Genomic DNA, 45,540 nt, shown 5'->3' with positions numbered 1-45,540 from the left:
ACGTCACGGCAGCCTATCCGTCCAAGATCACCGACCCCCCCCCCCCCCCCCCCCCCCCCCCCCCCCCCCCCAACCCCCCCACCCGCCCGGGGGGGCCCCCCCCCCCCCACCTCTTCACCGCCACCTACCAGGGCCACCTCGAAGCCCGCCACTTCACCGACCCCGCCGCCGACTGGAGCCTGCCGCTGCCCGACGAACTGCAGGGGCAGGTCCACCTCGCCGGCTACGACCGCGACCCCGGCATCCTCTACGGCTACTCCTGGGGCCGCCCGCGGGCCGACGGCAGTTCGACGGGCAACCGCCTCTTCGCCCTGCGGGTCATCGACCGCGCCCTGCTCTGGTCCGTCCGCACCGAGCGGACGGAGCAGCCCGTCACGCCCGCCACCTTCGGCGGGGGCAGCCTCCTCGCCTGCATCCGATTCGTCGACGGCCGCACCGAGGTGGTGGCCCGGGACGCCGCCACCGGCCGCGAGCTGTGGACCGCCCCCGGCGAGGAGGACCTGCGCTGGTGCGTCACCGGCTCGACGTGCGTCTACGTCCCCGACGGCAACGGCGGCGTGCGCATGCTGCTCCCCACCGGCAAGTCGGGCTGGACCCACTCGCCCCACCGGGGCGAGTCCTGGCGGGCGCTGCCGCCCGTCGCGCACAACACCCGGGTGTACATCCCGTGGGACCAGGGCGTCGTCAGCTGCCTCGACGCGTCCTCCGGCGCCGAGCTGTGGTCCTGCCGGCTGCCGTTCCCGCTGGACCGCCGCAGCCGTCCGCTGGTCGCCAACGGCACGCTGTTCGTCCCGGGGACGTCGGTCGGCGGGGTCAGCGCGATCTACCCGGCGACCGGCGAGCTGGGGTGGACCTTCCACGACTCCGGTCCGGGCAAGGACGTCTGGACCCTCGCCACCGACGCGTCCCACCAGTACGACGGAACCCGCCTCTACGCGGGCCACGACGACGTCCTGCACGCTCTTCCGCTGAACTGAACGTCCCGACGACACCGACCGTCCCGACGTCCCGACGACACTGAACGTCCCGACGACCCGTCCCGACGACCCGGCAGGAGGGCCCGATGCAGGTACGCCCGATCTCCCCCGAGAAGCTGGCCGAGCTGCTCGCCGACCGCATCGCCGCCCTGCCCGGCGCCCGCGGCCGGCGCCTGCGGGTGGCCGTGGACGGCGCGGCGGCGGCCCGCCCCGAGGCACTCGCCAACGCGCTGGTGGAGCCGCTGCGGCTGCGCGGCCACCCGACGCTGCGGGTCTCGGCCTCCGGCTTCCTGCGTCCGGCCTCGATCCGGCTGGAGTACGGCCACCAGGACGCGGACGCCTTCCATGACCTCTGGCTGGACGACGGCGCCCTGGCGCGCGAGGTGCTCGACCCCTTGGAGCCGGGCGGCAGCGGCCGCGTCCTGCCCTCGCTGCGCGACCCGGTCACCGACCGCTCGACCCGCGCCCCGTACACCGAACTCCCGCCCGGCGGCGTGCTGTTGCTGGACGGCGCCCTGCTGCTCGGCCGCTGGCTGCCGCTGGAGCTGTCCGTCCACCTGGCGCTCGGTCCGGCCGCGCTGGCCCGCCGCACCCCGGCCGATCAGCAGTGGACGCTGCCCGCCTTCGCCCGCTACGAGGCGCAGACCGTCCCCGCCGAGGCCGCCGACGTCACCGTCCGGGTGGACGACCCGCGCCACCCCGCGCTGGTCGAGCGGCCGTGACCTCCGGGGCCGGGCCGCGCTGGCAGTAGGGGCACCAGAAGACCGCCCGGTCGCGCGGCGGCGAGCCCTGGCGGCCGGCGACCACGGGGGTCACGCAGCGCGGGCAGGGCCGTCCGGCCCGGCCGTACACCCAGTGCTGGTAGCCGGGCCGGGTGTCGCCGGTGGTGATGTGGCCGGGGCGCAGCTTGTTGGCCTCCAGCATCTGCCGGGCGCGCTCCACCAGCCGGTCGGGGTGCGGGAGTTCGCCGACCTCGGTCCAGGGGGTGACGCCCGCGACGAAGCACAGCTCGTTGGCGTAGACGTTGCCGATCCCGGCGAGGTTGCGCTGGTCGAGCAGGGCCTCGACGACCGGGCGGCCCGGGTGGGCGAGGAGCCGGCGGACGGCCTCGACCGCGTCCCAGTCGGGGCCGAGCAGGTCGGGGCCGAGGTGGCCGACGATCCGCCGTTCGTCGGCGGTGCGCAGCAGTTCGACGACGGGCAGCCGGTAGCCGACGGCGGTGCCCCGGTCGGTGCCGAGGACGGCGCGGATCTGCCGGTCGGGGCCGCCGGTCCACCGCTCGCCGGGGCGGTAGACCTCCCAGCGGCCGTCCATCCGCAGGTGGGTGTGCAGGGTGAGGCCGCCTTCGAAGCGGGTGAGCAGGTGCTTGCCGCGCGGGGCGACCTCCAGCACCCGGCGGCCGGTGAGGTCGGCGGTGGCGTGCGCGGGCACCCGCAGGTCGGCGCTGGTCAGCGGCTGTCCGGCGAGGGCCTCGCGCAAGTGGGCCGCCACGCGGTAGACGGAGTCACCTTCTGGCATGTCTCCATTCTGGTCCGCGCGGCGGCCCGGCGGGACACCGGCCCCGGTGCGTTACGCCGACTGCCCCGGGGCGGCCTGGCCCTCGCGCACCACGACCACCGGGCAGGGCGCGTGCTCGGTGAGGTGGCGGCTGACCGAGCCGAGCAGCACGCCGGAGAAGCCGCCCAGGCCGCGGCTGCCGACGACGAGCAGCGCGGCGCCCTTGGCGGCCTCCAGCAGCGCCTGGGCGGCGTTGCCGGGCATCACGCTCTCGGCGATCGCCACGCCGGCGTCGTCGCCGGCCACCTTGGCGATGGTCTCGCTGAGGGTCTTCCCGGCGAGCTCCTCGGGGTTGAAGGCCTCGACGGTCGGCACGCCCTGCCCGGCCCACCCGTAGAAGGCCGGGTACTCCCAGGCGGCGATCGCGTGGACCGTCCCGCCGACGGCCCGCGCGTAGTCGATCGCCCAGCGCAGCGCCTGCTCCGAGGCGGGCGAGCCGTCCACGCCGACGACGATCCGGGGATTGGCACTCATGGCCTTGCTCCTTCGGTTGCTCCTGATCGGTCCCGACCCTCCGAACATAGATCAAATCGGACAAACGCTCGGTATTGCCACGCCGAAAGCGACCCGCCGCATTCAATTCGATCGCAGCCGGGGTTCCAGGCCTGGGAGGATGCCCGGATGCCGAGCAAGCCCCGCCGCCGCACGGGCGGCTTCGCCGACGTCCTGTCCGCCCTGCCGCCGAAGGAGGAGCGCCAGGGCCGGAATCTCGACGACCCGCTCGCGTCGGGCGGCTTCGTGGACGCCGGGGGGCGCTACTGGCGGCTGGCCCGCGGCCCGGTGGCCCCGCGGCTGGCGAAGCGGCTGGCGGTCGGCGCGGACGAGATGACGCTGGGTCTGCGGGGCGAGCTGGAGGAGGTCTCCCCGGGCGTCTTCGTGCCCGCCCTGCTCACCCCCGAGGAGCGTCCGGCCGCCTGGCGGGAGGCCTGCGAGCTGGACCACCTGGCCTACGAGTTCCGCGCCTCCGGCGGCCGGACGCTGCTCTACCTCGTGGTGTTCTGCTGAGCCCCGTGCCGTCCTGCCGCGCCGCTGCCGCTCAACTCCGGTAGGCAGCCCAGGCGTTGGCCATCCGCTGGACCTGCCCCCGGGTGAACCCGGTCATGCAGGAGTCGTAGCTGTAGTCCATGAAGTTGTGGATCGGGTCGAGCCCGGGGCCGGCGCAGGTGTCGCGGCCCTCGGGGCAGCCGGAGGCGCCGGTGCGCTCGGGCGGGGTGTCGTCCACGTAGTCGCCCGGGGCCCGGCAGCCGCCCTGGAAGGTGTGGAAGAGGCCGAGCCAGTGGCCGATCTCGTGGGTCGCGGTGTCGCCCTCGTCGTAGTGGGTGGCGGCGCCGCCGGGCAGGGAGGCGTCGAGCACCACCACACCGTCGTCGGTCGGGTTCGTCCGGTACGCGTCCGGGAACGTCGACCAGCCGAGCAGGGAGTCGCCGAGACGGGCCGTGTAGAGGTTGAGGGCGCCCTGGTCGCCCTTGCGCAGGGCGGTCTTCATGTCCTGCTCGGCCGGCGAGCCCGGGGTCATGCCGGTGTACCAGGACGCGTTGTCGGTCCAGTCGGCGCCGACCAGCTCGAAGTGGAACGGGCTCGCGGCGTTGCCCTGCCCCCGGCCGCCGTAGCTCTCGTTGAGGTGGTCGATCTGGCCGGTGACGGCGGCCTGGTCCAGCCGTCCGGCGGCGCCGTCGTGGATCACGTGGAAGAACACCGGGACGGTGGTCGGGGCGGCGGCGCGGCGCCGGCCGGCGCCCAGTTCGGCGAGCCGCCGGTCGAGGTCGGCCTGCATCGCCCGGGCCTGCCCGGCGCCGACCGCGTTCGGGTCCCCGCCCGGCCGACTGCCGGCGGGCCGCCGGGCGGCGGCACCGGCCGCCCCGGCCGCATCGGCGCCGCCGTCCGCGCACCCGGCCACCGCGGCGGCCGGAGCCGCGGCGGCGCGGTGTGCGGCCGGAGCCGCGAACTGGCTCAGGCCGGCCGCGGCGACCAGCGCGGCGGCGCAGGGGAACAGGCGGGGGGCACGCGAGCGCACCCGGGCAGTACGGCGCATCAGCGCTCCTGACGGGGGAGTTGACGTGGTCTCGGCCGCGTGCCGGGCCTGCTCCGGCCGGACCCGCCGGCGCCCGGCGCGGACTCGCCGAGACTACGACGCCGTGAAGTCGATCTCCCGCAGGGCGCGCGCGGCGGCCCGGTCGAGTACCACGGCCGACGCACAGCCGGCCGGCAGCCGGCCGGCCTCCAGGATCCGGTGGCGCAGCCGGGCGACCGCGGCCAGGTGCCGGGCGAAGGCGTAGCGCGAGACGCCGCGCCGGCGCCGCCGCTGCCCGTCCAGGGCCTCGGCCGGGTCGGCGTCGAGCAGCAGCAGGTGCACCCGGCGGCCCTGCCGGGCGGCGGCGCGGACCAGCCAGGCCCGCACCCAGGGCTGGGTGCCGCAGTCGTGCACGGCGAGCGGCCCGCCGTCCAGGACGGCGCGGCGCAGCCGCCGGTAGTGGGCGAGCCGGGCCAGCGGGCGGTAGAGCGCGTACGGCAGGCGGCCGGGCAGCCTGGCCGCGTACTCCTCGCGGACCAGCTGGGAGTCGATCAGCGGGGCGCGGACGCAGCGGCGCATCAGGGTGCTCTTGCCGCTGCCGGGCAGGCCGGTGACGACCAGCAGGTCCCCGGCGGGGTAGCGCAGGACCGCCGGCCCGGGCCCGCGCAGCTCGTGCCGGGCGGGCGGGTCGTGCGGCGCGGGCAGGACGACGCGCTCCCCGGCGGTGCGCGGCGGCGGCACCCTCGGCGCCGCCGCCGTCCGCACCGTTCTCGTCCCGCCCACCCGGTCTCCCCCCGCCGTTCCCTTCCAAGGAGCATGGCGCATTCCCAAGAACGAGTAAAGGGCGGAGGTCGGGGCGGGTACGGACGACCCCGGCCGGGTCCGGGCCGCCGGGCGTTCGGACCGCCGACGGGCCCCGGGCGCGCCTCAGGCGAGCTGCGGGGCGATCCGGGAGGCGATCAGCTCCAGGTGGTCGAGGTCGTCCAGGTCGAGGATCTGGAGGTAGATCCGCTCGCTGCCGACGGCCGCGTACCGGCCGATCTTCTCGGCGACCTCGTCCGGGGTGCCGGCCAGCCCGTTCTCCTTGAGCTCGTCGACGTCGCGGCCGATCACGGCGGCCCGGCGGGCGACCTCGGCGTCGTCCCGGCCGACGCAGGCGACCAGGGCGCTGGAGTAGACCAGGTCGTCGGCCGCGCGCCCGGCCCGCTCGACGGCGGCGCGGACCCGGCCGAACTGGGCGGCGGTGTCGTCCACCGAGGCGAACGGCAGGTTGAACTCGTCGGCGAAGCGGGCGGCCAGGGCCGGGGTCCGCCGGGGGCCGTGCCCGCCGACCAGCACCGGGACGTGCTCCTGGACGGGCTTGGGCAGCGCGGGCGAGTCGGTCAGCGTGTAGTACTCGCCCGCGAAGTCGAAGGTGTCGCCGAGCTTGGTCCGCCACAGCCCGGTGATGATCGCCAGCTGCTCCTCCAGCCGACCGAACTTCTCCTTCGGGAAGGGGATGCCGTACGCGGTGTGCTCGGCCTCGTACCAGCCTGCGCCGAGGCCGAACTCGACCCGGCCGCCGCTCATCGCGTCCACCTGGGCGACCTGGATCGCGGTGACGCCCGGCAGCCGGAAGGTGGCGGCGGTCATCAGCGTGCCCAGGCGGATGGTGCTGGTGTCGCGGGCGAGGCCGGCCAGGGTGATCCAGGCGTCGGTGGGCCCGGGCAGGCCGTCGACGTCGCCCATCTTCAGGTAGTGGTCGGAGCGGAAGAAGGCGCTGAAGGCCCCGAGCTCCTCGGCGGTGCGGGCCACCTTGAGGAGGGTGTCGTAGCTCGCGCCCTGCTGGGGTTCGGTGAAGATGCGGAGATCCATGCCGGCCATTCTGGTACGGAGCACCCCGTGATCGGCAGAGCGAACCGGACGGGACACGGACCGTCGCCGCGGCGGGCGGTGGCGCGGGCGGGGTGGCCAAGGTCTCAGCACGGAACCGTCACGGGCGTCCGTTCCGGCTCCGGGGCTCGCCTAACGTGGACGGATGTTCGCCACCTCCGACGATTCCTTCCGGCGCTCCCCCGACGAGCCGGCCGGCTGTCCGCTGCCCGGCATCGTGACGGCCTTCACGCCCCGCCTGGCCGAGTTCGCCTTCGAGCCCGGTTTCGTCGCGGCGGTCGACCAGCACGCGGCGATGCTGCGGGAGCTGCTGTACGCGCAGGGACCGGAGCTGGCGCCCCGGCCCCTGGACCGTGAGGAGTTGTCGGACTACGCGCTGGGCTTCGTCGACGCGCTCGACGAGATCGGCTGGCGGGAGCCGGTCGGCTACGACTACGCCGTCATGCGGCTCACCGCGATCTGCTGGCTGGTGCGCGAGCAGGGCCTGCTGGAGGTCTGAGCCCCGGCAGGCCCTGCCCGGCGACCGGCGGTGGTGGCGGCTACCGATTCTGGTCGCCCTCGATGCCCGGCGCGGGCGGGGTGCCCGGACCGGTCTGGGTGGTCGGCCGGACCGGCTGGTTGGACAGCGCGTCGGAGCGGCCGGCCTGGTAGGCGCTGCCGCGCAGCCGGGCGGTCTCCCGTTCGGCACCGTCCAGCCACCGCTCCCAGCGCTGGCGCATCGGCAGGATCAGGCCGCCGCCGACGCCGACCACCAGCACGCCGGCGATGGTGGCGAGCACGGCGATCAGCACCGGGGTCGTGATCGCGGTGGCGATCCCGACCTGGCCCAGCGCGGCGATCACACCGAGGCCGACGATGAACGCCCAGACCGTGGTGGCGACCACCCGGCCGTACGAGGCGCCGGACAGCGAGTTGCCCACGATGTCCCGCACGCCGTTGGCGATGGCCATCGCGACCACCAGGATCACGACGGCGACGACGGCCCTGGGCAGCCAGGCGACGATGCTGTGGATCATCACGCTGATCGGGTTCGGACCGAAGACTCCGAACGCCAGCTGCAGGGCCATCAGCAGGACGATGTAGTAGACGACCTTGCAGACGATGCCGGTCATGTCGTACGTGGAGCCGGCCAGCCGGGCGGCCATCCCCGACCGCTCGGCGACCCGTTCCGAGCCGAGCCTGCGCATCACCCGGTCGAGGACCTTGGCGATGGCCTTGGCCACGATCCAGCCGATGAACAGGATCACCAGGAAGGCGATGAACTGCGGGACGACCTTGGCGATCTTGGACCAGGCCTGGGTGAAGCCCGACCCGAAGTCGACGGACAGAGCGAGCTGCTGAGCCACGGAGTCCTCCACTCGGTGACACGGCGCCACGAGCGGGCGCTTGCGGCCCCCCACCCTTCGTGAATAGCAGGCGCCCGCTCCGGCCGCGCGCGCCCGGTGTCCGGGATGGTTCCCTCGGGTGAACGGTCCGGCCGTCCGCACGCGTACAGTGGCGGTCCGGGGGGACGGGCCACGGGCGGGACGGACGGGACGGGACGGTGCGGCAGTGAGCGGTACGGCGGCGGAGCGCGCGGTGGGCCACCGGGCGCTGCACTGGCAGGTCCGGCCGGACGCGGCCCGGGCCGCCGTCCTGGTGCTGCACGGCGGCGAGGAGCACAACTTCTCCCGGCCCGGACGCCTCAACCTCCCGCTGCTGCGGATGCACGGCTTCCTGCGCGGGCTCACCAGGGCGACCGCGGACGCCGGCGTCGCCATCGGGACCGTCCGCTACCGCCACCGCGGCTGGAACGGCGAACGGGCCGATGCCGCACAGGACGCGACCGCCGCGCTCGACGAACTGACCGCGCTGCTCGGGCCGGTGCCGACGGTGCTGGTCGGCCACTCGATGGGCGGGCGCGCCGCGCTCCGGGCCGGCGGGCACCCGTCCGTCACCGGCCTGGTCGCCCTCGCACCGTGGTGCCCGGCCGAGGACCCGTGCGAGCAGCTCGCCGGACGCGACGTGCTGATGCTGCACGGCGACCGCGACACCGTCACCCCGCCCGCCGACACCCGCGCCTTCGCCGCCCGCAGCCGCGCCGCGGGCGCCAGGGTCTGCGGATACACCGTCACCGGCAGCGGCCACGCCATGCTCCGGCGGATCCCCGACTGGCACCGCGCCACCACCCGGCTGACCACCGCCCTGCTCGGCCTCCAGCCGCTCCCCGCCGAGACCGCCTCCGCCCTCGCCCTCCCGACCGCCTCCCGCGAGGCCCTCACCCTCGCCCTGCCGCCCCAGCCGCGCCGCGCACCGGCCCTGCCGGCGAACGTCTGACGGGACGGGCCCCGCGGAGCGGCGGTACCGGGCGCCCGTCCGGGCCGGAGGTGCGGGCTGCCCGTCCGGGCCGGCGGCCGGTGCGGCCCGCGAAGGCGGTCCGCCCGGGCGGGGAGGTGCCGGCGTGCTCAGCCGGTGGCCGCCTTGGCCCCGTCGGGCGAGACGCAGGGGGACTCGAAACCGACCTTCAGCGTGGCCGGCCAGTTGTCGCCGTCCGAGACGGAGGCCTTGAAGCCGTTGTCCGGGTTGGTGAGGACGATCACACCGGGCCTGCTGTCGGTGACCCGGAACCCGGCCACGACGAGGTGGCCGCGGAAGGCGTCGAAGATCGTGTCGTGGTGATCGGCCGGAATGTCCCGCAGGAAGCGGTAGGTGACGGCCTTGACCCGGCCGTCCGGCTCCGAGGGGGCGCCCTTCTTGAAGCACTTCTCCTCGCCGTCGCGGTCGACCACCGGCGAGATCGGCTTGGGGAAGGCGAGGAAGGTCTCGGAGAAGTACTGGTCGGTCTTCTGCTTGGCCTGGGCGCTGGTCAGCGCCGCGTCGGACGAACCGGAGCAGGAGGTGGCCGCCAGCAGGACGGCGCCGGCCGACAGGGCCGACCGCACGGCGCGAGCACGGGGGAAAGCAACGGTCACCGCATGATCCTTGAGGGGTGTGTGGGCTCCTGGGGTCGCGACTGATCCTAGACCGTGTGCCAGAGGGCTCCGGCGAAGACCGCCGTCACCCAGGTCCACAGCACGCAGAGACCGAGGTGGGCGACGGTGCGCAGGCGGTCTCCGCGCCACAGCCGGGGCGAGAAGTAGGCGAACTCGAAGAGCCAGCGCAGGCCCCAGAAGAGGGTCTGGCCCGCCAGCAGGGCGGTGCCGAGCCGGCCGCCCGCCAGCAGGTCGGGGGCCAGGCAGAGCGGGAGCAGGCCGAGCAGGGCGCAGGCGAGGCCGATGAAGAAGAGGTGGGCGTAGGAGACCTGCCGGGTCAGCAGGGTGGTGCCGGACAGGTCGGCGGGCCAGCCGATGGCGCGGGGCAGCACCGCGTGGACCAGGCCGAGAGTCACGAGGGCGGCACCGACCAGGCGCAGCTGGGCCTCCAGGGTGACCAGCCCGGTCATGACGCGGCCTTCCGGAAGGCGAAGGCGGTGACCAGGCCGGCGATCCGGCGCTCGGCGGCCGGGTGCAGGCCCGCCTCGGCGGCGTGCCGCAGCCAGGTGGCGCGGGGCAGGAAGTGCCAGGCGCCGGGACCGTAGACGGCGGTGTTGGCGGCGTCCCGCAGGTGCTCGACCAGCAGCAGGGTGCCGCCGGGGCGCAGGCTGCGGGCGGCCTCGGCGAACAGGGCGGTGCGGTCGGCGGGCCGGCGCAGCTCGTGGGCGGCGAAGACGGCGAACACGGTGTCCAGGGCGCCGGTCGCGGCGGGCAGGGCGTCCGGGCGGGCCGGGATGCCGCCGGGGGCGGGCGGGGCGTGGCGGCGGGCGCGGCGGATCGAGCCGCTCGTGGTCAGCGCGGGGTCGTACAGGTCGGCGAGCCGTCCGCGGGCACCGGGGTGGCGGGCGGCGATCGGGCGGCTGGCCTCGTCCAGGCCGGTGCTGATCACCAGGTGGTCGCCGGGGCCGTCGGGCAGCAGCTCCGGCAGCCAGTCGTAGCGGTGGAGTGCGGAGCGGTCGTAGACGCACCAGGTGGCGAGGGTGCTGACGGCGAGGTATCCGGCGGCGGTGGCGGCGACCGCCCGGGCGAGCACGGCGGCGGGGCCCGGCCGTCGGCCGGCCAGCGCCCCGCCGACGGCGACGGTGAGCGCGCCGGCGGCGTACATCGGCCAGTTGTAGCGGACGACCTCGCGCACACCGGACGGGCGGGGGCCGTCGGTCCGGGCCGTGGACGGGCACAGGGCGGCGGAGCAGGCGGCGAACGGGCGGGCGGCGAGCGGGCGGGCGGCGGACGGGCGGGCGGCGGACGGGCCGGGCCCGGCCGGGGCGGGGGCGGTCATCGGGCGGCTCCGGTGAGGTGGCGGCGCTCTCCGGCGTGCCAGCCGTAGTCGAGGCCGGCGACGTGGAAGGCGTTGGCGAGCAGGGGTCGGCTGCCGGCCAGCGGGCCGTGGTCGAAGAAGGTGAGCCGGGGCACCTCGACGGCCACCGGGACCGGGTCCCAGTGGGCGCGGGTGGCCTTGACCACGATCATCGAGCGGGTCTGCGGCTCGTACTCGAAGGTGTAGGGCAGCGGGCCGGCGAAGCGCCGCGCGGCCCGGGCGTCCGCGAACGGGCTGCCCGACGGGAGGGCGGCGGGGGCGCCGCCGAGGTCGGCGCGCACGTGCAGGTCGGCGCGGCCGTCGCCGCTGACCACCTTGAACTCCAGGGTGTCGCCGACCACCCGGGTGCCGATCCGGGCGTGCCGGTAGTGGTAGCGGGAGAAGGCGTTGCCGCCGAGCGCCATCATCCGGCTGTCGGTGTCCGAGCGCAGGATGCGCAGGCCGCGCATGGTGCGGCCGCCGGGGGTCGGGAAGCGGGTGAAGACCCGGTAGCCGGTCAGGATGAAGTCCCGGCCGAGGCGGGCGGGCAGCGCGGCCGGGCGCAGTGCCCGGGTGTCCACGACGGCGGCGGCGACGAAGCCGTGCTCGGTGCCGTCGGGGTCGGTGTAGGTGTCGAGGGCGAGGCCGGGCGGCACCAGCGGGGCGAGCAGCCGGGGCGGCAGGGCGTAGGTGAGGACGAGCGAGTGCGCGAAGTGGGTGCGCATCGCGAAGGGGTGGCGTTGCAGCAGGTGTCGCACGGTCGACTCCGGGGTCGGGTACGGGGGTTCGGAGCGTGACGGGGCAGCACGGGACCGCCTTCCGCCGCAGGCCGCGGTGGGGTGTCCTCGCGCGCCCTCATCATGGCGCACGACTTTGAACACGTTCAACTCGGGGTGGGAGCCGGTACGGCGGGGGTACGCGAACGGCCGGGACCGCACGGAGTGCCCGGCTGCCGGACCGGACACCCGGCGGGCAGCCGTCCCGGGGGGCTCATGTTCCCGAACGGACCACCCGTGGCTGCGTCCCGCTCCCCCCGTGCGAGTGGTTTCGTTCTCCGGAATGGCCTCGGAGACGGTCGGTGGACGGATGATCCGTCCCATGGCCGTGCTGGACGGCCCGGGAAGGACGGTTCGGGACGATGAGCACGACGCGGCGTTCGCTGCTGGGCGCGGCGCTGGGCGCCCCGCTCCTGGGGTGGCTCACCGGGACGGCGGCCGGTGCCGTTGACGGCGGCGCCGACCGCTCCGGAAACCTGGGAACGCTCTCCAACGGCTGGGTCGAGGTGCGCTGGACCCCGGAGGCGCAGGCCCAGCTGGACCGCTTCCACGCGATGGTGGACGTCGTCGCCCCGGCCCGTATGGTGATGGACCGCCACGGCCCGGCCGTCCACCTGCCGATCCGCTCGGCCGTGGGCGACCCGTCCCTCGCGAACCCGCCGAAGGCGCACGGCGACGGGGCACTGGACGGCGGGGTGTCCGTCCGCACCTCCCGGGGCGACTACCGGGTGGTGAACCTGGCCGGCGCGATCAAGGACGGCCTGGGTTCCGGCCGGTGCGAGGTCGGCGGGGCGGAGATGGGGCACCGCTCGGCCTTTCGCTGCGGCCTCACGGAGGGCAAGCTGACCGCCGATCCGGTACCGGCCGGGCACCCGATCAAGGTCCGGCTCACCGGGGTGCCGCTGCGCCCCACCCAGGAGGCGGTGGACGCGTACACCGCGAACTTCGGCACGCACCCCGTGACCGTGGACACGGTGCTGGCGTACGTCACGGCCCAGGGAACGTACACCCCTCCTCCCCCGGCGGCGGCGCAGGAGCAGCACTCGTAGGGGGCTTCCGGGACTGCTGGGACTGCTGGGACCGTTGGGACGGCGCGGACGGCCCCGACGGCTGCGGCTGCGGCTGCCCGGGTTGCTGCGACTGCCGGGACTGGGCGGGCACGCCCCCGCCGAAGCGGCGCTCGCGGGCCGCGTAGGCGCGGACGGCACCGCGCAGCCGGGCCAGGTCGTAGTCGGGCCACGGCGTGGGGTCGAACAGCAGCTCGGCATAGGCGAGTTGCCAGGGCAGGAAGTTGCTGATCCGCTGCTCCCCCGAGGTGCGGATCAGCAGGTCGACGTCCGGGAGGTCCGGAAGGTACAGGTGCCGGGCGAGGTCGGCCGGGCCGATCGCCTCCGGACGGATCCCCCCGGCCACCGCCTCGGCGGCCAGGCCCCGGGCCGCGGCGGCCAGTTCCTCCCGTCCGCCGTAGTCCACGCAGACCGTCAGGGTCAGCGTGCCGTTGTTGGACGTCATGCTCTCCACCAGCGCGATCGCGGAGGCCAGCGACTCGTCCACCCGGTCCCGCCGGCCGCACCACCGGATCCGCACCCCGAGCGCGTGCAGGCCCTCCGCACCGCGGGTGAGGCCGTCGGCCAACGAGTCGAACAGCGCGGTCAGCTCCTCGGGCGGGCGGTCCCAGTTCTCGGTGGAGAACGCGTACAGGCTCAGGTGGCGGATGCCCAGCCGCAGTGCCGCGTTGACCAGGCGCAGGGCGGCCCGCTGCCCCGCCTGGTGGCCGTGCCGGGCGGGCAGTCGGCGGGCCTCGGCCCAGCGGCGGTTGCCGTCCATGATCACGGCGACGTGGGCGGGCGCCCCCTCGGCAGGCGCGGGCCGGGCGCGACGGCAGGGAGTGGCGCCGTCGGAGCTCAGCGGAGTGAGGCCCTCGGACAGGACGCGCGAGCGCGCCAGGGTCACTTCGTCGTACTGCAGCTGGGCGCCGAGCAGCAGGGTGTGCAGGAACGGGCGGCAGCCGGGGGCGGCGAGCCAGGTGACGGGCAGGGCCTGCTCCAACAGCCGGTGCAGCTGCGCCTGCTGACCCTCGACCAGCGTGTCCAGGGCGGCCCGGTGGCGTCCCCCGGGATCGGGTCGGCCGAGGTCGGCGACGGTCAGACCGAGCCGGCGCAGCTCCTCCTGCGGCAGGTAGCAGCGGCCGGCCGCGAGGTCGAGCGGGAGGTCCTCCAGGATGTCGGCCAGCTGGCAGGCCTCCCCCAGCGCGGACAGCGCGTCCGCCGCCCGTGGGACCCGCGCCCCCAGCAGCGGGGCCCACAGCTCGGTGATCGTCCCCGCGACGCCGCGCAGGTGGCGGCGCTGGTCCGCACGGTTCTCGAAGGCCGGTGGGTGGGCCCCGTCGGCCCTGGTGGCGTCCAGGAACTCCTCGACCAGCGCCGGGTCCAGCTCCCACCGGCGCACGGTGTCCACGAAGGCCCGACGCAGCGGGTGCTCGCTGCGGCCGGCCGCCAGCTCGGCCAGGGTCTCGGCCCGCCAGCGGGCGAACCGACGCAGCCGCTCGGCGGGGGCGGCCTGGGCCCGGCCGTTGCGGGCGCCGGCGTCAGGGGCGCCGGCATCAGGGATGTCGGTGTCACGGGCGCCGGCGTCGTCGGCGATCCGGTCGGACCGGGAGGCGAAGCCGTTGACGGCGTGGAAGTACGGCCGCACCTCGGGCGGCAGTGTGTCGCTGATCGCCCGCAGCGAGGCCTGGTGGCCGGCCACCTCCTGCTCGCAGACCCGGTACGACTCCGCCAGCTCCGGCGGGCCGCCCACGGCCGCCGCCCCGTTCCCCGCCATGCCCGTTCCCCGCCCTCCGCCGACACCGTGCGCGGACTGGTCAACGAGGCGGGGGCGGATCGGTGGCGTTTGCGGGCGCCGTCGGCGCCCCGGACCGCCACGGCTGACCGCCACGGCTGACCGCCTCGGCGGGCGGTCCGGCAAGGCGGTCCGGCCGAGGTTCCGCCCGGGCCCGCCGAGGGCCCGCGCCGAATCCGCCCCGGATCCCGTCCGGGCTCAGCCGAGGTCGGCCGGGGACTCCACCACCACGCCGTACAGGTCGCCGATCGTCGCCAGCGCGGCGCGGTGGACCTGGGCGGCCGTCAGCCCGGTGCCGCCCGACTCCAGCGGGCGAGTGGCGCAGGCGGCGGCCACGACGGTCGGGCGGTTGCCGCGCAGGAAGGCGCCGGCCGTGGTGAAGGCGACGCACATGTGGGTCATGAATCCGGCGACGACGACGTCCCGGTGGCCGGCCGCGTCGAGCAGTTCTCCCAGGTCGGTGCCGACGAAGGCGTCCGGGGCCTGCTTGACCACCACCCGCTCGCCCTCGGCCGGGGCCACGCTCGGGTGGATCCGCCCGATCTCGGCCCGGATGTCGTACGGGGTGCCCTCGCCACCGTCGTTGATCACGTGGATCACGGTGGAGCCGGCTTCCCGGGCCCGGGCGAGCAGGTCGGCGCCGGCGTCCAGCGCCTCCTGCCAGCCCGCCAGTTCCATCACGCCGCGCACATAGGTGTTCTGGTAGTCGATCATGATCAGGGTCGAGTCGCCGAGCACGGCGGGCTTCTCGTCGAGGCCGTTGAGGGTGCGCAGGGTCGTGGTGGGCACGGGGTACCGCCTTCACGGTCGGGAGTCGGGGATCTCGCGGGCCACTGCGGGTGCGGCCGGCCCTGAAAACGCTACGGGCGGCGCTCGGGTGTCGGCAATGTCGGCTAACCTGCAGATTCCGACATCGAGCAGGAACGACGAGGAGGGAAGCGGTGCCCGCACCCGCTGCGCAACGGCTGATCGTCATCGTGCTGTTCGAGGGCGTCGACCTGCTCGACGTGACCGGCCCGCCCGAGGTGTTCTCGCTGGTCCGCCGGGAGACCGGCGACGCGACCGGCTACCGGGTCGTCCTCGCCGCCGAGACGGCGGAGCCGGTCACCACCGCGGCGGGCGTGCGCATCCTGCCCGACCTCACCTTCGACGAGGCCGCCCGGAGCCGGATCGACACCCTGCTGGTGCCGGGCTCGGTCGAGGTGGACGACCACCGCCGGGTCCGCGCGCTCGCCGACCCGGCGGTGGTGGACCGGGTCCGCACGCTGGCCGCCCGCTCGCGCCGGGTGGCCAGCGTCTGCGTCGGCGCGCACCTGCTCGCCGCCGCCGGGCTGCTGGACGGGCGGCGTGCCACCACCCACTGGTCCACGGCCGGCCAGCTCGCCGAGGAGCACCCGGAGGTCGAGGTCGATCCGGACCCGATCTTCATCCGCGAGGGCGAGGTCTGGACGGGTGCGGGCATCAGCGCCTGCCTGGACCTGTCGCTCGCGTTGGTCGCCGAGGACTTCGGCGAGGAGCTGGCCCTGCGGGTCGCCCGCCAGCTCGTCATGTACCTCAAACGGCCCAGCGGCCAGAGCCAGTTCAGCGTCCCGCTGGAGCCCGTCTCGACCACCCGGCGGATCGAGGAGCTGCGCCACCACATCCTGCGCAATCTCGCCGGGCCGCTCACCGTCCCGGACCTCGCGGCCCACGCCCACGTCGGCGAACGGCAGTTGACCCGGATCTTCAAGACCGAGCTGGGCACCACCCCGAGCGCCTACGTCGAGTCCGCCCGGGTCGAACTCGCCCGCCACCGCCTGGAGTCCACCGACGCGACGCTCGACCGCATCGCCACCGCCTGCGGCTTCGGCACCGTCGACACCCTGGTGCGCGCCTTCCGCCGCCGCCTCGGCACCACGCCGACCGACTACCGGCAGCGCTTCCGTACGACAGCGACGGCGACAGCGACGGCGACGGCCGTCAGGGCAGCCGGACGGTGAACACGGTGCGGCCGGGCCGGCTCGCCACCGCCACCGTGCCGCCGTGCGCCCCGACCACGGCCCGGACGATCGCCAGGCCGAGCCCGGTCGAGCCGGTGGCGCGGGAGCGGGCCCGGTCACCCCGGACGAAGCGCTCGAAGACCCGGTCGACCAGCTCCGGCGCGATCCCCGGGCCGTCGTCCGTGACGCTCAACTCCACCTGGCCGTCCGGCCGTTCGAGGCAGAGCCGGACCTCGCTGCCGGGCGGGGTGTGGGTCCGGGCGTTGGCCAGCAGATTCGCCACCACCTGGCTCAACCGGTGCTCGTCGCCGCGCACCAGCACCGGCTCCTCGGGCAGGGCGAGCCGCCAGCGGTGGTCCGGCCCGGCGGCGCGGGCGTCGGCCACCGCGTCGAGGGCGATCCGGGTCAGGTCCACCTCCTCCTCGGCCAGCGGGCGGCCGGCGTCCAGCCGGGCGAGCAGCAGCAGGTCCTCGACGATCGCCCCCATCCGCAGCGCCTCGGCGTCGATCCGCTCCAGCGAGTGCCGGACCGGCGCCGGGACCGGCCCGGGGTGGCGCAGCGCCAGCTCGGCGTGGCCGCGGACCGCCGCGACCGGAGTGCGCAGCTCGTGGCTGGCGTCGGCGGCGAAGCCCCGCAACCGCTCCTCCACCGCGTGCCGGCGCGCCAGCGCGTCGCCGACATGCCCGAGCATCCGGTTGAGCGCCGCGCCGACCCGGCCGACCTCGGTGCGCGGGTCGTCGTCCGGCACGCGTTCGGCGAGCATCACCTCGCCGCTGGCGAGCGGCAGCGCGCTGACCCGCTCGGCCGTGCCCACCACCCGCCGCAGCGGGCGCAGCGAGAAACCCACCCAGGCGGCCCCGGCCGCGCCCGCCGCGGTGGCGGCGATCGCGAAGACGGTGAGCTCCAGGATCTCCAGCCGCTCGACGGTGTCCTCGGCCGGGCGCAGCGGCAGGCCGCTGACCAGCACGTCGCCGTCCCGCCCGGCGACCGCGCGGACCCGGTAGTGACCGAGGGCCCGGCCGAGGTCGAGGGTTCGGGCCGGGCCGTCGACGGGCAGGGCGGCCAGCGCGTGCTGCTGCTCGGGGGTGAAGGCGACCCGGTCGTCCTCGTTCCCGGGGTCGTCCACGTCGTCGGCGTCCCCGTCGACCACGCCCGCGGCGGTGACCCGCCCGCCCAGCAGCCGTACGCCGAGGGTGCCGGGGGTCTGGGCCCGGGTGTCGGGGCCTGCGCCGTGGCCGGTGTGCTCCAGGCTCGCGGCGTAGCGGCCGCCGGTCTCGGCGAGCTGCTGGTCCAGGCGGTCCACCAGGAAGTGGCGCAGTGCGGTGGTGGTGGCGAAACCGACGGCGGCACAGGTGGCGACGAGCAGCACCAGCAGGCCGGCGGTCAGCCGGGCGCGCAGGGTTCGGGGCACCAGCCGGGCGACGTGCGACCTCGCGCCGCGGAACCGGCTGCCCCGCGTCATGTCGCGGCCTTGATCAGGTACCCCGCGCCGCGCACCGTGTGGATCATCGGACTGCGGCCCGCGTCCACCTTCTTGCGCAGGTAGCTGATGTACAGCTCCACGATGTGCGCCTGCCCGCCGAAGTCGTACGACCAGACGGCGTCCAGGATCTGCGCCTTGCTGAGCACCTGCCGGGGGTGACGCATCAGGTGGGCGAGCAGCGCGTACTCGGTCGGGCTGAGCTCGACCGTCTCCCCGCCCCGGGTGACCTCGCGGGCCCGGTCGTCCAGCACGAGGTCGCCGAGCACCAGCGCGTGCGGCGGCGGCTGCCCGGCCGCGGCGGCCGGAGCGGCCCGGCGCAGCAGGCCGCGCAGCCGGACCACCACCTCGGCCAGGCTGAACGGTTTGGTCACGTAGTCGTCGCCGCCGGCCGCGATGCCGGCGATCCGTTCCTCGACGGCGTCCCGGGCGGTCAGGAAGAGCACCCGCACCTCGGGCTGCTCGGCGTGGATACGGCGCAGCACCTCCAGGCCGTCGAGGTCGGGCAGCATCACGTCGAGCACCACGGCGTGCGGCCGCCAGGCCGCGGCGGTCTCGACGGCGGCCAGGCCGGTGGTCGCGCCGCGTGCCTGCCAGCCCTCGTAGCGGACGGCTCCGCAGACCACCTCGACCAGGTCCGGCTCGTCGTCGACGACCAGGACCCGCCAGTCCGGGCGGTCGGCGGTCTCGTCCATGGGGGCTCCTCGCGTCGGGTGCTGCGCAGTGGTCATCCTGGCCGGTCCCGATGAGAAACCGGTGAGACCCCGGAGAACGGTTCGTGAGCAGACACGCCCACCCTGACCTGCCCTGATCCCCTCACCGGCGGGCCCCGGGACCGGCCCGGTTCAGAGCCCGCTCAGAGCTTGCGGTGCGATCGTTGGCGGCCTCGGCGGCACTCGCCGCCGGGCTCCGAGGAGGATCCGATGACCACTGCCGCCGCCCCGAAGCCGCGGCCCGGGCCCCGGCGGGCACCCGACCGCCCGGGCCACCGGGCGGCGCCGCGTCCGCCGTTCGCCCTCGACCCGCGCGCGGCGCTCGGCCTGATCGCCGCGGGCGTGCTCGGCGTGCTCGCGCTGTGGTGGACGGGCACCCCGGCCGTGGTCGGCGCGGACGGCTGGCTGACCGGCGCAGGCCGGATCACCGGGCTGCTGGCCGGCGGTGCCGCGCCGGTGCTGCTCCTGCTGATGGCCCGGCTGCCGCCGGTGGAGCGCGGGATCGGTGCCGACCGGCTAGCACGCTGGCACGCCTTCGGCGGGCGCTGGACGGTGGCCCTGGTCACGGTGCACGTGCTGACGGTCGTCCAGGGCTACGCGCTGACCGACGGACGCGGGCCGATCGGTGAGGGCGTCGAGATCGTCTTCCACTACCCCGAGATGCTCAAGGCCACCCTGGGCACCCTTCTGCTGCTCGGCACCGGCGCCGTCTCCGCCCGGATCGCACGCCGCCGTCTCCCGTACGAGGCCTGGTACTACCTGCACCTGGCGACCTACCTCGCGGTGGCGCTGGCCTTCGCCCACCAGCTGGCGACCGGCGCCGACCTGGGCGGCGGCCCCGGCCGGGCGGCCTGGTACGCGCTCTACTTCGGCACCGCGGCGCTGCTCGGCTGGTACCGGCTGCTGCGCCCGTGGCTGCTCGACCGGCGGCACGGCCTGACCGTCACCGAGGTACGGCCGGAGGGCCCCGGGGTGGTGTCACTGTTCCTGCGCGGGCGGCGGCTGGACGAACTCCGCGCCGAGCCCGGCCAATTCTTCCGGCTCCAGTTCCAGGCGCCCGGGCTGCGCTGGGCCGCCAACCCGTACTCACTGTCCGCGCCGCCGCACCCGCACTTCCTGCGCTTCACCGTCAAGGACCTCGGCGGGCACAGCGCCGCGGTGGCCGCCCTGCGCCCGGGAACCCGGGTGCGCGCCGAGGGCCCGTACGGGGCGTTCACCGGGCGGGGGCTGCGGCAGCGCCGGGTGCTGCTGCTCGGCGCCGGGGTGGGGATCACCCCGCTGCGCGCCCTCTTCGAAACCCTGCCGGGCGAGCTGACGCTGATCCAGCGGGCCCGGCGGCCGCAGGACGTGCTGTTCCGGGCGGAGCTGGCCGAGGTCGCCCGGCGGCGCGGCGCGGCGGTGCACGAGTTGCTCGGCCCGCGCGAGCAGGTCGGCGACCTCGGGGCCGCGCTGGCCCGGCTGGTCCCGGACCTCGCCGAGCACGAGGTCTACCTGTGCGGCCCGGACGCCCTGACCGAGGAGGCCGTCCGCGCGCTGCGGGCGGCGGGGGTGCGGCCGGGGCGCATCCACCACGAGAGCTTTTCCTTCTGAAGCCTTTCCTTCCGAAGCTTTTCGTTCTGAGCCCATTCGGCTCGCCCCCGAGCACCCGAGGAGCGTCCATTCCATGCGCCGAGCCGTCGTCACCAGCGCCGCCACCGCGGCCGGGGTGGTCCTGCTGCTGTCCCTCAAACCGCACGAGGCCGCCGGGCCCGCCCCGGTGATCGGCTCGGGGCCGGGCACCGGCACCGGCCAGGGCACCGCCGCCGACTCCGGCACCGGGTCCGAGGGCTCGGCACCGTCGAACGCCCCGGCGCCCTCCGTCTCCGCACCCGCGTCCGCGTCCGCGTCCGCACCCGCCGCGGGCGCCCCCCGGAAGGTCAGCGGGGACACCGTCAACACCCGCTACGGCCCGGTGCAGGTCCAGGTCACCCTGGCCGGCAGCAGGATCACCGCCGTCGACGTGGTCACGTACCCGAGCGCCGAACGGCGCGACCGCGAGATCAACACCTCCGCGCTGCCGGTCCTCAACCAGGAGGCGATAGCCGCGCAGAGCGCCCGGATCGACGTGGTCAGCGGCGCGACGTACACCAGCGACGGCTACGTCCGCTCCCTGCAGAGCGCCCTCGACCGGGCCAAGGGCTGAGGCGCCCGTGCTGCGCCACGCCGAGCCCGTGATGGGCACCGTCTTCTCGGTCACCGTCCGCGACCCCGCCCCCGGGACCCCGGCCGTGCTGGAACGGATCGCGGAGCGGCTGCACCGGATCGACGCGGTGTTCTCGACGTACCGGCCGGACAGCGACATCAGCCGCCTCGACCGGGGCGAACTCGCCCTGGACGACTGCGATCCGGAGGTCCGCACCGTGCTGGCCGCCTGCCGGGAGGTGGCCGCCGAGACCGACGGCTACTTCACCGAGCGACCGGGCGGCCGGCTCGACCCCAGCGGCTGGGTCAAGGGCTGGGCGGTCGAGCAGGCGGCCGACCTGCTGCGCTCCTCCGGCTCCCGGCAGTACTGCGTCAGCGGCGGCGGAGACGTGCAGAGCGCCGGCGGACCGTGGCGGATCGGCATCGCCGACCCCCGGCGACCGGGTCTGCTGGCCGCCGTCCTGGCCGGCCACGACCTGACCGTGGCCACCTCCGGCACCGCCGAGCGCGGCGCGCACATCCTCGACCCGCACACCGGCCGCCCGGCCTGCGCCCTGGCCTCGCTCACCCTGGTCGGCGCCCCGGGCACCGGCATCGCCCGCACCGACGCCTGGGCCACCGCCGCCTTCGCCATGGGCCCGGACCGCGCCCTCGCCTGGGCCGCCCGCCGACCCGGCATCGAGGCCCTGGCCGTGCTGCCGGACGGCTCGAAGCGCTGGACCCCGGGCCTGCCCGGGCACCTCCCGGCGAGCGGGCCGGCGGACTGGCGCACCGCCGTCGGCTGACCGGGCCGGGCCCGGCACACGGGTTCCTCGTGGGCCGCGCCTCCCCGCGCGAAACGGCGCCCGCTCCATGCGGAACTGCGCCCACTCCGCGCGGAACGCCCGTCCCGGGGAGGCGAGTTCCGGCCTACGCCCGCTCCTGCTGCGCCGCCCGCCAGGCCTCCCAGGCCACCAGCGGCGCGAGGTACGACCAGCGCCGCGAACCGTCCGGGCAGGTGCCGCCCTCGATCAGCTCGGAGACCGTCCGGCGGGTGAACGGCACCCAGACGGCCATGTCGTGCTCGAAGGTGCTGTGGCAGGCCTCGCGACGGCGGTCGATCTCGGCCGCGTCCAGCCGGGACCGGACGGTGGCCACCAGCGTGTAGCAGGAGGCCGGCTCGCTCCAGCCCAGCCAGGTGATCACGGTCGGCCCGACGTCGTCCGGCAGCAGCCCCAGCTCCTCCTCCAGCGCCCGCCGGACCAGCCCGTAGAAGTCCTCGGCGGCGCCCGGCTCGTCGCGGTACTTCATCGTCTCGTTGATCCCGACCGTCCACTGCGCCGGGAAGGTGTGGACCGCCAGCGAGCGGCGGAGCAGCAGCAGCCGGCCCAGCCGGTCCCGCACCGCGACGCAGGCGCTGACCATCGTGGGCGGCGCGACGGCCACGAAGCTCGTCAGGCCCTGGTCCAGCGCCTCGCGCAGCAGCCGGGCCGCCTCCGGGTCCTCCCGGCCCATCCCGGTGGTGGCCATGCACTCCGCGTAGTCACTCTCCGCGATGTCCACCTCGCAGACCCGCGCACCACCGTGCTCGCCGTGATCGACCGTCAGCCGCGAGATGTACGCGGTGCGGCCCGCCGCACCGGCCGCCCTCCGGCGCGCCACCTCCTCGGCCCACCCGGCCGCGTCCAGCACGTGCGGGCGCTCGACCCGCCCGCGGTGCGCCGTCACCAGCGTGCTCGGCGCCAGCGGCCGGGTCGCCGACCAGGTGATCAGCGGCGCCAGCCCGTCCGCCCGCACGTCGTGCGCCCGGGCCGCCGCCGTCAGGCTCGCCCGCCGGACCCGCGGCACCGGCACCCGCGAACCGAGCCGTGAGCCGCCGAACTTGGCGAAGTCGTACACCAGATTGGTCACCACCCCGAGCAGCAGGGCCCCACCGATCCCCAGCAGCCACTCCACCCCGGTTCCCCCACTTCCGCGATCGACCCGCCCCATTGTGGAGGTGTCCGGCACGGCGGCGGAAGAGCCGCGCCCCGTGACGGCCTCCGGGCCGGTTCCGGGGCCGGTGTTAGGGTGATCGAACAGTCGGCTCGGACGCTCGGAGGACTGAACCATCGTGCGGGCGCCCAGGATTGCCGCGTCCACGGTCCGGTCGGCCGTCCGGTCGCCCGTCCGCTCCGCCATCCGTTCGGCCACCCGCCGGACGACCCGCGCGGATCTGCGCTCCGCCGCCCGGTCCGCGGTACGCCGCTCCCCCGCCGCCGCCGGCCACCTCCTGCTCTGCCTCGGCACCGGGGCGGTCGCGCTGGTCGGGCTCTGCCTGCTGCTCGTCGTCCTCGCCCTCTGCCCGGTCGGCCCGGGCCTGCCGCTCCTGCCGCCGGCCCTGCGACTGCTGCGCCGGTTCGCCGAGTTCCACCGCCGGCGGGCCGGCCGGTGGCTGGGCGGCAACCGGCCGCGCACCCCGTACCGCGACCGGGTGTCCCTGCGCGACCCGGCCGTCCGCAAGGACCTGGTGTGGCTGCTCGCCCACGCCACCGCCGGGACGGCCCTGTCGGCCGCCGCCCTCACCCTGTGCAGCCACGCCGTCAACTGGCTGACGGCGCCGGTGTGGTGGCGGCTCCTGCCGGACGAGCGCGGGAGCATCATCCTGCTGACCGTCGACTCCTGGCCGGTGGCCGTCGCGGCGGCGGTCGGCGGGGTCGGCTACGCGGTGGTCGCCCTGGCCGTGCTGGCGCCCGCCGCCGACCTGCACGCCCGGGCCTCCCGCCGGCTGCTGGTCGCCCGGCCCCGCCCCTCGCTGGCCCGGCGCGTCCAGGAGCTGACCACCACCCGGTCCGAGGCGCTGGACGCCCATGCCGCCGAACTGCGCCGGATCGAACGGGACCTGCACGACGGCGCCCAGGCCAACCTGGTGGCCGTCTCGCTCCGGCTCGGCATGATCCGCCGCGCGCTGGACCAACGTCCCGAGCAGGCGGCCGCGTTGGTGGACTCCACCCAACTCGTCGCCGAGCAGGCCCTGGAGTCGCTGCGCGCCCTGGTGCGCGGCATCCACCCGCCGCTGCTCGCCGACCGCGGTCTCGCCGAGGCCGTACGGTCACTCGCCGCCCGCTGCGCCGTGCCCACCCGGGTCGAGCCGGACACCGGGGACGGCCGGGGCACCCCCTCCCCGGCCGACCCGCCACCGCGCGCACCGGCCGCCGCCGAGGCCGCGGCCTACTTCGTGGTCTCCGAGGCGCTCGCCAACGTCGCCCGGCACAGCGGAGCCCGCAGCGCCCTGGTCCGGCTGCGGATCACCGCGGTCGCCATCGCCGTCCGGGTCGAGGACGACGGCCGGGGCGGCGCCGTCGAGGGCGCCGGAAGCGGCCTGCCCGGCCTGCGCCGCAGGGTCGCCGCCTTCGACGGCACCACACGCCTGTCCAGCCCGCCCGGGGGCCCGACCATCCTGGAAGTGGAGATCCCGTGCGGATCCTGATCGCCGAGGACAACGCCCTGCTCCGCGAAGGCCTCGTCCTGCTGCTGCACAGCGAGGGACACGAGGTGTGCGCGACCGTCGAGCACGGCGACGACCTGCTGCCCGCCCTGCTCGACCACCGCCCCGACGTCGCCGTGGTCGACGTCCGGCTGCCGCCGGACTTCCGCGACGAGGGACTGCGCGCCGCCGTCGAGGCCCGCCGCCGACTGCCCGCACTGCCCGTCCTGATCCTCTCCCAGTACGTCGAACGCGCCTACGCCGCCGAGCTGCTCGCCCAGAGCGCCACCGGCGTCGGCTACCTGCTCAAGGACCGGGTCGGCCGCGCGGAGGAGTTCCTCCAGGCGCTGCGGCGGGTCGCCGAGGGCGGCACCGCGATGGACCCGGAGGTCATCTCCCAGCTGATGGCCCACCGCACCGGCCCCGACCCGCTGGCCGCCCTCACCGCGCGCGAGCGGGAGGTGCTCGCCCTGATGGCCGAGGGCCACAACAACCCGACCATCGCCCGGCTCCTCTTCCTCGCCGAGAGTTCGGTGAACAAGCACATCGGCAGCATCTTCGGCAAGCTCGGCATGCCCACCCCCGACACCGGACACCGCCGGGTGCGCGCCGTCCTCACCTACCTGCGCGCACTCGCGGACAACTGACCGTCCGCCGTCCCGCGCCCCGTTCGTCGCTCGTCGCTCGTCGCTCGTCGTTCGTCGTTCGTCGCTCGTCGCTCATCGGTCGGAGACCGCCAGCCGCAACTGCTCCTCCTCGACGATCAGCGCCGCCAGCGACTGCTCCGACACGTCCACCGCCTCCGGGGTCGACTCCGCCACCTCGCTGCGCCGCGCGTAGTCGTCGAACAGCCTGCCCTTCACCCGCAGCAGGTCCAGCATCCGCTGGTCGACGCTGTCCACGGCCAGCAGCCGGTGCACCCGTACCCGGCGGACCTGCCCCATCCGGTGCGCCCGGGCCACCGCCTGCTCCTCCAGGGTCGGTCTGACCTGCGGCTCGCAGAGGATCACCACCGAGGCGGCCTGGATGTTGAGCCCCACGCCCCCGGCCTGGATCTGGCAGAGCAGCACCGCGTGCCCGGGCGCGGCGGCGAACCCGTCCACCACGTCCTGCCGCCGCACCGAGTCCAGCGAGCCGTCGACCGGCCCGAACGCCCGCTGCTCCAGGGCCGCCTGCACAGCCGCCAGGACGTCCCGGAAGAACGAGAAGACCACCACCTTCAGCCCGCTGTCCGCCGCCTCGCGGACGATCTCCAGCAGCCGGCGCAGCTTCGCCGACTGCGTCGGGTCCGCGTACCCGGCCCGGCGCATCGCCGGGAAGCTGCCCGCTGCGACGGCCGAGCGGTAGGCGGCGAGGTCGGCGGGCGAGAACTCCTCCCACTCGTCCACGTGCACCACCTCGGGCAGTTCGGTCAGCACGTCCCGCTGGTTGCGGCGCAGGTACGCCGGGGCGACCGCCTTCCGGAAGGCCACCGGCCCGGCGGCCGCCGAATCCTGCCGGACCGACGGCACCAGCCCGGGCCGGAGGTACTCCACCAGACTGCGGAACTCCTCCACCCGGTTCTCCATCGGCGTCCCGGTGAGGAACAGCACCCGCTCCACCCGCTCCGTCCAGGCGGCCACCGCCCGGGAGCGCTGCGCGGCACGGTTCTTGACGAAGTGCGCCTCGTCCACCACGACCATCCCGACCGTGACCGCGTCCGCCACCTCGGCCGCCTCCAGGCGGCGCAGCCCGTCGAAGGTCACCACCGCGACCCCGCCGTCCCGCAGCCACCCGGCGAGCGCCGCCTCGCGCTCCGGGTCGTGTCTTCGGTGATCGCGCCTCCGGCGCCCACCTTCCCACGTTCTCCTGGACCAGCATCAGAAGGCGCCAGTTGGTCAAGGGAAAGTCGTCTCCGGACGACCCTGCCCTGCATGACTACTGGAGTCAGCGCCGAAAGACGCGAACTCCACCGCCTTATGGACAAGATCAGTCTGGTCCTGGCGGCACGTCAGAAGGGTTCCTGCCCGCTCTGCGGTCAGGCCCTCATCGCTGGGGCGGAATACGAACCGGACAGTCCGCGCGAGTGGATTGAGTGGTTCGACGCCATGAAGAAGAGGCTGCACAACCACCACTTCACCTACCGGCGAAACGGCGGATCTGATGAGAGCAAGAACCTTCGCCTCGTCCACTCCGAGTGCCATCGCCAGCACCACGCGAGCGATGGCAGACGGGATCAACAGCAGAGCCTGTGAAGCCATTGGGCTTGCTTGAGCCGCGGTGCCTGGAAACAGGCATGCCCGGTTCTGAGGGGGCCGGGCCACGGCAACGTGGCCCGGCTACCCGACAACTTCCGCGCGGTGGCCACGCGGTACGACAAGCGCGGCTACGTCTTCCTTGGCACCGTCACCACGGCAGCAGTTGTCAGCTGGCTGCGAGCTTGATGCCTTCTCACAACGCGAAGGGGCGGTACTCCAGGGCCCGATCGACCACGTCAGCGGCTGTCGGCTCCGGCCGCTCCATCCGCTGGAGGCACAGCTCCGCGAGGGCCGTCGGCCAGTCGCCGGTCAGCGGCGGGCGCATCCGCGACTCCGCGGCGAGAGCCTCGATATGGGCCGCCGCCTCCTCGGTCGACCAGTCGGAGATCGGGTCGCGCTCCGGCCGTCAGGGTGCCAGCCACGGACTGGGCGGGCCGCCGAGGACCTCTGCGGCGAGCTCCTCGGCGATCAGCGGGGACATCGACCAAGTCCCGCCGGTGGGGCGGCGTGCGGGACGGGTCGCCCCGCCCGCCGCCCCACCGGACGGGGTGGGTCAGGCGTCCACGCCGTAGTACTGCGCGAGGAAGCCGGTCACGTCGGCCGCGTGCGGGAGCAGCTCCGGCAGTTGGGCGGCGAGGGCGGTGCGGGTGGCCTCGGCGAGTTCGGGCAGGCCGGTGGCGGCGCCCTTCACGTACGGGTCGAGGCGGCGGATGAGCTCGTAGTTGCTCTCCACGTCGAGCCGGCGCATGGCCTTCTCCAGGGGCGGCGCGCCGGCCGGCGGGACGGCGGGCAGCACCCGGCTGACGAAGGTGACGCGGTGCAGCACCCGCCAGCACGGGGGCTTGCGGTCGGACTGGCGGGCCTGGCGCAGGGCCGCCGCGTTGGGGTCGTTGCCGTTGGCGAGCCAGGTGGGGTCGACGACCTTGTGGAAGAAGGTGTCGAAGTGCTCGCTGTCCTCGCCGAGGTAGAAGCTGAGGAAGCGGTAGGCGTCGACCTTGCCGGGCACGTTGACGGGTTGGCCGTCCTGGTCGAAGACGGGCTTGCGCTCCTGGTCGTAGCGCTGGAGGTTGCGGGCGGGGTTGACCTCCACGTTCAGTCCGAAGGAGCGGGTGGCCTCCTTGCCGCGGGCGCGGGTGGCGGTCATCCCGCCGCCGACGGAGGCGTCCAGCTGGGCGCCGATGCCGATGCCGGCGATCTGGAAGGACGTGCCGATCGAGGTGCCGACCGAGCCGGACAGCGAGTAGGAGCCGGAGGTCGTCTCGCTGACCACGTCAGTGGTCTCGGTGGTCTCGGCGAAGAACCCGCCGGCGGCGGTCCACACGTAGGTGTTGACCAGGTCCCGGCGGGAGAAGCCCTGACCGGTGGCGCTGTCGGTGGTCCCCCGCTCCTTGGCCGGGGCGGCGTCGGTGCCGATCGCGCCGCCGAGCACCCGCCCGGCCCGTTGGGCGGTGGGGTCGGGGGCGTGGGTCTCGGTGGAGACGGTGTCGTAGTAGCTGTGCAGGCGCTGCTGGTCGCGCTGGATGCGGCGCTTGATCGCGTAGGCCTCGCGGGGCTTGAAGTAGCTGTACTCGCCGCGCTCGCGGGTGCCCTGGTAGTCGGGGTCGGCGACCTTGCCGCGCTCGTCGAATCCGACGGTGCCGTCCAGGGTGCCCTGCTTGGTGTAGCGGGGGTTGATCGGGAACGGGATGACGTTCCAGTCCTTGGGGATGTCGGGGTTGGGCTGGATGCGGTAGGCGACCAGGGCCCCGCTGTGGGCCAGCCGCAGGGCGAAGACGTCGGCGGTCTGGGACTGCACGACGGCGAAGCCGGTGTTGGCCGGGACGTAGCGGCGGCCGGTGGCGGGGTTGAGCGGGCGGCCCGGGTCCTCCCAGTGGCCGGTGAGGGAGACCTTGGTGGTGCGGGCGGTGTTCTCGCCCTGGGAGACGGAGGTCTCCTCCGCCCAGCTGTTGGAGAACTCCAGGTTGCCGCGCACGCTGGCGGAGACGCCGCCCTTGGCGATGGACTTGGCGATGCCGAAGCCGAGCGGGGCGGTGATCATCCAGACGTCGACGTCCACCTCGTTGGACAGGGCGAAGCCGAAGGCGGCGTCGACGCTGCGCTCCTTGGCGGAGGACAGCGAGCGCACCACCTGCTCGGCCTCGGTGAGCTGGACGGAGGAGGCGCCCTCGAAGGTGTCGCTGCCGGGGTCGGTGAGCCCGGCGGTCAGGTTCTCCGAGGGGACCGGCGGGGCGCCTTCCACATAGCCGATGAGCTGCGGGTCGAACTGGATCTGGCTGACCCATTCGCTGACCAGCTCGCCGACCTTGTAGCCGGTGACGAGGTGCCAGCGCCCGTCGCGCAGGTAGCTGTAGGCGCGCTTGAGGACGCCGAACGCCTCGCCGCGGGCGCCGTACTGCATGTCGGCGTACTCGGCCACGGCCGGGGCGGCGGAGACCGTCTCGTGGAAGGGGGTGCGCATCCCGGCCAGCGCCGAGCGGACCTGCGCGGTGTCGGTGGAGACCGGCGCGCTGGACAGGACGGTGCGCGGGCGGGTGGCCTCGGCGCCCAGGCGCAGGTGGTTGCCGCGCAGGCCGTCGTCGCGGACCTGGGCGACGTCCGGCTCGGTGGAGTCCCGGTCGAACGGCCAGTAGGCGACCAGGTCCTCCTTCTCGCCCTTGAGCCGGGTGAACAGGTTGTCGAGCAGCTGCTCGTGGGTGCGGGCGGTGCGCCAGATCCGCACCTCCTCCAGCACGCCGTTCAGCGACTCCGCGGCCTTGCCGCCCTTGATCACCGCGCCCAGGGTCAGCTGGGCGTCGCCGGCGTCGGCGAAGGCCGCGCTGTCGGGGGCGCCGGGGGTGCCCGCCGGGTCGCAGGCCACGGCGACGCCGTTGCGGTAGAGCCGGAAGACGCTGCCGCGCGGGTCGGGGTTGCGGACCCAGCGGGCGCCGCGCAGCCGGGCGGGGTGCGAGCCGGTGGCGTCGGCCGCCGTGCCGCCCGCGTTCTCCTCGAACCGCCAGTGCGCGGTCAGACCCCGGTCGCGGGCGGTGACGGCGGTGCCGAGCCGGGCGGCGTCGCGGGCGGCGCCCCAGATCCGGACCTCGGCGAGCACGCCGGTCAGCCGCTGCACGACGGAGCCGTCGCGGGTCCGGCCCAGTTCCAGCGGCGCGTCGTTGCCGCGCGGGCCGGGGCCCTCGTAGCGGGCCGTGCCGATCTCCCGGCCGTCCAGGTGGAAGCGGATGTCCTGCCATTCGCGGACCGAGACCGACTCGACCAGTTCGACGCTCTGGGTGACCGGCTTGCCGTCGGCCCCGGCCGCGGTGATCTGACGGGTGCCCTTCTGCTCCTGCATCGAGCGACCGCTCTTGCGGACCACCGCGATCCGGTGGAACGTCCCGGCCTTGACGCCCTCGGTGGAGGTGAAGCGCACGGCCCGGCCGTCGGGCTCCTCGAAGGCGAACTCCAGCCGGCCGTCCGGCAGCACCGCCAGCCGGTACGGCACACTGCCGCCCGCGCCGTCGGCGGTGCGGCCCTTGGAGAGCAGGCCCTGGGTCTCGCCGAGCCGGTCGAGGCGGGCGAAGACCTCCAGCGTCAGGTCGTCGGCGATGTCGAGGGCGTCGTCGTCGGCGACCTCCAGGTAGGCCTCGCCGTCCAACCGGACGGCCCAGGACTGCTGGTAGGCGGCGGCGAAGTGGCTCCACTCGCTCAGCGGGAAGGTCTCCCGGCTGACCACCCGGCGATCGCCGACGGTGGCGACGGCCCAGTAGCGGCCGCCCTCGATCGGCGACAGCGCGGACACCGGGCCCGGCCGGCCGCGCAGTTCGGCGTGCCGCTTGTTGGCGGAGCGGTCGGTCAGCACGCGCTGTGCACCGGCGGCCGGGTCCGAGTAGACCCAGTAGCCGAGCAGCCCGGCCTCGCCGCCGGTGAGCCGGCGCTTCATCGCGGCGCGCACGTCGTCGCCGCCGCGCGCGCTGGACCAGAGCCGGACCTCGTCGATCTGGGCGGAGGCGAACCCGGCGGGCAGGAAGGGCACCTGCGCCAGGGAGAACCTGCCCTGGCCCCGGTAGGGGGCGCTCGCGGTGCGGCGGGCGATCTCCTGCCCGTCCCGGTAGATCACCTGCTGGCTGGTGCCGCGCTCGAAGACGCAGGCCCAGTGGTGCCACTGGGTGTCGCCGAAACGCTGGGTGGTGTCCAGGTCATCGCCGTAGAAGGCGAAGGTGAACTTGCCGTTCGAGCGGAAGCCGATGTGCAGGCTCTCACCGGCACGGCCCTGGTCGCCACTGTGCCCGAGGACGAAGTGGTCGCGCTCGTCGACGGCGGTGCGGCGGGCCCAGAACTCGACGGTGAAGTCGCCGTCCCCGAAGCCGAACGCACCGGGCACCACGGCGGCCGCGCTCACCCCGTCGTAGGCCAGCGCCGAGGCGGCGGGGCCGCCGAGCAGCCCCAGGCCGTACGGGCTGTCGCCGGCGTTGGCGTGCACCAGCCGCACCGGGCCCTCGACCCGCTCGGGGTTGACCCAGGCCTCCACGGTGAGGTCGCCGGGGGTGGCGGCCCGCGGCAACTGCTCGGCGGGCAGCGCCAGGAAGCGCCCCTGCCCGTCGAAGGCGTAGGCGCGGCCGGGCATGTCGGCGCGCCAGCGGCCGCCGTGGCCGCGCAGCAGGCCGTCCGCGGTGCCGGACGGGATCTCGGCGAGGCCGCCGGGGTCGACGGTGACCAGCCGGGAACCGGCCGAGAGCGCCACACCGGGCTCGGAGGCGGTGGCCCAGCGCTGGTCGTAGCGCACCCGCTGCACGCTCATGCCCGGCTTCAGCACCGTCGGGTCCGCTCCCGCGCCCAGCTTCAGCGACTTGCTGCCGGCGGGGTGGTCGCCCTCGAAGCGGAAGCCGTGGCCGCCGACGGTGACGAAACCGGGGCCGGCGAGCCGGGCGAGGGTGCCCTCGGTGAACTCCACCACGCCGCCGTCGATCCGCAGCACGGTGCCGATCGGCACCGGCTGCTCGGCCGCACCGTTGACCACGGCGGCGAAGTCCTCGGCCCGGCCTGGCAGGTGGGACCACTGCTCGCTCTGCCCGTCCCGGCGGATGGTCAGCTTGACCTGGGCCGGGTTGTCCCCGGCCTCGACGGTGATCTCCACCGCCGCCAGGTCGGTGGCGGCGTCACGGGCGGTGAAGACGGCCGCCTTGCCGCCGGACGTCAGCCGCCGGGAGGAGCGCAGCACCTGGGTGTCGTAGTAGCCGGCGAAGAACTGGCCGTTGGCGCCCCGGAAGTAGAGCACCAGGCTGCCGGTGGCGCTGTCCAGCAGGAACGGCCGGTCGGCGCCCCGGGCGAAGGCGAGCAGCGCGCCGGAGCTGCCCAGCCCGGTGCGGTCCACCGAGAGCTGGGGCACGGGCAGCGCGATGTCGTCCGAGCCGCGCACCCCGCCGGTGAGCCGGCCCAGCTCCTCGCGCTTGGCGGCCAGCAGGGCCTGCCGGGCCGGCAGGTCGCGGCGGTAGCGGGCGAGCGCGTCCTGCTTGGTGGAGAGCGTCAGCAGCTGGTTGTCGATGTCCAGGATCTGCTGGTTCCGCTGGGCGGCGCTCGCGCCCGGCTTGCCGGAGGCGCCGTCCTTCTCCAGGACGACGATGCCCTCACCGGAGGCGTTGACCGTCCCGTAGTCGAACTGCACGATGCGGTCGCCCTGGCTGTCCCGGGCGCAGACCACCTTGCCGCTGCGGCGGACCACCAAGCCGTAGCCGTTCCAGCTGTCCAGCGCGAAGTGGGTGGCGTCGTTGTCGGCCTCGCGGCGGTACTGGATCAGCGGGGTGTCATTGTCGGTCTTCCCGCCGGAGAGGTTCATGTCCAGGCCGGAGCCGACGTTGCGCAGGAAATAGCAGGCGATGCCGTTGAGGCTGGTGCCGGTGGGCTCGAAGGTCCACAGCGCGGTGGCGGCCGCCCGGTTGGCGGTGCGCACCAGCGGGGCCGCCGCGTCCTTGCGGTCGCCCTCCACCGCGAGGTACTGGTCCCGGCCGTCCTTGGGCAGCTTGAACCGCAGCCGGTAGCGCCAGGCGGTGACGTCGTCCTCCTGGCCGGCCCGCAGTTCGGCGCGCCGGCGCTCCAGCTCGGGGATTCCGGCGGTCTCCTGCTGGAGGCGGGCGATCTCCGCCTCGGAGTCGGTCACGTCCCGGGCCAGCCGGGCCACCTCGGCGTCCAGTGCGCCGACCGCGTCCACGGTGCCGCTGGACTCGGGGGCGGCGAGCACCGGCAGGGCCAGCCGGTCCGGGACCTCGGCCAGCCGGCCGTCCCCTCCGACGCCCAGGTCGAGGGTCGCGACGTAGGCGTCGTCGGTGGCCTTGCCGCTCACCGGGTCGGGCCCGCCGGTGGCACAGGCGAGCAGCACCCGGGCCTGGCGCTTGACGGGCTTGGCCGCGCCGTCGTACCCGGCCGGTGCGGCCTCCTGCTGGTGGTGCAGGACGGCCGAGAGGCCGGAGACGACCTTGCGCCCGGTGAACGCGAAACTGTCGCGGCGCACCCCCGGGTTGTCGCCGATCGGCGCCTCGGAGGTGATCCAGGCCGGCCCGCCGCGCAGGACGGCGTTGCGGGCGTTGTCCGTCTGGTCGTACAGCGTGTCGCCGGATCCCTCGTCGAAGCGGTAGTAGACGGCCAGCCCGGGCTCGTTGCCGACCAGACGGCGGCCGCGGTCGGCGGCGATCTCCTCGCCGCTGCGGGGGCGGCTCCAGATCCGGACCTCGTCCAGTTCGGCGCGGCCGAACGAACCGAGGGCGCGCCCCAGGGTCAGCGGGCCGAGTCCGCCGTACGGCATGTCGGTGGTGCGGCGGCCGAGTTCGACACCGTCGCGGTAGACGATCTGCTCACGGGTGGCGCGGACGAAGACACAGGCCCAGTGGTGCCAGTCGGTGTCGGTGGTGCGCTGGCCGATGTTCAGGTCGTCGGCGTAGAAGGCGAAGGCGAAGGTGTCGTCCGAGCGGAAGCCGATGTGCAGGCTGCGCAGCCGGGCGCCGGCCGCCGCGCCGTGCCCGATCAGGAAGTCCTCCCGGCCGCCGGTCGCGGTGCGCCGGGCCCAGAACTCCACCGTGAAGTCCTGATCGGCGAGTTGGAGGGCGTTGGCGGGCAGCTCGGCCACGTCGTCGACACCGTCGAAGCGCAGCGCCGTCTCGGCGTGGCCGCTCTCGCTCACCGCCGGGACCAGCGGTCGGCCGGTGAACGGGCAGGTGCCGGGGGCGGCTTCGTAGACGGCCTCGCGGTAGCGCTCGTCGGGACTGGTCCAGGCCTGCGAGCCCTGGGTGTTGAACAGGCCGTCGCGGCTGCGCTCGACGCTGAAGCCGTCGATCCGGGCGGTGGCGTCGTTGTGCGCGAAGATCTGCCAGCGCTCCCGGCCGTGCACGGCGGTGGGCACCAGCAGGGCGGTGAACCGGCCGCGGGAGAGGTTGCGGACGAAATCCAGCTCCTGGGTCGGCTCGATGAACGCCCGGCCCTCCATGTCCCGGGTGCCGAGGCTGTCCTTCGCGGAGTCCGGGCGGCCCTTGTGCCGGCTGCGCCGGTAGCGGACCTCCAGCACCGGCTTCAACTCACCGCCGACCAGCACGAACCGGTCGCAGAGCAGGGTGGCGTCGACCACCGCGACCTTGCCCGCGCCGCCCCGGCTGAGGTAGTCGGTGCGCGCCGCGTCGCCCGAGGAGCCGGTGCCGTCGGCGAGCCGGAAGACCGCGTCCGCGTCGTCGGCCCGGACCGACTGCCGCAGCACGTACACATGGGTGCCGTCGGAGACCACCTGGAAGGGCGCGGCCGCGCCGAGCCGGGCCGTACTGGACAGGAACGGGTCCAACTCGTCCTCGCCGAGCCGTTCCGCCGGATCCGCCTCGACCCGCCCGCCGCGCTTCACCGCGGGCATCCGCACCGCGCCGGCCACCGCGTAACCCACCCGGGCCAGCTCGGCCGGGAAGCGCAGCGGCAGCGGGTTCTCCGACCAGTACGCCGCGTCCGCCTCCCCGCGCGCCTCGTCGTGCTGCGACAGGTCCAGGACCGTGTAGACGATGCGCCGCTGGTCGTCCATCGCGAACGCGACCGTGCTGCCCTGGTGCCGCACGGTCGTGGTGTGCACGTAGGCGCGGTCGCTGTAGACCTTCACCAGGTGCTGAATCTCCGTCAAACCTGCCACCTCGTAGGCGGGTGCCTGCCGGAAACCGACGAGCACGATCGACACGAAACGTGTCCACGCTTTCACTTGACGTAATCAGCGGACAAGGTGCTTCCCAGCCAGCGCGAGGCCGAAACTCGCCCACCCACGGACACCGGCCGTTCTGCGGGCCACGACGCCTCGGCTCGCGGCGGACGGTCACCCCTCGACCCCCGTCGCGGTGGCAGCAGTTCCCGGTCCGGGCGCCTGCGGCGTGCTGATGCGCGCGCACGATGGTGGAGTCCACCGAGACGTCCCAGTCGATCTCGCCCGCCGCGTCGGCCGCAGCCCGGACCTGCTGCAGTAACCGCTCCCAGGTGCCGTCCGACGACCGCAACCGATGGCGCTCATAGACCGTCTTCCACGGACCGAACCGCTCCGGCAGGTCACGCCACTGCACCCCGGTCCGCACCCGGTGCACAATCCCGTCGATCACCTGCCGATGATCACGCCACCGCCCGTACCTGCCGTTGCTCACCGGCAAGAACGGCCGCAGCCGTTCCCACTCGGCATCCGACAGATCACCACGTTCTCCCCGCCCCACACCCGGAACAACGAGCAGATCAAGCGACAGTCACATGATCCGCCGGACGGCTCCTAGGCGCGGATGCGGCGGAAGACGGTGAGCAGCAGGAGCAGGGTGAGCGCCAGGAGGATGCCGGCCTCGACGAGTTGGATGGGGACGAGGTGGTCGGCCGGGTGGAAGCGGGCCCAGGAGGCGATGGCCTCGTCGCAGCCGGGGGCGCGGGCGGAGAAGAGGCAGGAGTCGGTGCTGGCGTGGGTGCCGTCGGGCAGGACGATGCCACGGCCGAGGAGCCAGGCGTTGGTGGGTTGGGGGGTGCCCACGGCGGCGATCTGTTCCACGGCCGGGTAGAAGTGGGGGCGGGCCCAGAGGACGAGGCCGTGGGCGGCGGCGACGAGGGCGCCGGTGAGGAACATCGCGGGCAGGGTGCGGCGGACGAGTTGGCCGACCAGGACGCCGAGGGTCAGGGCGAACAGGGACCAGGCGATCGGGGCGAGGCCGAGGACCGGGTAGGTGAAGAACTGGAACGGCGGGTCGAAGGCGGCCGGGCCGTGCACGATGTCCGTCCACCACACCCAGGTCATCAGGGAGGCGAGCACGCCGGCGGCGGCCAGGACGGCGAGGCCGGGAACGGCGAGGCGGACGGCCAGCCAGCGGACCGGGCTGACGGACTGGGCCCGGATCAGGCGGATGGTGCCGCGCTCGTACTCCTGGGCCAGCAGCGGGGCGCCGACGAACATGCCGGTCAGCAGCGGGACCGCGGTGACGGCGGGCTGGAGGACCTGGAGGTACCAGAAGTTCGGGCGGTCGATCGGCTCCAGGCGGTTCCAGCACTCGCGCCGGTCCCAGGTCTCGGGGTAGTAGCAGTCGGTCCGGTGCAGCTCGCTCACGATCCGGCTGCTGGCGACGTGGATCCACAGGAGGTCGGCCACCGCCAGGACCAGCAGGATGCCCAGGGTCCAGAGGAGGAGCCGGTTCTGGCGCAGCACCAGCCAGAGGATTCCGCGCAGGGCGGGCTTGGTGGAGGCCGTGGGAGCGGTGGTGCGGTCGGGCAGGACGGTCGTGCTCATGCGGCCACCTCGTTCGGTTCCTTGCGGTCGGCCGGTTCGGCGGGTCCGCGGAGGTAGCCGAGCAGCAGGTCCTCCAGGCTCGGACGCTCGCTCTCCCACTCGCCGTCCACCGGCTCGTCGGTGCGGACCAGGGCGATGGCCCGACGGCCGCTGACGCGCTGCTCGACCACCGACTCGGCGTCCAGGGAGGACTCCTGGGCGGCCGGGCCGGTGAGCAGCCGGTGCCCGTCGAGGATCTCCTCCAGGTCGCCGGCCAGCCGGACGCGTCCGCGCTGGACGAGGAGCAGGTGGTCGATGACGCCGTCCAGCTCGGGGAGGATGTGCGAGGACAGCACGATGCTGGTGCCGCGCTCGGCGGCGGACGACATCAGGGCGCCCATCAGCTGGTGCCGGGCGAGCGGGTCGAGGTCGGCCATCGGCTCGTCGAGCAGCAGCAGATCGGGGAGCTTGCCGAGGGCGAGGGCGAGGCAGACCCGGGTGCGCTGGCCGCCGGAGAGCGAGCCGATCCGCGCGTTGGGGTTCAACTCGCCCTGGTCGACGACCTGTTGGGCCCCGTCCTCGTCCCATACCGGGTTGAGCTCGCGGCCCATCCGCAGCGTCTCGGCGACGGTGAGGCCCGGGTAGAGCGGCTTGTCCTGCGGCACGTAGGCGATCCGGGCGCGCAGCCCGGGATCACCGGCGGTGGCGCCCAGCACCCGCAGTCCGCCCTCGGTGGGCGCGAGTTGGCCGGCGGCGAGGGAGAGCAGGGTGCTCTTGCCCGCGCCGTTGGGGCCCACCACTCCGCAGATCCGCCCGGCCGGGACGGTGAGGTCGCAGCCCCGCAGGGCCCAGCCGCCTCGGTACCTCCTGCCGAGGCCTTCGGCCTCCAGGGCCGGCGCCGACGCGGGCGCCGTGGTCGTCGGGTCGTCCACCCGGTCCCCCCACTGTTCTCTGTTCGGTGTTGCCGAGGGGTCCTCAGACCCCGGTGTCGGAGCCGGAGGCCTTGTTGTCGGAGCCGGAGGCCCCGGCGTCGGAGCCGGAGACCCCGGTGTCGAGGCGCTGCTCCAGGACGGAGGCCATCAGCGCGGCGATGTCCTCGCGCTCCAGGCCGGCCCCCCGGGCCCGGTCCACCCACCCGACCAGGTCCGCGCGCAGCGGCCCGTCCGCGGCCGCCTCCGGCCGGGCGAGCGAGCGCCGGACGAAGGTGCCGAGACCCGGGCGGGGTTCGACCAGCCCTTCGCGTTCGAGTTCGCGATAGGCCTTCAGCACGGTGTTCGGGTTGATCGCGGTCAGTTCGACCACCTCACGGGCGGTCGGCAGTTTGTCTCCGGGCTGGAGCAGTCCGAGTCGCAGGGCCTGCTTGGTCTGCTGCACGATCTGCTGGTACGTGGAGACGCCGCTGCGCCGCTCAATGCGGTACTCGATCACCGGCGTTTCGGCCTTTCACTAGTTCAATAGCGGAATAGTGGCCCACGGCGGCACGCGGGTCAAGCCGGACCCCCGGAGGGTGTCCTGGCGGAGGTCCTTCAGGGACGTTGCAGCAGGAGCAGGCCGTCCTGCTCGACCAGCGGACGGTAGCCGCGTTCCCGGTAGAGGGTCAGCATCCGGGCGGTGTCGGCGGTGGCGCACGGGGCCTGCACGCTCGGGTCGCGCAGGTCGACGGCCACCCACTGCGGTCCGGGGCCCACCGGCGCCCGGCAGACCAGGGTGACCTCGGCCCGGTCGGTGAGCTGCGCCGCCAGCCGGTTGGAGGCGGCCACGGCGGCGCCGCCGGGTATCCGGTGGAGCATCGCCCGGGTCTCGGTGAGCCGGGGCGAGGTGCGCCAGGCCTCGGGCATCACCACCTCGTGCAGCGGGTAGAGCGGCAGCGTCACGGCGGTCACCAGGGCGCTGACGGCGAGCGCGCGGCGGACGCGGCGGGTGTCGCAACGCCGCAGGACGTCGACCAGGGCCGCCAGCGCGATCGGCATCAGCACCGCACTGTAGTGGTAACTGACGCCCCAGTAGTGCGGGTTGGCCGAGAGCAGCCGCCAGGCGAGGGTGGGCACGCAGAGCAGGAGGAGCGGCGAACGCACACCGGCGAAGCCGGCGGTGGCGGCGAGCAGGAACAGCAGCAGCCACTTGACCGGCGGCCAGCCGAGCCGCAGCGGCAGCGCCCGGAGCGAGGCCTGCCCGCCCTGCCCGCCGCCGTCCAGCTGCTGCCAGTAGTCGAAGCCCCCGTTCGGGTTGAAGGCCGGCAGCACGACGAGCACGGTGAGCACGGTCGCGGCGAGGCCGACGACGGCGAGGGCGAGCCCGGGCAGCGGGCTGCGGCGCCGCTCCCGCCGGGCCTGCCAGGCGATCAGGACGCCGACGGCGGCCACCGTCAGCCCCAGGTCCTCCTTGACCAGCAGCAGCGGCAGCGACCAGAGCGCGGCGGCGAGCGGGCGGCGCCGGCCGAGTGCGGTGGCGGCGAAGGCGAGCAGCGGGACGGCGAAGGCGATCTCGTGGAAGTCGTCGGCCGCCGCCCGGACGATCCCCCAGGACGCCCCGGTGGCGCAGCCGACGACCAGCGCCGCCCTTGCCCCGGCCACCTCGTGGGCCCAGCGGGTCAGCGGGACGACGGCCAGCGCCATCAGCAGCGCCTGGGCGGCGACGAGGGTGAGCGGGCTCGGGAAGGCCCGGTAGGCGGGGGCGAGGACGGCGATCAGCGGGTGGAAGTGGTCCCCGAGCAGGTGGTAGCCGGGCCCCTTGAGCGGCACGATCGGCGCCTGCCCGTGGGCGTACGCCCGGACGGCCTGCTCGAAGATGCCCAGGTCGTAGGCCTTGGTGAGGCCGCGCCGGTGCCGGTTGACGGCGACGCAGATGTAGAGCGCGGCGAACCCGGCCGCCAGGCCCCAGGCGAGCGCGGCGGGGCGGCGGGTGAGCAGGGCCAGCAGGGTCGTGAACCGGGCGGAGGGCGCGGAGGGCGCGGCCGAGGTGGTCGGGGCCGAAGGGGAGGAAGGGGTGGAAGCAGCGGAGGGAACGGGGGACGCGGAGGCTGCGGACAGCAGGGCTCGCGGCGGGGAGACGGGAGCGGGCATCTGCAAAGTACCCTTTCACTATTTGATTAGTGGAAGGGTGGTGGAAGCCGGACCCGCCGTCAAACCCGGCCGGCCGACGCCGACCGGGCCTTCGGGCTGCCCTCCGAACCCCCGATCCGGCTCACTCCGCCCACTCGGAGCCCCTGACCACCTCCACGAAGTCGCCGCGCTCGAAGCCCGGCACGAAGTGGGCGAGCACATCCGCCTTGACGTTGCCGAAGGTCGTTTCCGGGCGACCTTCGACACCCTCGGTGAACGCGGCCAGGATGCGGTTCTTGAAGTCGGGCCGCGGATGGGCCGCGACCACGGCGGCCCGCCGCCCGGCGGAGATCGCGTGGTAGCCGACCCCCAGCACGTCCAGCTCCACGCCCCGGGTGACCAGGGCGATCTCCGGCGCCGCGATGGCTGCCACCACCGCCGTCAGCACCCGCCACCTGACCCGGCTCTTCCAGGCCGAGCTGCACACCACGCCGGCCCGCTGGGTCGAGCGGGTCCGCCTCGACCGCGCCCGACAGCTGCTCCTCGACGGCCACAGCATCACCGCCGCCGCCCGGCTCAGCGGCCTGGGCAGCGACGAGACCCTGCGCCGCGCCTTCGCCCGCCGGCTGGGCACCACGCCCACCGAGTACCGCAACCGCTTCACCACGACCAGCGGCCCCGGCGCTCAAGCAGGTGAGCCCCCTGAGTACCTGCCCAGCTGAGCACCCGAGCACCCGAGCACCTGCCCACCCGAGCACCCGGGAACCCGAGCACCCGACAGACTCCCCGCGACGAACGCTTGACCTTGACGCTACGTCAGGGTTGGAGGCTTGCCGCATGACGAACGAGAGCACTTCCACCGCCCCGCTCCACCCCCCGGTCGGCGGTTTCCAGGAGGTCGACGGCCGCCGCCTCTACCTGCACCGCCAGGGCACGGGCGGTCCCGCCGTCGTCCTCCTGCCCGGCGCCAGCGCCATCGGCCTGGACTACTTCGGTGTCCAGCAGGGGGTCGCGCAGTTCACGACCGCCGTGGTGTACGACCGCGGCGGCACCGGCTTCAGCGACGAGGCCGCGCTGCCCCGCACCGCCGCCGAGGTCGCGGCCGAACTGCGCGAACTGCTGCGCGCCCAGGGCGTTCCCGGCCCGTACGTCCTGGTCGCGCACTCGCTCGGCGGCGCGTACGCCCACGGGTTCGCCCAGCAGTACCCGCAGGACGTGGCCGGACTGGTCTGGCTGGACGCCTTCCACCGGGACTGGGACGACTACATGCCCGCCGAGGCGAGCCTGGCCGCCACCCAACAACTGTCGCCCACCGAGGAGCAGCTGCGGCAGGCGCTCCCCGCCATCCGGCAGCTGTGCGAGGACCTGCTCGTGGACTACCCGGCGGACGTCCGCGACGCGGTGACCGAGTACCACGTGAGCGAGCGCTGGATCCACGCCGGCATCGCCGAACGCGCCTCGATGCCCGAGCTGGCCGTCGAACTGCGGGCCGGGGCGGACCTCCCCGACGTCCCGCTGATCGCGCTCACCCCGCTGGGCGTCGACCCCGGCCAGCAGGCGCTGATGTCGAAGGAGCTCCTCCAGGCGATGCACGACGGCAAGACGCGGCTGTACGCGGACATGGTGGCCAGGGTCTCCAACGGCGAGCAGCGCCTCCTCGCCGACACCGGCCACAGCCAGTTCGTCTTCGAGCGGACCGATGTCGTGGTCCAGGCGATCCGCGATGTCGTGGACCGGGCGGGCCGCGCCTAGACTTCGGCCACGGCCACGGCCACGGCCACGGCCACAGCCACAGCCACAGCCACAGCCACAGCCACAGCCACAGCCACAGCCACAAATCCTCAACGGAACCGGAGCCGGACGGTGCTGACGATCGGTCAACTCGCCGCGACCGCGGGCGTGACCGTGCGCACCGTCCGCCACTACCACCAGGTCGGGCTGCTGCCCGAGCCCGAGCGCGACCGCTCCGGCTACCGCCGGTACAGCGCCCAGGCCGCGGTGGACCTCATCCGGATCAGGACGCTCGCCGACGCCGGGGTGCCGCTGGCCCGGATCGACGCGCTGCTGCACGCTCAGCCGGAGGAGTTCGCCGCCGCCATCACCGACCTCGACGCCGAACTGCGGCACCGGATCGACCAACTCGCCGAGCACCGCCGCCGGATCGCCGACCTGGCGAGCGGCGAGCGGCTCGCACTGCCGCCCGAGGTGGTCGCCATCCTGGACCGGATGCGCGCGCTCGGGGTCAGCGAGCGGTCGGTGCTGCTCGAACGGGACACCTGGATCCTGCACCAGGCCCTGGACCCGGAGGCCATGCGCCGGGGCATCCGGGAGAAGAACGCCAGCTTCGACGACGCCGAGACGATGCGGCTGTTCCTGCTCTGCGACCAGTCGCTCGACTGGGAACCGGACGACCCCCGTGTGGACCGACTGATCGACGACCTGGACGCCTGGGAGGCCGCCCACGGACGGGACAGCAGCCGGCCCGGCAAGCAGGCGGTGATCTTCTCCCGGCTCGCCGAGGCCTCGCCGACCTGGCAGCGCATCCTCGGCGTGCTCGCCCACCGCGCCAAGCAGCGCCGCCTCGCCGAAGACCGCCGCCTCGCCGAAGGCCACAGTCCTGCCGAAGGCCACCATCTCGCCGAGGAAGGACGGGCCGCCGAAGAACCCCCCGCCGCCGAGGAAGGCCGGGCCGCGGACCCGGCACGGAAGCGTTGACGTCGGATTCACGCCAGCCCAACCCCCGTTCGTACTGCTGGACTTCGGGTCACGAACCCACCACCCAGCGACGGGACCTCCGGCATGCCGACCGGCACCACTCTCCCTCCAGCCCCGACCACCCCGGGCGCGACCGCCCCGGGCCCGCGCCCCCGGGACGGCGGCACCCTCGCCGTCCTCGCCGTGACGACCGGCGTGTTCTCCATCGTCACCACCGAGATCCTCCCGATCGGCCTGCTGACCCCGATCGGCGCCACCTTCCGGATCTCCGACGGCACGGCCGGGCTGATGATGACCCTGCCGGGCATCGTCGCCGCGGTGGCCGCGCCCCTGGTGACCGTCATGACCCGGCGCGCGGACCGGCGGACCATGCTCTGCGCGCTGCTGCTGGTGCTGACCCTGGCGGACCTGCTCAGCGCCTTCGCCCCCGCCTACTGGGCGGTACTGGCCGCCCGGATCGTCCTCGGCCTGGTCATCGGGGCGTTCTGGTCGATCGGTTCCGGGCTCGCCCCGCGCCTCGTCCCGGAGGACCGGCGGGCCCGGGCCAACACGGTGATCTTCTCCGCCGTCCCGCTCGGCTCGGTGCTCGGCGTCCCGGCGGGGGTGTTCCTCGCCTCCCTGGCCGGCTGGCGGACGGCCTTCCTCGCGATGGCCGCGCTGACCCTGCTCGCCCTGGCCGCCCTCCTGCGGTCGCTGCCACCGCTGCCCCCGCTCACCGTCACCGGGCTGGGAGTGCTGCGCGGTCTGCTGGCCGGCCGGGGCACCCGGACCGGCGTCCTGGTGACCTTCCTGATCGTGCCGGCCCACTTCGGCAGCTACACCTACGTCACCCCGTTCCTCGCCAGCACCACCCACGCCGGCCCCGGCCTGATCACCGCCCTGCTACTCCTCTACGGCGCCGCCGGACTGCTCGGCAACGTCCTGGCCGGGGGCCGGGCGGCCGGGGCACTGCGTCCGGTGTTCGGCACGGCGGCCGTCCTGCTCGCCGCCGCGGCGCTGCTGCTGCCGCTGCTGGGCACCGGCGGTCCGGGCGCCGCCGTCCTGCTGGCGCTCTGGGGCACGGCCTACGGGGCCGTCCCGGTCTGCGCGCTCAGCTGGTTCCTCGCCGCGGCCCCGCACGCCCCGGAGGGTGCCGGCGTGGTCTTCACCTCGGCGTTCCAGGCCGCCTTCTCGATCGGCGCGCTGGCCGGCGGCCTGGCGGTGGACCACTCCTCGCCCGGCACGGTCATGCTGCTCGGCGGGACGGTCGCCCTGCTCGCCGCGGCCGCCGTGTGGCGGTACGGCCACCGGGTCCGTCCCGAACCGACGCCGTGAGACGGCCGACGCGGTGACACACACCCCCGGCCGGACCCTGGCCGTCCGCTCCGTCCGCGGTGAGAATGCCGGTGTGCCGTCAGCCCGTCCGTCCGTACGACGGAGCCGCGGACGGCACCGCCGGCCGGGACGGTCCCGGGCGGCCGAGGGCGAGAGGACGGCCGACGGATGGACAGCCAGTGGATGGATCCGGCGTTCCAGGGGCGGTTCGGCGACTACCAGAACGAGATCTATCTGCGCGGGCTCGGCGGCGTGCTGCCGACGATGCCGATGGCCTTCGCCGAACTGGAGGCGCGGGCGAGCACGGCGCTGGCGCCCTCCGTGCTCTCCTACGTGGCGGGCGGGGCGGGCGACGAGTCCACCCAGCGGGCGAACGTCGCCGCCTTCGGCCGGTGGGGCCTGGTGCCGCGGATGATGGTCGGCGCGCGCACACGGGACCTCTCGGTGGACCTGTTCGGGATGCGGCTGCCGACCCCGCTGTTCATGGCTCCGATCGGGGTGATCGGCCTGTGCGCCCAGGACGGTCACGGGGACCTGGCCACCGCCCGGGCCGCCGCCCGGACCGGTGTGCCGATGGTCGCCTCCACGCTGACGGTCGACCCGCTGGAGCGGGTGGCCGCCGAGTTCGGCGACACTCCCGGCTTCTTCCAGCTCTACACCCCCACCGACCGGGCGCTCGCCGAGAGCCTGGTGCACCGGGCGCAGGCCGCCGGCTACCGGGGCATCGTCGTCACGCTGGACACCTGGGTCACCGGCTGGCGCCCGCGTGACCTGGCGACCGCCAACTTCCCCCAGCTGCGCGGCCACTGCCTGGCCAACTACACCTCCGACCCGGTGTTCCGCGCCCGCCTCGCCAAGGCCCCGGAGGAGGACCCGCAGGCGACCGTCCTGGAGTGGGCCGGCGTCTTCGGCAACCCGCTGACCTGGGACGACCTGCCCTGGCTGCGCTCGCTCACCGACCTGCCGATCCTCCTCAAGGGCATCTGCCACCCCGAGGACGTCCGCCGCGCCAGGGACGGCGGCGTCGACGGCATCTACTGCTCCAACCACGGCGGCCGCCAGGCCAACGGCGGACTCGCCGCCCTCGACGCCCTCCCCGGCGTCGTCGAAGCCGCCGAGGGCCTGCCCGTCCTCTTCGACTCAGGCGTCCGCTCGGGCACCGACGTCGTCAAGGCCCTCGCCCTCGGCGCCACCGCCGTCGGCGTCGGCCGCCCGTACCCCTACGGCCTGGCCCTGGAGGGCACCGACGGCATCGTCCACGTACTGCGCTCCCTGCTCGCCGAGGCCGACCTCCTGATGGCCGTCGACGGCTACCCCACCCTCGCCTCCCTCCGCGCGGACGGCGCACTGCGCCACACATGACGAGAATTCAGGTCACGAGAAGTCAGGTCACGACGAGGAATCAGGTCATCGTGTCCGCCGGAAAGCGGCGGGGCTTGCCGGGACATTCGGGACGGCCCTACGCTCGAACGGCACAAATCGGGTCCGTACGTTCCCGCACGCTCGGAGGTCCGCCATCATCCGCGTCCTGCTGACCGCCTTCGAACCGTTCGGCCGCGATCCCCTGAACTCGTCCCTGGAGGCGGGCCGACTGGTCGCCGCCGGTCCGCCGGCCGGGGTGGCCCTGGAGTTCGCCGGGCTGCCCTGGGCGTTCGGCGACTCGATCGCCGAACTGCGCCGGGCGGTGGCCCGGTTCGAGCCGGACCTGGTCATCGCCACCGGCCAGGGCGGCAACCGGCCGGACCTCACGGTCGAGCGGGTGGCGATCAACCTCGACGACGCCGTCCGGACAGCCGACCGGAAGGGCAACCAGCCGCTCGACCAGCCGGTCGTACCGGACGGCCCGGCCGCGTACTTCTCCTCCCTGCCGGTGAAGGCCTGCGTGGAGGCGGTCCAGCAGGCCGGGATCCCGGCCACCGTCTCGCACACCGCCGGCACCCACCTCTGCAACCACGTCTTCTACGGGCTGGCGCACCTGATCGCCACCGAACGCCCGGAGCTGCGCGGCGGGTTCGCGCGCCTTCCGTACCTGCCGAGCCAGGCCTCCGGCCGGGAGCAGAGCGCCTCGATGTCGGCCGAGACGGCCGCCGAGGGGGTCCGCATCCTGATCCGCAGCGCCGTGGCCACCCTCCACCTGCCGCCCGTCGGCACAGTGGCGGCACCGCGCCGAAGAAGCTGGCTGTCCCGCCGGAGCAACTGATTCCCCGGAAACTGAGTTCCGGAGACTTCCGGAAACGCGAAGAACCCCCATCCGGGTCCCGGATGGGGGTTCTTCTGAATAATTGTTCGGCGGCGTCCTACTCTCCCACAGGGTCCCCCCTGCAGTACCATCGGCGCTGTAAGGCTTAGCTTCCGGGTTCGGAATGTAACCGGGC

At 74.7% G+C, this 45,540-nt stretch carries 40 protein-coding genes, 1 rRNA gene and 4 pseudogenes; 20 read left to right on the top strand and 25 right to left on the bottom strand.

Annotated elements, in window-relative coordinates; all coding sequences use genetic code 11:
• Positions 1-443 precede the first annotated feature (443 nt).
• A complete protein-coding gene (locus ACWGKU_RS01475) occupies positions 444-977 on the top strand; it encodes an outer membrane protein assembly factor BamB family protein (protein ID WP_452191305.1) in 534 nt (177 codons plus the stop codon).
• 86 nt (positions 978-1,063) lie between these two features.
• Positions 1,064-1,699 carry a uridine kinase gene (locus ACWGKU_RS01470; RefSeq protein WP_452180801.1) on the top strand — a complete coding sequence of 212 codons (636 nt, stop codon included), beginning with the start codon at positions 1,064-1,066 and terminating at the stop codon, positions 1,697-1,699.
• Here the strand turns inward: ACWGKU_RS01470 and ACWGKU_RS01465 are convergent.
• Both ACWGKU_RS01465 and ACWGKU_RS01460 read right to left on the bottom strand, forming a co-directional pair.
• Complete coding sequence (locus ACWGKU_RS01465) at positions 1,647-2,495, bottom strand: DNA-formamidopyrimidine glycosylase family protein (protein ID WP_380553355.1); 849 nt, start codon at positions 2,493-2,495, stop codon at positions 1,647-1,649. The genes ACWGKU_RS01470 and ACWGKU_RS01465 overlap by 53 nt on opposite strands.
• A gap of 51 nt (positions 2,496-2,546) precedes the next feature.
• Positions 2,547-3,008: a universal stress protein gene (locus ACWGKU_RS01460; protein ID WP_359900206.1), complete on the bottom strand. Its 462-nt coding sequence runs from the start codon at positions 3,006-3,008 to the stop codon at positions 2,547-2,549.
• A 147-nt stretch (positions 3,009-3,155) separates the two neighbouring features.
• Here ACWGKU_RS01460 and ACWGKU_RS01455 point away from each other — a divergent pair, with 147 nt between their 5' ends.
• The gene (locus ACWGKU_RS01455; RefSeq protein WP_452180802.1) at positions 3,156-3,539 is read left to right on the top strand and encodes a hypothetical protein; all 384 of its coding nucleotides are present in this window, start codon (positions 3,156-3,158) and stop codon (positions 3,537-3,539) included.
• Positions 3,540-3,570: 31 nt separating this feature from the next.
• On the opposite strand, the gene ACWGKU_RS01450 is transcribed toward ACWGKU_RS01455, so the two are convergent.
• From ACWGKU_RS01450 to ACWGKU_RS01440, 3 genes are all read right to left on the bottom strand, one after another.
• Positions 3,571-4,566, bottom strand: a complete 996-nt coding sequence (locus tag ACWGKU_RS01450; protein WP_452191303.1) for a zinc metalloprotease — start codon at positions 4,564-4,566, stop codon at positions 3,571-3,573.
• A gap of 93 nt (positions 4,567-4,659) precedes the next feature.
• Positions 4,660-5,370: an AAA family ATPase gene (locus ACWGKU_RS01445; protein WP_452179282.1), complete on the bottom strand. Its 711-nt coding sequence runs from the start codon at positions 5,368-5,370 to the stop codon at positions 4,660-4,662.
• A 102-nt stretch (positions 5,371-5,472) separates the two neighbouring features.
• Positions 5,473-6,399 carry an LLM class F420-dependent oxidoreductase gene (locus tag ACWGKU_RS01440; protein ID WP_401043555.1) on the bottom strand — a complete coding sequence of 309 codons (927 nt, stop codon included), beginning with the start codon at positions 6,397-6,399 and terminating at the stop codon, positions 5,473-5,475.
• A 163-nt stretch (positions 6,400-6,562) separates the two neighbouring features.
• Here ACWGKU_RS01440 and ACWGKU_RS01435 point away from each other — a divergent pair, with 163 nt between their 5' ends.
• Entirely contained in the window at positions 6,563-6,916 is a 354-nt protein-coding gene (locus tag ACWGKU_RS01435; RefSeq protein ID WP_359910813.1) for a DUF6401 family natural product biosynthesis protein, read from the top strand.
• 40 nt (positions 6,917-6,956) lie between these two features.
• Here the strand turns inward: ACWGKU_RS01435 and ACWGKU_RS01430 are convergent, their stop codons facing one another.
• Positions 6,957-7,763, bottom strand: coding sequence for a mechanosensitive ion channel family protein (locus ACWGKU_RS01430; RefSeq protein WP_401043553.1), 807 nt, complete (start codon positions 7,761-7,763; stop codon positions 6,957-6,959).
• 205 nt (positions 7,764-7,968) lie between these two features.
• On the opposite strand from ACWGKU_RS01430, the gene ACWGKU_RS01425 reads away from it, so the two are divergent.
• A complete protein-coding gene (locus tag ACWGKU_RS01425; protein ID WP_359910819.1) occupies positions 7,969-8,733 on the top strand; it encodes an alpha/beta hydrolase in 765 nt (254 codons plus the stop codon).
• Positions 8,734-8,861: 128 nt separating this feature from the next.
• On the opposite strand, the gene ACWGKU_RS01420 is transcribed toward ACWGKU_RS01425, so the two are convergent.
• From ACWGKU_RS01420 to ACWGKU_RS01405, 4 genes are read right to left on the bottom strand one after another with little or no spacing between them, the layout of a single operon-like run.
• On the bottom strand, positions 8,862-9,368 hold the full coding sequence (locus tag ACWGKU_RS01420) for a hypothetical protein (RefSeq protein WP_401043547.1): 507 nt from the start codon (positions 9,366-9,368) through the stop codon (positions 8,862-8,864).
• Between the two features lie 47 nt (positions 9,369-9,415).
• The gene (locus tag ACWGKU_RS01415) at positions 9,416-9,838 is read right to left on the bottom strand and encodes a hypothetical protein (protein WP_380551336.1); all 423 of its coding nucleotides are present in this window, start codon (positions 9,836-9,838) and stop codon (positions 9,416-9,418) included.
• Positions 9,835-10,707: a class I SAM-dependent methyltransferase gene (locus ACWGKU_RS01410; RefSeq protein ID WP_452179283.1), complete on the bottom strand. Its 873-nt coding sequence runs from the start codon at positions 10,705-10,707 to the stop codon at positions 9,835-9,837. The genes ACWGKU_RS01415 and ACWGKU_RS01410 overlap by 4 nt, the downstream gene beginning before the upstream one ends.
• Positions 10,704-11,483: a DUF2071 domain-containing protein gene (locus ACWGKU_RS01405; protein ID WP_452179284.1), complete on the bottom strand. Its 780-nt coding sequence runs from the start codon at positions 11,481-11,483 to the stop codon at positions 10,704-10,706. The genes ACWGKU_RS01410 and ACWGKU_RS01405 overlap by 4 nt, the downstream gene beginning before the upstream one ends.
• 380 nt (positions 11,484-11,863) lie before the next feature.
• Here ACWGKU_RS01405 and ACWGKU_RS01400 point away from each other — a divergent pair, with 380 nt between their 5' ends.
• Positions 11,864-12,550, top strand: coding sequence for a hypothetical protein (locus ACWGKU_RS01400; protein WP_401043539.1), 687 nt, complete (start codon positions 11,864-11,866; stop codon positions 12,548-12,550).
• Here the strand turns inward: ACWGKU_RS01400 and uppS are convergent.
• Positions 12,489-14,324: a polyprenyl diphosphate synthase gene (gene uppS, locus ACWGKU_RS01395; RefSeq protein ID WP_452179285.1), complete on the bottom strand. Its 1,836-nt coding sequence runs from the start codon at positions 14,322-14,324 to the stop codon at positions 12,489-12,491. The genes ACWGKU_RS01400 and uppS overlap by 62 nt on opposite strands.
• Positions 14,325-14,540: 216 nt before the next feature.
• On the bottom strand, positions 14,541-15,131 hold the full coding sequence (locus ACWGKU_RS01390; RefSeq protein WP_452179286.1) for a cysteine hydrolase family protein: 591 nt from the start codon (positions 15,129-15,131) through the stop codon (positions 14,541-14,543).
• 152 nt (positions 15,132-15,283) lie between these two features.
• Between ACWGKU_RS01390 and ACWGKU_RS01385 the strand changes: the two genes are divergently transcribed.
• Positions 15,284-16,321, top strand: coding sequence for a GlxA family transcriptional regulator (locus ACWGKU_RS01385; RefSeq protein WP_452179287.1), 1,038 nt, complete (start codon positions 15,284-15,286; stop codon positions 16,319-16,321).
• Here the strand turns inward: ACWGKU_RS01385 and ACWGKU_RS01380 are convergent.
• Positions 16,302-17,783 carry a sensor histidine kinase gene (locus ACWGKU_RS01380; RefSeq protein ID WP_452179288.1) on the bottom strand — a complete coding sequence of 494 codons (1,482 nt, stop codon included), beginning with the start codon at positions 17,781-17,783 and terminating at the stop codon, positions 16,302-16,304. The genes ACWGKU_RS01385 and ACWGKU_RS01380 overlap by 20 nt on opposite strands.
• Positions 17,780-18,496: a response regulator transcription factor gene (locus ACWGKU_RS01375; protein WP_401043526.1), complete on the bottom strand. Its 717-nt coding sequence runs from the start codon at positions 18,494-18,496 to the stop codon at positions 17,780-17,782. Before ACWGKU_RS01375 ends, ACWGKU_RS01380 begins: the two co-directional genes overlap by 4 nt.
• A gap of 228 nt (positions 18,497-18,724) precedes the next feature.
• Here ACWGKU_RS01375 and ACWGKU_RS01370 point away from each other — a divergent pair, with 228 nt between their 5' ends.
• From ACWGKU_RS01370 to ACWGKU_RS01360, 3 genes are all read left to right on the top strand, one after another.
• A complete protein-coding gene (locus ACWGKU_RS01370) occupies positions 18,725-20,104 on the top strand; it encodes a ferredoxin reductase family protein (RefSeq protein WP_452179289.1) in 1,380 nt (459 codons plus the stop codon).
• A 73-nt stretch (positions 20,105-20,177) separates the two neighbouring features.
• Complete coding sequence (locus tag ACWGKU_RS01365; RefSeq protein ID WP_452179290.1) at positions 20,178-20,696, top strand: FMN-binding protein; 519 nt, start codon at positions 20,178-20,180, stop codon at positions 20,694-20,696.
• Positions 20,697-20,727: 31 nt separating this feature from the next.
• The gene (locus ACWGKU_RS01360) at positions 20,728-21,480 is read left to right on the top strand and encodes an FAD:protein FMN transferase (protein ID WP_452179300.1); all 753 of its coding nucleotides are present in this window, start codon (positions 20,728-20,730) and stop codon (positions 21,478-21,480) included.
• A gap of 124 nt (positions 21,481-21,604) precedes the next feature.
• Here ACWGKU_RS01360 and ACWGKU_RS01355 read toward each other — a convergent pair whose 3' ends face one another.
• On the bottom strand, positions 21,605-22,630 hold the full coding sequence (locus ACWGKU_RS01355) for a hypothetical protein (RefSeq protein ID WP_401053864.1): 1,026 nt from the start codon (positions 22,628-22,630) through the stop codon (positions 21,605-21,607).
• 157 nt (positions 22,631-22,787) lie between these two features.
• Between ACWGKU_RS01355 and ACWGKU_RS01350 the strand changes: the two genes are divergently transcribed.
• Both ACWGKU_RS01350 and ACWGKU_RS01345 read left to right on the top strand, forming a co-directional pair.
• The gene (locus ACWGKU_RS01350) at positions 22,788-24,143 is read left to right on the top strand and encodes a sensor domain-containing protein (protein ID WP_452179291.1); all 1,356 of its coding nucleotides are present in this window, start codon (positions 22,788-22,790) and stop codon (positions 24,141-24,143) included.
• Positions 24,131-24,787, top strand: coding sequence for a response regulator transcription factor (locus ACWGKU_RS01345; RefSeq protein ID WP_387736360.1), 657 nt, complete (start codon positions 24,131-24,133; stop codon positions 24,785-24,787). The genes ACWGKU_RS01350 and ACWGKU_RS01345 overlap by 13 nt, the downstream gene beginning before the upstream one ends.
• A gap of 72 nt (positions 24,788-24,859) precedes the next feature.
• On the opposite strand, the pseudogene ACWGKU_RS01340 reads toward ACWGKU_RS01345, so the two are convergent.
• A pseudogene (locus ACWGKU_RS01340) lies at positions 24,860-25,945 on the bottom strand (DEAD/DEAH box helicase); the annotation flags it as partial.
• Positions 25,946-26,053: 108 nt separating this feature from the next.
• On the opposite strand from ACWGKU_RS01340, the gene ACWGKU_RS01335 reads away from it, so the two are divergent.
• Positions 26,054-26,374, top strand: a complete 321-nt coding sequence (locus tag ACWGKU_RS01335; RefSeq protein WP_452179292.1) for an HNH endonuclease — start codon at positions 26,054-26,056, stop codon at positions 26,372-26,374.
• 93 nt (positions 26,375-26,467) lie between these two features.
• Positions 26,468-26,563 (top strand): annotated as a pseudogene (locus ACWGKU_RS01330) (IS5/IS1182 family transposase); the annotation flags it as partial.
• Positions 26,564-26,570: 7 nt separating this feature from the next.
• Here ACWGKU_RS01330 and ACWGKU_RS01325 read toward each other — a convergent pair.
• The 8 genes and pseudogenes from ACWGKU_RS01325 to ACWGKU_RS01290 all read right to left on the bottom strand — a co-directional run.
• The gene (locus ACWGKU_RS01325) at positions 26,571-26,702 is read right to left on the bottom strand and encodes a hypothetical protein (protein WP_401055114.1); all 132 of its coding nucleotides are present in this window, start codon (positions 26,700-26,702) and stop codon (positions 26,571-26,573) included.
• 228 nt (positions 26,703-26,930) lie between these two features.
• Positions 26,931-34,496, bottom strand: a complete 7,566-nt coding sequence (locus ACWGKU_RS01320; RefSeq protein ID WP_452179293.1) for a LamG-like jellyroll fold domain-containing protein — start codon at positions 34,494-34,496, stop codon at positions 26,931-26,933.
• Positions 34,497-34,641: 145 nt separating this feature from the next.
• Positions 34,642-35,067: pseudogene (locus ACWGKU_RS01315) on the bottom strand (IS5 family transposase); the annotation flags it as partial.
• Between the two features lie 53 nt (positions 35,068-35,120).
• Positions 35,121-36,116: a hypothetical protein gene (locus ACWGKU_RS01310; RefSeq protein WP_401047448.1), complete on the bottom strand. Its 996-nt coding sequence runs from the start codon at positions 36,114-36,116 to the stop codon at positions 35,121-35,123.
• Positions 36,113-37,027, bottom strand: a complete 915-nt coding sequence (locus ACWGKU_RS01305; RefSeq protein WP_452179294.1) for an ABC transporter ATP-binding protein — start codon at positions 37,025-37,027, stop codon at positions 36,113-36,115. The genes ACWGKU_RS01310 and ACWGKU_RS01305 overlap by 4 nt, the downstream gene beginning before the upstream one ends.
• A 43-nt stretch (positions 37,028-37,070) precedes the next feature.
• Positions 37,071-37,523 carry a GntR family transcriptional regulator gene (locus ACWGKU_RS01300; protein ID WP_401047443.1) on the bottom strand — a complete coding sequence of 151 codons (453 nt, stop codon included), beginning with the start codon at positions 37,521-37,523 and terminating at the stop codon, positions 37,071-37,073.
• A 98-nt stretch (positions 37,524-37,621) separates the two neighbouring features.
• Entirely contained in the window at positions 37,622-39,157 is a 1,536-nt protein-coding gene (locus ACWGKU_RS01295; protein WP_452179295.1) for a DUF2079 domain-containing protein, read from the bottom strand.
• 121 nt (positions 39,158-39,278) lie between these two features.
• A pseudogene (locus ACWGKU_RS01290) lies at positions 39,279-39,578 on the bottom strand (diguanylate cyclase); the annotation flags it as partial.
• Here ACWGKU_RS01290 and ACWGKU_RS01285 point away from each other — a divergent pair.
• From ACWGKU_RS01285 to pcp, 6 genes are all read left to right on the top strand, one after another.
• Positions 39,559-39,858: a helix-turn-helix domain-containing protein gene (locus ACWGKU_RS01285; RefSeq protein WP_452179296.1), complete on the top strand. Its 300-nt coding sequence runs from the start codon at positions 39,559-39,561 to the stop codon at positions 39,856-39,858. The pseudogene ACWGKU_RS01290 and the gene ACWGKU_RS01285 sit on opposite strands and share 20 nt — an antisense overlap.
• Before the next feature lie 115 nt (positions 39,859-39,973).
• Entirely contained in the window at positions 39,974-40,888 is a 915-nt protein-coding gene (locus tag ACWGKU_RS01280) for an alpha/beta fold hydrolase (RefSeq protein ID WP_452179297.1), read from the top strand.
• Between the two features lie 111 nt (positions 40,889-40,999).
• Positions 41,000-41,851 (top strand): MerR family transcriptional regulator, encoded by an 852-nt coding sequence (locus ACWGKU_RS01275; RefSeq protein WP_452179298.1) that lies wholly within the window; start codon positions 41,000-41,002, stop codon positions 41,849-41,851.
• A gap of 84 nt (positions 41,852-41,935) precedes the next feature.
• A complete protein-coding gene (locus ACWGKU_RS01270; protein ID WP_401047430.1) occupies positions 41,936-43,165 on the top strand; it encodes an MFS transporter in 1,230 nt (409 codons plus the stop codon).
• A 168-nt stretch (positions 43,166-43,333) separates the two neighbouring features.
• Entirely contained in the window at positions 43,334-44,527 is a 1,194-nt protein-coding gene (locus ACWGKU_RS01265) for an alpha-hydroxy-acid oxidizing protein (protein ID WP_452179299.1), read from the top strand.
• Between the two features lie 154 nt (positions 44,528-44,681).
• Positions 44,682-45,365, top strand: a complete 684-nt coding sequence (pcp, locus tag ACWGKU_RS01260; protein ID WP_401047451.1) for a pyroglutamyl-peptidase I — start codon at positions 44,682-44,684, stop codon at positions 45,363-45,365.
• Positions 45,366-45,449: 84 nt separating this feature from the next.
• On the opposite strand, the gene rrf is transcribed toward pcp, so the two are convergent.
• Positions 45,450-45,540 (bottom strand): 5S ribosomal RNA (gene rrf / locus ACWGKU_RS01255); the annotation flags it as partial.

The sequence above is a fragment of the Kitasatospora sp. NPDC054768 genome, from assembly GCF_053612025.1.
The sequence above is the reverse complement of the archived record's forward strand: the minus strand, read 5'-3'. Positions and strand labels throughout refer to the sequence as shown.

Coding starts and splice junctions, on each gene's coding strand:
- ACWGKU_RS01470 (WP_452180801.1), top strand. CDS start 1,064: ATGCAGGTACGCCCGATCTCCCCCGAGAAGCTGGCCGAGCTGCTCGCC.
- ACWGKU_RS01465 (WP_380553355.1), bottom strand. CDS start 2,495: ATGCCAGAAGGTGACTCCGTCTACCGCGTGGCGGCCCACTTGCGCGAG.
- ACWGKU_RS01460 (WP_359900206.1), bottom strand. CDS start 3,008: ATGAGTGCCAATCCCCGGATCGTCGTCGGCGTGGACGGCTCGCCCGCC.
- ACWGKU_RS01455 (WP_452180802.1), top strand. CDS start 3,156: ATGCCGAGCAAGCCCCGCCGCCGCACGGGCGGCTTCGCCGACGTCCTG.
- ACWGKU_RS01450 (WP_452191303.1), bottom strand. CDS start 4,566: ATGCGCCGTACTGCCCGGGTGCGCTCGCGTGCCCCCCGCCTGTTCCCC.
- ACWGKU_RS01445 (WP_452179282.1), bottom strand. CDS start 5,370: ATGCGCCATGCTCCTTGGAAGGGAACGGCGGGGGGAGACCGGGTGGGC.
- ACWGKU_RS01440 (WP_401043555.1), bottom strand. CDS start 6,399: ATGGATCTCCGCATCTTCACCGAACCCCAGCAGGGCGCGAGCTACGAC.
- ACWGKU_RS01435 (WP_359910813.1), top strand. CDS start 6,563: ATGTTCGCCACCTCCGACGATTCCTTCCGGCGCTCCCCCGACGAGCCG.
- ACWGKU_RS01415 (WP_380551336.1), bottom strand. CDS start 9,838: ATGACCGGGCTGGTCACCCTGGAGGCCCAGCTGCGCCTGGTCGGTGCC.
- ACWGKU_RS01410 (WP_452179283.1), bottom strand. CDS start 10,707: ATGACCGCCCCCGCCCCGGCCGGGCCCGGCCCGTCCGCCGCCCGCCCG.
- ACWGKU_RS01400 (WP_401043539.1), top strand. CDS start 11,864: ATGAGCACGACGCGGCGTTCGCTGCTGGGCGCGGCGCTGGGCGCCCCG.
- uppS (WP_452179285.1), bottom strand. CDS start 14,324: ATGGCGGGGAACGGGGCGGCGGCCGTGGGCGGCCCGCCGGAGCTGGCG.
- ACWGKU_RS01380 (WP_452179288.1), bottom strand. CDS start 17,783: ATGACGCGGGGCAGCCGGTTCCGCGGCGCGAGGTCGCACGTCGCCCGG.
- ACWGKU_RS01375 (WP_401043526.1), bottom strand. CDS start 18,496: ATGGACGAGACCGCCGACCGCCCGGACTGGCGGGTCCTGGTCGTCGAC.
- ACWGKU_RS01370 (WP_452179289.1), top strand. CDS start 18,725: ATGACCACTGCCGCCGCCCCGAAGCCGCGGCCCGGGCCCCGGCGGGCA.
- ACWGKU_RS01365 (WP_452179290.1), top strand. CDS start 20,178: ATGCGCCGAGCCGTCGTCACCAGCGCCGCCACCGCGGCCGGGGTGGTC.
- ACWGKU_RS01360 (WP_452179300.1), top strand. CDS start 20,728: ATGGGCACCGTCTTCTCGGTCACCGTCCGCGACCCCGCCCCCGGGACC.
- ACWGKU_RS01335 (WP_452179292.1), top strand. CDS start 26,054: ATGACTACTGGAGTCAGCGCCGAAAGACGCGAACTCCACCGCCTTATG.
- ACWGKU_RS01325 (WP_401055114.1), bottom strand. CDS start 26,702: ATGCGCCCGCCGCTGACCGGCGACTGGCCGACGGCCCTCGCGGAGCTG.
- ACWGKU_RS01310 (WP_401047448.1), bottom strand. CDS start 36,116: ATGAGCACGACCGTCCTGCCCGACCGCACCACCGCTCCCACGGCCTCC.
- ACWGKU_RS01295 (WP_452179295.1), bottom strand. CDS start 39,157: ATGCCCGCTCCCGTCTCCCCGCCGCGAGCCCTGCTGTCCGCAGCCTCC.
- ACWGKU_RS01285 (WP_452179296.1), top strand. CDS start 39,559: ATGGCTGCCACCACCGCCGTCAGCACCCGCCACCTGACCCGGCTCTTC.
- ACWGKU_RS01280 (WP_452179297.1), top strand. CDS start 39,974: ATGACGAACGAGAGCACTTCCACCGCCCCGCTCCACCCCCCGGTCGGC.
- ACWGKU_RS01270 (WP_401047430.1), top strand. CDS start 41,936: ATGCCGACCGGCACCACTCTCCCTCCAGCCCCGACCACCCCGGGCGCG.
- ACWGKU_RS01265 (WP_452179299.1), top strand. CDS start 43,334: ATGGACAGCCAGTGGATGGATCCGGCGTTCCAGGGGCGGTTCGGCGAC.